At 65.4% G+C, this 57671-nt stretch carries 48 protein-coding genes, 1 pseudogene and 1 riboswitch (1 of these 50 running past the window's edge); of the genes and pseudogenes, 16 read left to right on the forward strand and 33 right to left on the reverse strand.

Annotated features, from left to right (window positions below):
• The 9 genes and pseudogenes from AC1Q64_RS09440 to AC1Q64_RS09480 all read right to left on the reverse strand — a co-directional run.
• Positions 1 to 89, reverse strand: a pseudogene (locus AC1Q64_RS09440) (electron transfer flavoprotein subunit beta/FixA family protein); the annotation flags it as partial.
• Positions 90 to 161: 72 nt separating this feature from the next.
• Positions 162 to 1175, reverse strand: a complete 1014-nt coding sequence (locus tag AC1Q64_RS09445) for a Bug family tripartite tricarboxylate transporter substrate binding protein (RefSeq protein WP_492251139.1) — start codon at positions 1173 to 1175, stop codon at positions 162 to 164.
• Between the two features lie 29 nt (positions 1176 to 1204).
• Positions 1205 to 2212: a Bug family tripartite tricarboxylate transporter substrate binding protein gene (locus AC1Q64_RS09450; protein ID WP_492251140.1), complete on the reverse strand. Its 1008-nt coding sequence runs from the start codon at positions 2210 to 2212 to the stop codon at positions 1205 to 1207.
• Between the two features lie 78 nt (positions 2213 to 2290).
• Positions 2291 to 3538, reverse strand: a complete 1248-nt coding sequence (locus AC1Q64_RS09455) for a CaiB/BaiF CoA transferase family protein (protein ID WP_492251141.1) — start codon at positions 3536 to 3538, stop codon at positions 2291 to 2293.
• Complete coding sequence (locus AC1Q64_RS09460; RefSeq protein WP_492251142.1) at positions 3535 to 4371, reverse strand: oxepin-CoA hydrolase, alternative type; 837 nt, start codon at positions 4369 to 4371, stop codon at positions 3535 to 3537. Before AC1Q64_RS09460 ends, AC1Q64_RS09455 begins: the two co-directional genes overlap by 4 nt.
• A gap of 4 nt (positions 4372 to 4375) precedes the next feature.
• Complete coding sequence (locus tag AC1Q64_RS09465) at positions 4376 to 5509, reverse strand: acyl-CoA dehydrogenase family protein (RefSeq protein ID WP_492251143.1); 1134 nt, start codon at positions 5507 to 5509, stop codon at positions 4376 to 4378.
• Positions 5510 to 5519: 10 nt separating this feature from the next.
• The gene (locus tag AC1Q64_RS09470; protein WP_492251144.1) at positions 5520 to 6716 is read right to left on the reverse strand and encodes an acyl-CoA dehydrogenase family protein; all 1197 of its coding nucleotides are present in this window, start codon (positions 6714 to 6716) and stop codon (positions 5520 to 5522) included.
• Positions 6717 to 6759: 43 nt separating this feature from the next.
• Complete coding sequence (locus AC1Q64_RS09475) at positions 6760 to 7935, reverse strand: acetyl-CoA C-acyltransferase (protein ID WP_492251145.1); 1176 nt, start codon at positions 7933 to 7935, stop codon at positions 6760 to 6762.
• Between the two features lie 124 nt (positions 7936 to 8059).
• Complete coding sequence (locus AC1Q64_RS09480) at positions 8060 to 10180, reverse strand: 3-hydroxyacyl-CoA dehydrogenase NAD-binding domain-containing protein (protein ID WP_492251146.1); 2121 nt, start codon at positions 10178 to 10180, stop codon at positions 8060 to 8062.
• Positions 10181 to 10334: 154 nt separating this feature from the next.
• On the opposite strand from AC1Q64_RS09480, the gene AC1Q64_RS09485 reads away from it, so the two are divergent.
• Positions 10335 to 11291, forward strand: coding sequence for a LysR family transcriptional regulator (locus AC1Q64_RS09485; protein ID WP_492251147.1), 957 nt, complete (start codon positions 10335 to 10337; stop codon positions 11289 to 11291).
• 168 nt (positions 11292 to 11459) lie between these two features.
• Here AC1Q64_RS09485 and AC1Q64_RS09490 read toward each other — a convergent pair whose 3' ends face one another.
• From AC1Q64_RS09490 to AC1Q64_RS09530, 9 genes are all read right to left on the reverse strand, one after another.
• Positions 11460 to 13349, reverse strand: a complete 1890-nt coding sequence (locus AC1Q64_RS09490; protein ID WP_492251415.1) for a bifunctional metallophosphatase/5'-nucleotidase — start codon at positions 13347 to 13349, stop codon at positions 11460 to 11462.
• Positions 13350 to 13637: 288 nt separating this feature from the next.
• The gene (locus AC1Q64_RS09495) at positions 13638 to 14672 is read right to left on the reverse strand and encodes an ABC transporter ATP-binding protein (RefSeq protein ID WP_492251148.1); all 1035 of its coding nucleotides are present in this window, start codon (positions 14670 to 14672) and stop codon (positions 13638 to 13640) included.
• Positions 14669 to 15655, reverse strand: coding sequence for an ABC transporter ATP-binding protein (locus AC1Q64_RS09500; RefSeq protein WP_492251149.1), 987 nt, complete (start codon positions 15653 to 15655; stop codon positions 14669 to 14671). Before AC1Q64_RS09500 ends, AC1Q64_RS09495 begins: the two co-directional genes overlap by 4 nt.
• A gap of 32 nt (positions 15656 to 15687) precedes the next feature.
• Positions 15688 to 16599 (reverse strand): ABC transporter permease, encoded by a 912-nt coding sequence (locus AC1Q64_RS09505; protein ID WP_492251150.1) that lies wholly within the window; start codon positions 16597 to 16599, stop codon positions 15688 to 15690.
• 125 nt (positions 16600 to 16724) lie between these two features.
• Positions 16725 to 18308 carry an ABC transporter substrate-binding protein gene (locus AC1Q64_RS09510; protein ID WP_492251151.1) on the reverse strand — a complete coding sequence of 528 codons (1584 nt, stop codon included), beginning with the start codon at positions 18306 to 18308 and terminating at the stop codon, positions 16725 to 16727.
• A gap of 111 nt (positions 18309 to 18419) precedes the next feature.
• Positions 18420 to 19637: a M20 aminoacylase family protein gene (locus tag AC1Q64_RS09515; RefSeq protein WP_492251152.1), complete on the reverse strand. Its 1218-nt coding sequence runs from the start codon at positions 19635 to 19637 to the stop codon at positions 18420 to 18422.
• A complete protein-coding gene (locus AC1Q64_RS09520; RefSeq protein WP_492251153.1) occupies positions 19637 to 20617 on the reverse strand; it encodes an ABC transporter permease in 981 nt (326 codons plus the stop codon). Before AC1Q64_RS09520 ends, AC1Q64_RS09515 begins: the two co-directional genes overlap by 1 nt.
• Positions 20618 to 20754: 137 nt before the next feature.
• Complete coding sequence (locus tag AC1Q64_RS09525; protein ID WP_492251154.1) at positions 20755 to 22335, reverse strand: ABC transporter substrate-binding protein; 1581 nt, start codon at positions 22333 to 22335, stop codon at positions 20755 to 20757.
• Between the two features lie 518 nt (positions 22336 to 22853).
• A complete protein-coding gene (locus AC1Q64_RS09530) occupies positions 22854 to 23900 on the reverse strand; it encodes a porin (RefSeq protein ID WP_209816156.1) in 1047 nt (348 codons plus the stop codon).
• 315 nt (positions 23901 to 24215) lie between these two features.
• Between AC1Q64_RS09530 and coq7 the strand changes: the two genes are divergently transcribed.
• Positions 24216 to 24833 carry a 2-polyprenyl-3-methyl-6-methoxy-1,4-benzoquinone monooxygenase gene (coq7, locus tag AC1Q64_RS09535; protein ID WP_056646690.1) on the forward strand — a complete coding sequence of 206 codons (618 nt, stop codon included), beginning with the start codon at positions 24216 to 24218 and terminating at the stop codon, positions 24831 to 24833.
• Between the two features lie 96 nt (positions 24834 to 24929).
• Here the strand turns inward: coq7 and AC1Q64_RS09540 are convergent, their stop codons facing one another.
• On the reverse strand, positions 24930 to 25379 hold the full coding sequence (locus AC1Q64_RS09540) for an OsmC family protein (RefSeq protein ID WP_492251155.1): 450 nt from the start codon (positions 25377 to 25379) through the stop codon (positions 24930 to 24932).
• Between the two features lie 376 nt (positions 25380 to 25755).
• On the opposite strand from AC1Q64_RS09540, the gene ilvA reads away from it, so the two are divergent.
• The 3 genes from ilvA to AC1Q64_RS09555 all read left to right on the forward strand — a co-directional run bounded on the left by ilvA (position 25756) and on the right by AC1Q64_RS09555 (position 28792).
• On the forward strand, positions 25756 to 27315 hold the full coding sequence (gene ilvA / locus AC1Q64_RS09545; RefSeq protein WP_291439680.1) for a threonine ammonia-lyase, biosynthetic: 1560 nt from the start codon (positions 25756 to 25758) through the stop codon (positions 27313 to 27315).
• An 80-nt stretch (positions 27316 to 27395) separates the two neighbouring features.
• Positions 27396 to 28202 carry an adenosylcobinamide-GDP ribazoletransferase gene (cobS, locus tag AC1Q64_RS09550; protein ID WP_492251156.1) on the forward strand — a complete coding sequence of 269 codons (807 nt, stop codon included), beginning with the start codon at positions 27396 to 27398 and terminating at the stop codon, positions 28200 to 28202.
• Positions 28199 to 28792, forward strand: a complete 594-nt coding sequence (locus AC1Q64_RS09555) for a histidine phosphatase family protein (RefSeq protein ID WP_492251157.1) — start codon at positions 28199 to 28201, stop codon at positions 28790 to 28792. The genes cobS and AC1Q64_RS09555 overlap by 4 nt, the downstream gene beginning before the upstream one ends.
• A gap of 20 nt (positions 28793 to 28812) precedes the next feature.
• On the opposite strand, the gene AC1Q64_RS09560 is transcribed toward AC1Q64_RS09555, so the two are convergent.
• Positions 28813 to 29262: a type II secretion system protein N gene (locus AC1Q64_RS09560; protein WP_291439674.1), complete on the reverse strand. Its 450-nt coding sequence runs from the start codon at positions 29260 to 29262 to the stop codon at positions 28813 to 28815.
• 72 nt (positions 29263 to 29334) lie between these two features.
• Here AC1Q64_RS09560 and gspG point away from each other — a divergent pair, with 72 nt between their 5' ends.
• The 10 genes from gspG (at position 29335) to AC1Q64_RS09610 (ending at position 39045) form a co-directional block, all read left to right on the forward strand.
• Entirely contained in the window at positions 29335 to 29775 is a 441-nt protein-coding gene (gene gspG / locus AC1Q64_RS09565; protein ID WP_099731210.1) for a type II secretion system major pseudopilin GspG, read from the forward strand.
• Between the two features lie 174 nt (positions 29776 to 29949).
• The gene (locus tag AC1Q64_RS09570; protein WP_492251158.1) at positions 29950 to 30381 is read left to right on the forward strand and encodes a prepilin-type N-terminal cleavage/methylation domain-containing protein; all 432 of its coding nucleotides are present in this window, start codon (positions 29950 to 29952) and stop codon (positions 30379 to 30381) included.
• Positions 30382 to 30383: 2 nt separating this feature from the next.
• Positions 30384 to 30752 (forward strand): type II secretion system minor pseudopilin GspI, encoded by a 369-nt coding sequence (gene gspI, locus AC1Q64_RS09575; RefSeq protein ID WP_492251159.1) that lies wholly within the window; start codon positions 30384 to 30386, stop codon positions 30750 to 30752.
• The gene (locus AC1Q64_RS09580) at positions 30752 to 31513 is read left to right on the forward strand and encodes a PulJ/GspJ family protein (RefSeq protein ID WP_492251160.1); all 762 of its coding nucleotides are present in this window, start codon (positions 30752 to 30754) and stop codon (positions 31511 to 31513) included. The genes gspI and AC1Q64_RS09580 overlap by 1 nt, the downstream gene beginning before the upstream one ends.
• A complete protein-coding gene (gspK, locus tag AC1Q64_RS09585; RefSeq protein WP_492251161.1) occupies positions 31510 to 32589 on the forward strand; it encodes a type II secretion system minor pseudopilin GspK in 1080 nt (359 codons plus the stop codon). The genes AC1Q64_RS09580 and gspK overlap by 4 nt, the downstream gene beginning before the upstream one ends.
• Positions 32590 to 32672: 83 nt before the next feature.
• Complete coding sequence (gene gspL / locus AC1Q64_RS09590; protein ID WP_492251162.1) at positions 32673 to 33959, forward strand: type II secretion system protein GspL; 1287 nt, start codon at positions 32673 to 32675, stop codon at positions 33957 to 33959.
• Positions 33956 to 34510 (forward strand): type II secretion system protein M, encoded by a 555-nt coding sequence (locus AC1Q64_RS09595; RefSeq protein ID WP_492251163.1) that lies wholly within the window; start codon positions 33956 to 33958, stop codon positions 34508 to 34510. Before gspL ends, AC1Q64_RS09595 begins: the two co-directional genes overlap by 4 nt.
• A gap of 33 nt (positions 34511 to 34543) precedes the next feature.
• On the forward strand, positions 34544 to 35356 hold the full coding sequence (gene gspN / locus AC1Q64_RS09600) for a type II secretion system protein N (protein ID WP_492251164.1): 813 nt from the start codon (positions 34544 to 34546) through the stop codon (positions 35354 to 35356).
• Between the two features lie 4 nt (positions 35357 to 35360).
• Positions 35361 to 37643, forward strand: a complete 2283-nt coding sequence (gene gspD, locus AC1Q64_RS09605; protein ID WP_492251165.1) for a type II secretion system secretin GspD — start codon at positions 35361 to 35363, stop codon at positions 37641 to 37643.
• Positions 37644 to 37656: 13 nt separating this feature from the next.
• Positions 37657 to 39045, forward strand: a complete 1389-nt coding sequence (locus AC1Q64_RS09610; RefSeq protein ID WP_492251166.1) for a GspE/PulE family protein — start codon at positions 37657 to 37659, stop codon at positions 39043 to 39045.
• 66 nt (positions 39046 to 39111) lie between these two features.
• Here the strand turns inward: AC1Q64_RS09610 and AC1Q64_RS09615 are convergent, their stop codons facing one another.
• The 4 genes from AC1Q64_RS09615 to lpxC all read right to left on the reverse strand — a co-directional run bounded on the left by AC1Q64_RS09615 (position 39112) and on the right by lpxC (position 44432).
• Positions 39112 to 40779: a methyl-accepting chemotaxis protein gene (locus AC1Q64_RS09615; RefSeq protein ID WP_492251167.1), complete on the reverse strand. Its 1668-nt coding sequence runs from the start codon at positions 40777 to 40779 to the stop codon at positions 39112 to 39114.
• 193 nt (positions 40780 to 40972) lie between these two features.
• A complete protein-coding gene (gene thiC / locus AC1Q64_RS09620) occupies positions 40973 to 42850 on the reverse strand; it encodes a phosphomethylpyrimidine synthase ThiC (protein ID WP_492251416.1) in 1878 nt (625 codons plus the stop codon).
• Positions 42851 to 42991: 141 nt separating this feature from the next.
• A riboswitch (TPP riboswitch) is annotated at positions 42992 to 43115 on the reverse strand.
• Positions 43116 to 43319: 204 nt separating this feature from the next.
• Positions 43320 to 43496: a hypothetical protein gene (locus AC1Q64_RS09625; protein WP_200954261.1), complete on the reverse strand. Its 177-nt coding sequence runs from the start codon at positions 43494 to 43496 to the stop codon at positions 43320 to 43322.
• A 12-nt stretch (positions 43497 to 43508) separates the two neighbouring features.
• Positions 43509 to 44432, reverse strand: coding sequence for a UDP-3-O-acyl-N-acetylglucosamine deacetylase (lpxC, locus tag AC1Q64_RS09630; protein ID WP_015012562.1), 924 nt, complete (start codon positions 44430 to 44432; stop codon positions 43509 to 43511).
• Between the two features lie 220 nt (positions 44433 to 44652).
• On the opposite strand from lpxC, the gene AC1Q64_RS09635 reads away from it, so the two are divergent.
• Positions 44653 to 46431, forward strand: a complete 1779-nt coding sequence (locus AC1Q64_RS09635; protein ID WP_492251168.1) for a methyl-accepting chemotaxis protein — start codon at positions 44653 to 44655, stop codon at positions 46429 to 46431.
• Positions 46432 to 46575: 144 nt separating this feature from the next.
• Here AC1Q64_RS09635 and ftsZ read toward each other — a convergent pair whose 3' ends face one another.
• The 9 genes from ftsZ to mraY all read right to left on the reverse strand — a co-directional run.
• Complete coding sequence (ftsZ, locus tag AC1Q64_RS09640) at positions 46576 to 47817, reverse strand: cell division protein FtsZ (RefSeq protein ID WP_291436344.1); 1242 nt, start codon at positions 47815 to 47817, stop codon at positions 46576 to 46578.
• A 151-nt stretch (positions 47818 to 47968) separates the two neighbouring features.
• Complete coding sequence (gene ftsA / locus AC1Q64_RS09645) at positions 47969 to 49198, reverse strand: cell division protein FtsA (protein ID WP_015012559.1); 1230 nt, start codon at positions 49196 to 49198, stop codon at positions 47969 to 47971.
• 107 nt (positions 49199 to 49305) lie between these two features.
• Positions 49306 to 50109 (reverse strand): cell division protein FtsQ/DivIB, encoded by an 804-nt coding sequence (locus AC1Q64_RS09650; protein WP_291436343.1) that lies wholly within the window; start codon positions 50107 to 50109, stop codon positions 49306 to 49308.
• Positions 50109 to 51098, reverse strand: coding sequence for a D-alanine--D-alanine ligase (locus AC1Q64_RS09655; protein ID WP_492251169.1), 990 nt, complete (start codon positions 51096 to 51098; stop codon positions 50109 to 50111). Before AC1Q64_RS09655 ends, AC1Q64_RS09650 begins: the two co-directional genes overlap by 1 nt.
• Positions 51095 to 52528 carry a UDP-N-acetylmuramate--L-alanine ligase gene (gene murC, locus AC1Q64_RS09660; protein WP_492251170.1) on the reverse strand — a complete coding sequence of 478 codons (1434 nt, stop codon included), beginning with the start codon at positions 52526 to 52528 and terminating at the stop codon, positions 51095 to 51097. The genes AC1Q64_RS09655 and murC overlap by 4 nt, the downstream gene beginning before the upstream one ends.
• Positions 52525 to 53592 carry an undecaprenyldiphospho-muramoylpentapeptide beta-N-acetylglucosaminyltransferase gene (murG, locus tag AC1Q64_RS09665; protein WP_492251171.1) on the reverse strand — a complete coding sequence of 356 codons (1068 nt, stop codon included), beginning with the start codon at positions 53590 to 53592 and terminating at the stop codon, positions 52525 to 52527. The genes murC and murG overlap by 4 nt, the downstream gene beginning before the upstream one ends.
• Positions 53593 to 53671: 79 nt before the next feature.
• On the reverse strand, positions 53672 to 54940 hold the full coding sequence (gene ftsW / locus AC1Q64_RS09670; RefSeq protein WP_291436337.1) for a putative lipid II flippase FtsW: 1269 nt from the start codon (positions 54938 to 54940) through the stop codon (positions 53672 to 53674).
• The gene (murD, locus tag AC1Q64_RS09675) at positions 54937 to 56901 is read right to left on the reverse strand and encodes a UDP-N-acetylmuramoyl-L-alanine--D-glutamate ligase (protein WP_492251172.1); all 1965 of its coding nucleotides are present in this window, start codon (positions 56899 to 56901) and stop codon (positions 54937 to 54939) included. The genes ftsW and murD overlap by 4 nt, the downstream gene beginning before the upstream one ends.
• Positions 56898 to 57671 carry the 3' portion of a phospho-N-acetylmuramoyl-pentapeptide-transferase gene (mraY, locus tag AC1Q64_RS09680; RefSeq protein ID WP_291436333.1) on the reverse strand. It continues 405 nt past the right edge of the window, so 774 of the gene's 1179 nt are visible here — the last part of the coding sequence; its start codon lies beyond the right edge, outside the window — the gene reads right to left on this strand; it ends in the stop codon at positions 56898 to 56900. The genes murD and mraY overlap by 4 nt, the downstream gene beginning before the upstream one ends.

Genomic DNA, 57671 nt, shown 5'->3' on the forward strand with positions numbered 1-57671 from the left:
TTGGCGATGTCCACACCCGTGTTGTCCGACTTCACGCGGACCTTCACGTTGTAGTCCACCACGCGCTTGACAGGGACGAGAATTTTCATGGGGATACCTTTCATTGGGCTGCTGCTGCAGACGTTGTCAGACCGACCGCTTGTAAGCGGCCTGGGCGTGTGTCACTCGTTCGAGATACCCTTATCGCGGATCACACCGCCCCACTTGGTGTAATCCTGTTGGATGCGGCGGGCCATCTTGTCAGGCGACTGGTAGGTGGCAATGGCGCCCGCATTCAGCAGCCTGTCCTGCGTGTCCTTTTCGGCCAGGATCTGTTGAACTTCGCTCGCGATGCGGTCCACCACAGGCTTGGGCGTGCCAGGGGGCGCCAGCAGCCCGCCCCACGATACGGCGTCATAGCCCTTGAAGCCCTGCTCTGCAATGGTCTTGACATCCTGCAGCATGGTCACACGCTGGGGCGACCCCACCGCAATGGCACGCAGCTTGCCCGACTGAATGTGCGGCAGCGCGGCCACCAGGTCGGCATACATCAGCGGTACCTGGCCACCGATGGTGTCAGTAATGGCGGGCACGCCGCCCTTGTAAGCAACGTGCTGCATTTCGAAGCCCCCCATCTGCTTGAGCAGTTCCATGCTCAGGTGGCCAAAGCTGCCCGCTCCCGAGCTGGTGTAGTTGAGCTGGCCGGGCCTAGCCTTGGCGTGGGTGATGAGCTTTTGGAGATCGGTCACAGAGGGCATCTGGGCCGGGTTGACCACCATCACGATGGGCAGGTCGTACACCGTGGCCACGGGGGTGAAGTCTTTCACCGTGTCGTAGCCGGCTTTCTTGTACAGGAACGGCGCCAGCAGCGTGGGCGTGGCCAACATCATCAGCGTGTAACCGTCGGCGGGGCTTTTGGCCACCTGCGCAGCAGCGATGGAACCCGAAGCGCCTGCTCGGTTTTCCACTACGACCGGTTGACCCAGCCGTTCGGCCAGGCGCTGGCCCACAATGCGCGAGGCGGTGTCGGTGGGTCCCCCCGCAGGAAACGGCACCACCAGCTTGATCATCTTTTGGGGCCAGGCCTGGGCGTGTGCCGGGGCCGTGCCCCACAGGGCGCTGGCCATCAGAGCAGCGGACACGGCCAGCACGGCGCGGCGGGCCGCGAAGGTGCGAGAGACAAACATTGGAGTCATAACGGGCTCAGGTTGTTGGAGGGGTTGCATCAGTCCAGCTTGGCGCCGGACACCTTGACCACGCGCTCCCAGACGGGTGCGTCTTTTTTGAACTGGGCGCCGAACTGCTCGGGGCTGCTGCCCACGGGGATAAACCCCATCTGCTGAATGCGCTCGCGCACCTCGGGCATTGCGATCACTGCCTGCAACTCGGCACCCAACCGGGCCACCACTTCAGGGGGCGTCTTGGCGGGGGCGCTCATACCCACCCAGCCAGTCACCTGGAACACCTCGTCCTTGATGCCCTGCTCGGCCATGGTGGCCACCTTGGGCAATGCATCCATGCGCTGGGCACCAGTCACCGCCAGCGGCTTGAGGCGACCCGATTCGATGTACGGCCTGGCCGACTGCAGGCTGGCAAATGCCATCTGGAACTGCCCGCCCACCAGGTCTTGCAGCATGGGCGCCTCGCCCTTGTAGGCCACATGGTTCATGTCGGCCTTGTGCTTGTCGGACAGCCACGCGCCGGCCAGGTGGGCATAAGAGCCCATGCCCCACGAGCCGTAGGCGATCTTGCCCTTGTTGCGGTCGATGTAGGCCATCAGCTCGGAGGCATTGGACACCGGCAGCTGCGGGTTCACCAGCAGCACCACCGGGGCCAGCGCAATCTGCGTGATCAGGGCCTGGTCCTTCTGCGGCTGGTACGGCAGGCGCTCATACAGATACTGGTTGATCAGCATGGTGGTGCCCAGGGACACCAGCAGCGTGTAGCCATCGGCCGGCGACTTGAGCGCCTGATCGGTACCCGTCACGCCACCAGCGCCGCCACGGTTGTCCACCAGCACGGGCTGGCCCAGGCGGGCCGAGAGCTTTTCGCCCAGGGTGCGGGCGGTGATGTCGGTGGCGCCACCGGCCTGGTACGGCACGATCAGCTTGATGGGCTTGGCCGGCCAGGCGTCCTTGCCGGTCTGCGCCAGGGCCGAGCCCAGCAAAACGGTGCTGCCCAAGGCGGCCAGGCCTTGCAACATGCGACGGCGGGGAATGCGGGTGAAGTTCATGCTTGTCTCCGAATTGAGGTTGGAAATGGGCTCCGGCGCTTATCAAAAAAGCGCCTACAGCTATTATTTTTATAGTACTTAGAGCGGTGGGAGCGTGAGCACGCCCTTGTCGCGCAACGCCTGCAGCTCGGCCTCGGGCAGTTGCAGCAGCTGCTGCAGCACGTCACGCGTGGCAGCACCCAGCGTGGGCGGTGCGTTACGGATGGGCAGGCGCTGGCCGTCCATCCGGTACGGCGGCGCAAACACGTGGGTCGTGCCTGCCACGGGGTGCGGCATCTCCTGCAGCAGGCCGCCACGGCGCGTGCGCTCGCTGGTCAGCGCCTCATGCAGGCCCGCCACACGGCCGCACGGAATGCCAGCAGCCGCCAGGCGCTCCAGCAGCACATCACGCGCAAAGCCGGCAATCAGCTCTTTGAGCATGGGAGACAGCACCAGGCGGTTTTTGGCGCGCTCCACGTTGGTGGCAAAGCGCGGGTCTTCGACGATGTCGGGGCGATCAATGACCTGGCGGCAGAACTTGTCGAACTGGGCGTTGTTGCCCACGGCAATGATGAGCGGGCCGTCGGCCGCGTCGTACATGCCATAGGGCACGATGGACGGGTGCGCGTTGCCATAGCGCTGCGGGTCGTGACCCAGCAGCATGGCGTCGAGCCCGTAGTAACCAGTGATCATCAAGCCGCAGTCGTACAACGCCATCTCGATGTGGCGGCCCTTGCCTGTGCGTTCGCGGCGGAACAGCGCGGCCAGCACGGCTTGGGCGGCATACATGCCGGTCATCATGTCCACCGCGGCCACGCCAAACTTCAGGGGCGGCTGGCTGGCCTCGCCATTGATGGCCATCAGCCCCGCCTCGGCCTGGATCACCAGGTCGTAGCCGGGGCGCTTGGCCTCGGAGCCCGAGCTGTCATAGCCCGCCACCGAGCAGTAAATGAGGTCGGGCTTGAGGGCCTTGAGCTGCTCATAGCCCAGGCCCAGCTTCTCGGCGCCGCCGGTCTTGAAGTTCTGAACCACCACGTCGCACTGCGGCAGCAGGTCGCGGATGATCTTCACGCCTTCGGGCGTCTGCAAGTCCACCGTGATGGACCGCTTGTTGCGGTTCATGCTGTTGTAGTAGGTGGTCTCGGTCTTGCCGACGCGCATGCCCCAGTCGCGGGTGTCGTCGCCCCGGCCGGGGTGCTCCACCTTGATGACGTCGGCGCCAAAGTCGGCCAGCACCTGGCCGCACAGCGGCCCGGCAAACACGCGCGAGAGGTCGAGCACGCGCACGCCTTCGAGTGGAAAGTCCATGCCCTCGGGCAGCGGTGGATAGAGGTTTGTGGCGGTCATTGCTGAGTGTCTTGATTGACTGCGCCAGGTGCTTTGACCTGGCGCAGGCGTGCGAAATCGGCCGGGCGTTTTTCTAGGAACGCACCAATGCCTTCGCGGGATTCTTCGGTGGCCTGCGACTGCACCATGAGCTGCGCTTCCAGCTCCAGCTGATCGGCCAGCGGCTGCGCATAGGCGCTGCGGCACAGGGTCTTGATGTTCGCCATGGCCGTGTCAGGCCCGGTGGCCACCTGCGCGGCCAGGGCCACGGCCTGGGCCAGGGCCTCGCCGGGCTCAGCCAGGCGGTTGACGGGGCCCAGCGCATGGAGCCGCTCGCCGGAGATTCGTTCGCCCGTAAGGCACAGCTCGGTCAGCACCTGGCGCGACACGAACTCCGCCAGGAAGGCCGTGGCGCCGCCGTCGGGCGTGAGCCCTACTTTCACGTACGCCACAGAGAACACGGCATTGCGCGCAACCACCAGCATGTCGCAGGCCAGCGCGAGCGACAGGCCGGCGCCGGCGGCAGCGCCCTCCACCGCCGCAATCACCGGCTTGCGGCAATCGCGCACAGTGCGGATCAGGTCGTGCAGGCCTTCGAGCTTGGCGCGGCGCTCTTGCACCGGCAACTCACGCCGCTTGGCAAGCTGGCGCAGGTCGCCACCCGCGCAAAAATGCCCGCCCTCGCCCGTGAGCACGATGGCGCCCACGGTGGCGTCGGCCTCGGCCTGCGCCAGGGCTGCGGTCAGCGCCGCGTAGAACGCGGGCGACAGCGCATTGCGCGCAGCGGGGTTGTTGTTGGAGAGCACGAGCACCGCGCCCTCGCGGCGTTGCAGCAGAGGCAGTGGCTGCTCCATGGCTTCATCTCCGACCAAGTTCAATGAAGCGCGCGAGGTGATGGTCTTCATCGCCAAACTGGTGGTCCACCATGACCAGGCGCTTGGCGTAGTGCGACAGGGGCAGCTCCCACGTCATGCCGATGCCGCCATGCAACTGGATGCTTTCTTCAGCCACCAGCGCGCCAATGCGGCCCATGGTGACCTTTGCGGCCGACAGCGCGCGCTCGCGCTCAGCGCGGTCGGTGCTGTCCATGGCTGCCGCTGCGTTGATGACGGCCGAGCGCGCCTGCTCCACTTCGAGCAGCAAGTCCGCCATGCGATGCTGCAGGGCCTGGAAGCTGCCAATCGGCACGCCAAACTGCTTGCGCGTTTGCAGGTATTCCAGTGTGTGCTTCTTGGCCACGTCCATGGCACCCAGCGCTTCGGCACACACGGCCAGAATGCCCCAGCCCACGGCGTGTTCCAGCGTGGCAAAGCCCTGCCCTTCCGCGCCCAGCAGCGCGCCAGCGCCGACTTGTACGTTCTGCAGCGTGACTTCGGCCACGCGGCCGCCGTCAATGCGGCCCATGCCCCGGCGTGTGAGGCGTGCGGCATCAGCGGGGACGAGGAACAGCGAGATGCCGTCTTCATCGTCCACCGCGCCCGAGGTGCGCGCGCTCACCAGCAGCATCTGCGCCTGGTCGCCATGCAACACCACAGCCTTGTGGCCCGTCAGCAGCCAGCCGTCGCCATTGCGCACGGCGCGGGTCGTCACGCGGTTCAGGGCGTAGTGCGCGCCCGACTCTTCGTGCGCCAGGGCCACCACGGTGCTGCCGTCGATGATGCTGGAGATATATTCTTTTTGCGCAGCGCTGCCCGCCAAGCCCAGTGCCCGGCCCACCACCAGCGCGCCCACAAACGGCTCCACCACCAGGCCTGCGCCCAGGGCTTCAAACACCACGGCCACGTCAAAGCCTGCGCCGCCAAAGCCGCCATCGGCTTCAGGGAACAGCGCGCCAATCGCGCCCAACTCGGCAAAGCGGCCCCACAGCGCCGGGTCCATGCCGGTGTCGCCATAGGCAATGTGGTTGCGCGTTTCAATGCCGTACTGCTCGGCCACAAAACGGTTCAGGGTGTCCGCCAGCATGCGGCGGTCTTCTGTATGTTCAAAGTTCATCGCTGCAGCCTCACAGACCAAGGATCATTTTGGAAATGATGTTCTTCTGAATTTCATTGGAGCCGCCAAAGATCGACAGCTTGCGGTAGTTGAAGTAGTTGGCGGCAGCCGTGGCGGCCTCCTTCGGGCCCACGGGTTCGTCGGCGTAGCCTTCGTACTGCGCTTCTTCAATGAAGGGCAGCGCGTACGGGCCCATGGCGCGGCGGATGAGCGACAGGATCTCCTGGCGGATCTCGGTGCCACGGATCTTGAGCATGGAGCTTTCGGCCCCCGGCACGCCGCCACCGGCCACGGCGGCAATCACGCGCAGGTTGGTGGTCTTCATGTTCTCCAGGTCGATCTCGACCTGGGCCATGCGGGCGGCAAACAGCGGGTCCTGGTCCAGCGGCTTGCCGTTCTTCAGCACCTTGGCGGCAACCACCTGGAGCTTGGCCAGCGCGGCAATGCAAAAGCCCACGCCTGCGATGCCGGTGCGCTCGTAGGTCAGCAGGTACTTGGCGTACGTCCAGCCCTTGTTTTCCTCGCCCACCAGGTTTTCTACCGGCACCTTCACGTCGGTGAAGAACACCTCGTTGACTTCCTTGTCCCCATCGAGCGTGCGGATGGGGCGCAGCTCCACGCCGGGCGAATTCATGTCCACCAGCAAAAAGCTGATGCCCGACTGGGCCTTGGCCTCGCGGTCGGTGCGCACCAGGCAGAAGATCATGTTGGCGTGCTGGCCCTGGGTGGTCCAGGTCTTTTGGCCGTTGACGATGTAGTGGTCACCCTGTCGCACGGCCGTGGTCTTGACCGAAGCCAGGTCCGAGCCCGCACCGGGTTCAGAGTAGCCCTGGCACCACCAGTCCTGCCCGCTCAGGATGCGCGGCAGCCAGTATGTCTTTTGCGCTTCGTTGCCAAACTTGATGAGCACCGGGCCCAGCATGTTCACGCCAAACGGCACGATGCGCGGGCCACCGGCCAGGGCGCATTCGGTGTCGAAAATGAACTTCTCGACCGCGCCCCAGCCCGGGCCGCCATAGGCCTCGGGCCAGTGGTTGGCCAGCCAGCCGCGTTCGTTCAGGATGGCATGCCACTCGTCCTGGTCGGCCTTGGTCAAGCGCTGACCGGCCTTGACCTTGGTGGCGATGCGCTCGGGCAGCTTGGCTTTCAGAAAAGCCTGCACCTCGGCGCGGAAGGCTTCTTCTTGGGGGGTGAAATTCAGGTCCATATCGGGTCGCTTGCAGTTCGGGGTTCGGTGGCGTCGCGTGAGTTCAGAAGATTTCGAAGAGGCCCGCAGCGCCCATGCCGCCGGCAATGCACATCGTCACCACGCCGTACTTGGCCTTGCGGCGGCGGCCTTCGAGCAGCAGGTGGCCCACCAAGCGGGCGCCGGTCATGCCAAAGGGGTGGCCGATGGCAATGGCGCCGCCGTTCACGTTCAGCCGCTCGGACGGAATGCCCAGGCGGCGCTGGCAGTACAGGGCCTGCGAGGCAAAGGCCTCGTTCATCTCCCACAGGTCGATGTCCTGCACCGTGAGGCCATGGCGCGCCAGCAGCTTGGGCACGGCAAACACGGGGCCAATGCCCATCTCGTCCGGCTCGCAACCGGCCACCGCAAAGCCGCGGAAGGCGCCCAGCGGCTGCAAGCCGCGGCGCTCGGCCTCTTTGGCTTCCATGAGCACGCAGGCGCTCGACCCATCCGACAGTTGCGAGGCATTGCCTGCGGTGATGAACTGGCCCGGGCCCTTCACGGGCTCGAGCTTGGCCAGGCCTTCGAGCGTGGTGCTGGCGCGGTTGCAGTTGTCGTGCGTGGCCGTCACTTCGCGGTAGGTGACCTCACCAGTCTCCTTGTTCTTTTCCATCATGCGCGTGGCGCAGGGCACGATCTCGTCGGCAAACACGCCGGCCTGCTGTGCGGCGGCGGTGCGCTGCTGGCTTTGCAGCGAAAACGCGTCCTGGTCTTCGCGGCTGATTCCATAACGGTGGGCCACGATGTCGGCCGTGTCGATCATTGCCATGTACAGCGCAGGCTTGTGCTCCTGCAGCCAGGGGTCGATGTCTGCCGGGTTACCTGCGCGGATGGCCGAGATGCTTTCCACCCCGCCAGCGACCATGGCGGGCACGCCTTCGGCCACGATGCGGCCAGCGGCAATGGCCACCGACTGCAGGCCCGACGCGCAAAAGCGGCTGGCCACCATGCCCGCCACCGACAGCGGCAGGCCTGCACGCAGCGCGGTCTGGCGACCGATGTTCTTGCCGGTGATGCCCTCGGGGTAGCCGCAGCCCATCACCAGGTCTTCGATCAGCTCGGGTTCGATGCCCGAGCGCTCCACAGCCGCCTTGACGGAATAAGCCGCCAGCTGGGGGCCGGGCGTGGCATTGAACTCACCCCGGTGCGACTTGGTCAGCGGGGTGCGGGCGGTGGAAACGATGACGGCTTCACGCATGATTTGCTCCTGATTTAATAGCTGCTAGCGCATATATTGATTGCGCTACCGGCCTGAATGATTCAATAACGGGTGCTGACAGCGGCACAGTGCGTTCAGCGCTGTGCCTGGAGCACAAACGTGTTCAGCCAGCCTTGTTCAGGCTGTCGAAGTTGCGACCCTCGGCCACCAGCTTTTCGAGCAGCGGCGCGGGCTGCCAGAACAGCGGGTCTTCCTTGGCGAACTCGCGGATGTCGGCCAGCACCTTGGGGAGGCCCGTCATGTCGGCCCACTTCATCGGGCCACCACGGTGGCGCGGAAAGCCGTAGCCCGCCACAAAGGTCACGTCCACATCCAGCGGGCGCAGGGCAATGCCTTCGGCCACCACCTTGGCACCTTCGTTGACCATGGCGGCCATATAGCGGCGCATGATTTCGTCGGCGCTGAAGCTGCGGGGTGTGACGCCTTTCTTGGCGCGCTCGGCATCCACGATGGCCAGCACTTCCGGGTCGGGCTGACCCACGCGAGCACCGTCGGGGTAGAGGTAAAAACCGCGCCCCGTCTTTTGCCCGAACCAGCCGCGCTCGCAGATGCGGTCGGCAATCTCCACGTAGCGCGCCTTGGGGTCGCGCGTGGCGGCGCGGCGCTTGCGGGTGGCCCAGCCGATGTCGCCACCGGCGAGGTCCGTCACCTGGAAAGGCCCCATGGCAAAGCCAAAGCTGCGCACGGCTGCGTCGATCTCGTAGGGGCTGGCGCCGTCTTCCAACAGGTAGTCGGCCGCCTGCTTGTACACGGCCAGGATACGGTTGCCGATGAAGCCGTCGCACACGCCAGCGCGCACGGGCACTTTTTTTAGCTTGCGGGCCAGCTCGAACGCCGTGGCCACCACATCGGGCGCCACCTTGGCGGGCACCACGATCTCCAGCAGCTTCATGATGTTGGCAGGGCTGAAGAAGTGCAGGCCCACCACGTCCTGCGGGCGGCTTGTGGCAGCGGCAATGGCGTCGATATCGAGGTACGAGGTGTTGGTGGCCAGCACGGCGCCGGGCTTGCACACGCGGTCCAGCTCGCGGAACACGGCCTTTTTGACCTCGATGTCTTCAAACACGGCTTCGATCACCAGGTCCACCTGGGCGATGTCGGCGTAGTCGGTGCTGCCGGTGTAGCGCGCCATCACGGCGGCCTGGGCGGCGTCGGTCATGCGGCCCTTGGCGACCAGGCCGTTGTAGACCTTTTCCACATTGGCACGGCCCCGGGCGATGGACTCGGCATCGCGCTCGATCATGGTCACGGGCAGGCCGGCATCGAGCGCGGCGACGGCAATGCCAGCGCCCATGGTGCCACCGCCGATCACGGCGATGCTGGCTACCGGGCGCGGCTGCGCGGCCTGGGCTTCAGGCACCTTGACGACCTCGCGTTCGGCAAAAAAGGCGTGGATGAGGCCGGCGCGCTGCGGGCTGTCCAGGCATTCCATGAACAGCGCACGTTCGCGCGTCAGGCCGTCGTCAAACGGCAGCTGCACGGCGGCTTGCACGCATTCGATGATCTTGAGCGGCGAGAACAGGCCGCGCGCCTTTTTAGCGGTCTCGGCCTTTTGCTCTTCCAGCCACGCCAGCGCCGCCTGCGGATCAGAAATCGTCAGATCGCGCGTGCGGCGCACGGGGGCCTGGGCCGCCATTAGCTCGCGCACGTAGCCAAGGCCCGCCGCCAGCGGGTCGGTGCTCTCCACCAGCTTGTCGACCAGGCCGGCCTGCAGCGCCGCCTGGGCCTTGAGGTGCTGGCCGCTGAGCATCATGGCCGTGGCCGCCTGCACGCCCATCAGGCGCGGCGCGCGCTGCGTGCCGCCCGAACCGGGCAGCAGGCCCAGGTTCACTTCGGGCAGGCCCAGCGTGGCCGCAGGCAATGCCAGGCGGTAGTGGGCCGACAGCGCCACCTCCAGCCCACCGCCCAGGGCCGCGCCGTGCAGCACGGCGACCACGGGCTTGCTGGAGCCTTCGATGGCGCGGCAAACCTCGGGCAGCAGCGGGGCGACTGGCGGCTTGCCAAATTCACGGATATCTGCCCCGGCAATGAAGGCCTTGCCGGCACCCACCAGCAGCACGGCGTCCACGGCAGCATCGGCCTGCGCCTGCTGCATCGCCGCCAGCAGGCCCTGGCGCACGGCGGCGCCCAAGGCGTTCACCGGCGGGTTGTCGATCGTGACGACCAGAACATCGCCATGCAGCGCGGTAGTGACAACGGAAGATGCGGGAATGGCGGCGCCCATGCGGGGAAGTCTCCTGGTCAGTGGCTAGTGCCGGTTGATGACCCGGTGATTGTTGATGCGTGAAGTTATCTTGACAATTACATAGTGCATTGACAGACTGTCAAAAGACTTTTGACAAATTACCGCAAACAGGCGCTTTCACCCTGCCATCGCTATGGAACTCACCTCCCTCACCGTACTGGTCGACATCCTCGATGCTGGCAACCTCAGCCAGGCCGCGCGCAACCTGAAGATGACGCGGGCCAACGTGAGCTACCACCTGCACCAGCTGGAAAAGTCGGTGGGCGTGCAACTGGTGCGCCGGACCACGCGCCGGGTGGAGCCCACCGAGGTGGGCCTTCGCCTGTACGCGCACGGCCGCGCCATCCAGAACGAGATGCTCGCCGCGCGCGAGACCATTGCCACCCTGGGCCAGGGCCTGCAAGGGCGCGTGGGCCTGAGCGTGCCCAGCGGCTACGGGCAAATGGTCATGTCCGACTGGATGATCGACTTCAAGCGGCTGTACCCCGGCATCGTGCTCGACGTGCGCTTTGAAAACCGGGTGGACGACCTGATCCGCGACGAGGTGGACATCGCCATCCGCGTGATGCCAGAGCCGCCGCCCACCTTGGTCGCGCGCGACCTGGGAAGCGTGAAATACATCGCGTGCGCCTCTCGCGAATACGCAACAGTGCATGGGCTTCCCCAAAGCTTCGAAGCGCTGCGGGCCGCGCCAGTGATCACCTCGGGCGTGGTAGGCAAGCAGCTGCGCCTGCGCGGCTACCGGGGCGACGAGCGCCAGGAGGTGTTGCTGGAGCCCACCATCATCTCGGAGCACTTTCCCTTCCTGCGCCAGGGCATCCTGGCCGGTCTGGGTGTGGGGTTGGTGCCCGACTACGTGGTGCAGGACGCCGTGACCAGCTGTGAGGTGCTGACCACACTGGACGACTGGCGACTGAGCATTTTTGGCACGCAGATGTTCATGCTCTACATGCCCAACCGCCACCAGACGCGGGCAGTACGCACCTGCATTGACTACCTGCTGGGGCGGGCGCTGCCGGGGGCAGCGGAAGGCGGTGCGGCAGGCGCGCACGGCCTGCAGCCCTCACCCGTCACTTTGCCCATCGACTGATTCGCCATTGCACATCGGCCACGCCGTTCAAGCCGCACCTGCCACAGCCTTGCGCGGCGCTTGGACAAGCTCAGCGTGGACGGGCTGATGTTGTTGAAAGGTCGATCAGCCGGACCAGACGAGCCAACACAAGCCACAGAGCCAAGAGCGCAAGGGTCAGACGATCTGTCAGTTGGGGCCGTTGAAACTGCGCGTGCTGTACAACTCGGTTGGCAGACGCCTGAGTACCGGCAACCCGGTGGCCGCGTCCTTGCCCTGCTTTTCGATGTAGCTGAAGAACACGTCTGCATCCAGCACGCCAATGTCCAGACGGCGCGCGGCAGGCACAGCGGCCAGGGTCTTGTAGCCGTCGCCGCCGGTGGCATTGAAGCTCAACACAAACAGCTTGTAGGACTTGCCCACATCCAGAGCGCCCCAGGCGCCGGTGGCGGGGTTGCGCACTTCGATGTTGCTGACGCGCTGGCCGAAGGTGGCCTTGGCATTGACGTCATAGCGCAAACCGCCGGTGTAGGGATACGGGCCAGTGGACCCACCCGCGCCGTAGACAGCCTCCAGGCCGTCTTCAAGCATGCCCTTGACCTCCTGGCCCGTGATGTCCAGGCGGAACAGCATGTTGCCAAACGGCAGCACCTGAATCACCTGCGCAGCAGACACGGTGCCCTGCAGCGGGATGCGCACGCCACCGCCGCTTTGCAGGGTGATGTCCGCACCGCCATATTTCTGGTTGGCCACATCCAGATAGGCCTCGGCCACCAGCTGCTGGATGTCACCGCCGCGCAGGCTCACGCGGCCTTCGGCATTGCAGGCCGCGCTGGAGCGGCTGTAGTCCACCGAACCCACACCGCCCGGCACGCGGCGCGAGCACAGCTCTTGCGGCACCACGGCGACCTGGGTCTGATTGAAAACGGCGACGCGGTCCTTGAAGGGCTGCAGCACGCTGGTCGCAGCGGGCGCCGGCGAGGTGATGCGCAGTACACCAGAAGCGGCCGCACTGGCTTTGAGCGCCGCCTTTTCAGCATCGGTGGCCGCCTTGCCGCCAATGGTGAAGTTGTCGCCAATCAGCACGTGGGGCGTGCCTGCGCACTGGGTGACCTCGCCCTGGGCGTTGAAGCTGACCTTGAGTTCGCCCACCGCCTGCGCGTATTCCCACGCCTGCACCACGCAAACAGGCTTGCCGTCTTTGTCGGTAATGCGGGTGGGGTAAGCGCCCGCGGGCGAGCCCACTCCTGTGGTGGTCAGCGTGTTGGGGCCCAGCAGGGTGTGCGAGTCGCCGCCCACCACCACGTCCACACCCGACAGGCGCGCGGCCACCTGCTTGTCGTAGTCGTAGCCGATGTGGCTGAGCACAATGATCTTGTCGATGCCTTTGGCGCGCAGTGCGTCGATCTCGCGCTGGGCCGCGACGGTTTCGTCCTGAAAGGTGGTGTCTGCGTCGGGACTGGACGAGGCCTTGGTCTTTTGCGCAATGGTCAGGCCCACGATGCCGATCTTTTGCCCGTCGCGCTCGACCACGGTAGAAGGGCTGACGTAGCCTGGTGCGCGCGTGGCGTTGAGCGCCGAAGCGGCGCCAAACTGCACGTTGGCACTGAGGATCGGCGTCTTGCAGGTGCCTTTGCGCATCAGGTCCAAAAAGCCCTTGAGGCCGCTGTCGCCCTTGTCAAACTCGTGATTGCCCAGCGTGAAAGCGTCGAAACACACGGTGTTGATCATCGCGGCGTCGGCCTCGCCGTCGGCCCCGGCGCGGTTGAAGTACAGCGTGCCGGTCAGCGCATCGCCCGCGTGCAGCTTGAGCACATGGGGGGACCTGGCTGCCAACTCGGCAATCGCAGCCGCCACGCGCGGAAAGCCACCGGCGTCCACCGCCACGTCCACTGCAGCGGCGCCGCCCGCAGACAGCTTGAGGGTTTTGGACTTGGATTCCAGCGTGGAATGGTGGTCGTTGATGTGCAGGATGGTCAGCTCCAGCGGCTTGCCCTGTTCGCCGCTGTCTGACCCGCCGCACGCTGCCAATGCGCTGGCTACCGCCAGCGCCAGCAGTCCCGCGCGCACGCGGCGCATCTTGGATTCCCACCCACTGATCCTCATGTTTGACCCCTGTGACTGTTGTTTCGCAAAAGCCTGTAGGGTGGTGAGGCTGCGTGACAGGGGCATGAAAACCCCGAGCGCAGCTTGGCATCACAAAAACGCCACAGGCTCCATCAAGGAGCCTGTGGCGTGTCTGTCAATGGGCCAGTTGGGCCCGCCTCCACTGCCCCGTAAACAGGCGGCAGGGCCAATACAAGAGCCAAATATGCCTCTAGCGCCTATACAGCAAGCGCAAGCAGCTATATTTTTAGGAGTAATGCGTCAAATCCGGCCTTCTTCAACCGCATGACAAGCGATGCGGATGCCGCCAATGCTCTTGAGTTGGGGGCGTTCGGTGCGGCAACGGTCATTGACATGCGGGCAGCGCGGGTTGAAGGCGCAGCCCGGGGGCGGGTTCAGCGGGTTGGGCACCTCGCCCTGCACAGGGGTGCGGGCCTTGCCGGTGTCGTGCATCTTGGGGATGGCATCGAGCAGCATGCGCGTGTAGGGGTGACGCGGGGTGTCAAACAGCGTGTGCTTGTCGGCCAGCTCTACCAGGCGGCCCAGGTACATCACGCCGACCTGGTCGCTCACGTGGCGCACCACGGCCAGGTTGTGGCTGATGAACAGGTAGGTGAGCTGCCGCTCGCGCTGCAGGTCCTTCATGATGTTGAGCACCTGCGCCTGCACCGACACGTCGAGCGCGCTGGTGGGCTCGTCACACACCAGGAACTCGGGCTCGGTGGCCAGGGCGCGCGCAATGGAGATGCGCTGGCGCTGACCGCCCGAGAACTGGTGCGGGTACTTGACCATGTCAAGTGGGGACAGGCCCACGGACTGCAGCAGCTCGCCCACGCGTTGCTTGAGCTCTGCCTTGTCGGTGATGAGGCCGTGTTCTTTCAGCGGCTCGCCAATGATGTCTTCGACCAGCCAGCGCGGGTTCAGGCTGGCGTACGGGTCCTGGAAGATCATCTGGATGCGGCGGCGCATGGCCTTGGCGTCGTTGCCCTTGAAGGCGGCGTGCGCGTCCTGTTTGTCAAACGTGAGGCCGCCCCGTGTGGGCTCGTACAGGCCCACCAGCAGGCGGGCCACGGTGCTCTTGCCGCAGCCGGACTCACCCACCAGGGCCAGCGTCTTGCCTTTTTCGATCTCGAAACTCACTCCGTCCACGGCGTGCAGCAGCGTGCGGGGCTTGCGTTCGATCACGCGGTTGAGCCAGGGGGCCGAGACGTCAAAGGTCTTGGCCAGATCATGCGCCTGTACCAGGGCCTTGCTTTTCGCGGCGGCAGTGGGTGTGGTGTTGGTGGTGGCGCTCATGCGGTCACCTCGGCTTTCGTCGTGGCACCTGCGTGCAGCCAGCAGGCAGCGCGGGTGGCGCCTGCGACCATCAGGTCGGGGCGGTCGGTCATGCAGCGGTCAAATGTCTTGGGGCAGCGGGGGTTGTAGGCACAGCCACGGGGGATAGCGTTCAGGCGCGGCATGGCGCCATCGATCTGGTTCAAACGTTCGCGGTCCATCGTCATGTCGGGGATGGAGGCCATGAGGCCGCTGGTGTAGGGGTGCGAGGGCTTGTTGATCACATCGTGCACCGGGCCGATCTCGGCCACGCGCCCGGCGTACAGCACGGCCACGCGGTCGCAGGTTTCGGCGATCACGCCCATATCGTGGGTGATGAGCATCACGGCCGCGCCGCGCGATTTGCAGATGTTTTTCAGCAGCGTGATGATCTGCGCCTGGATCGACACATCCAGCGCCGTGGTCGGCTCGTCGGCCACGATGAGCTTGGGCTCGGCCGCCAAGGCCAGGGCGATCACCACGCGCTGGCGCATGCCGCCCGAGAACTGGTGGGGGTAGTGGTCAATGCGCTCCTCGGCCGCCGGAATGCCAGTGTCCTTGAGCAACTGGATGGCGCGCTGGCGTGCCTCGGCGGCGTTGACCGGCAGGTGGGCGAGGATGGTCTCGGTGAGCTGGCGACCCACGGTGTACAGCGGGTTCAGCGAGGTCAGCGGGTCCTGGAAGATGGCGCCAATGCGGCGGCCACGGATGTGGCGCATTTCCTCATTGCTGAGGTTGTCGATGCGCTGCCCTTCCAGCAGGATCTGGCCCGAGGCCACGCGGCCTGGGGGCTCCAGCAGGCCGATGATGGCCGCGCCTGTGAGCGACTTGCCGGCGCCGGACTCCCCCACAACGCCCAGGATCTCGCCGGGTGCGATGGAGAAGGAAATGTCGTCCAGGGCGCGCAGGGTACCGCGACGGCCTGGGAATTCGACAACGAGGTTTTTGACTTCGAGAAGGCTCATGGAAATATCGCTTTTCTTGTTCTTGCTGTGGCTCAACGCAGGCGCGGGTTCAGGGCATCGCGCAGCCAGTCACCCAGCAGGTTGACCGACAGCGCAATCAGCACCAGCATGGCGCCAGGAAACACGGTGATCCACCATTCGCCCGAGAACAGGTAGTCGTTGCCGATGCGGATCAGCGTGCCCAGCGAGGGCGAAGTGGGCGGAGCGCCCACACCCAGGAAGGACAGCGTGGCTTCGGTGATGATGGCCGTGGCCACCTGGATGGTGGCCAGCACCAGCACCGGGCCCATCACGTTGGGCAACACATGCTTGCGCATGATGCGCAGGGGCGAGACACCCGTCACGCGGGCCGCCTGCACGTATTCCTTGTTGCGCTCCACCAGCGTGGAGCCGCGCACCGTGCGGGCATATTGCACCCAGCCGGTGAGGGAGATGGACAGGATCAGCACACCGAATGCCAGCGACTCGTGCGCGTTCGGAAACAGCGCACGGCCCACGCCTGCAATCAGCAGCGCGACCAGGATGGCAGGAAAGGACAGCATCACATCGCACAGGCGCATGAGCACAGCATCCACCCAACCGCCCCGAAAACCGGCCAGCAGGCCGAAGGCCACACCCACCACCACGGAGAGCAGCACCGAGGCGATGCCGACCACGAGGGAGATCCGCGCTCCGTAGATCAGTGCGGACAGGATGTCACGGCCCTGGTCATCGGTGCCCAGGGGGTATTTCATGGAACCCATTTCGCTCCACGCCGGGGGCAGCCGCGCGTCGCTCAGCTCCAGCGTGGTGAGGTCGAACGGGTTGTGGGGCGCCACCCATCCGGCGAACACCGAACAGAACAGGCAAATCAGCGCAATGGCGGCGGCCAGCATGGCCACCGGCGATGTGCGGAAGCTGTAGCCAACGTCGCTGTCGAACCAGCGGGCAAGGGTAGTTTTCATTGTGGGAAACCAGTCAACAGGCAACAACACGCGCAGCGGGTAGCTGCGGGTGTTGTTGCGGGCTTGATTCAGCCGGTGGCGTTGTCGTTGTTGTAGTCGTATCGATCAGGCGTGAACAAGCAGGATTACTTGCTCACGGTGATCCACTTGAAGGGCATGTAGTTGTCGGCCATCTGCACCAGCTTGACCTTCTTGCTCACACCCCAGGCCAGCGCCTGCTGGTGCAGTGGCAGGTGGCCCACATCGGCGGTGTGCACATCAAAGGCTTCCTTGATCATGGCATCGCGCTTGGGCTTGTCGGTCTCGACCAGGATCTTCTTGGTCAGCTCGTCCAGCTTGGGGTTGCAATACGCCCCCAGGTTGAACTGGCCCGCACCGGTCTTGTCGTCGGGGCAGATCATCAGCGCATTGAGCGCGTTGTGCGAGTCGTACGTGGTAGGGGTCCAGCCCAGCATGTAGAAGCTTGTGTCACGACGCAGCACCTTGGGGAAGTACGTGCCCTTGGTCTCGGCCGCGAGGTTGATCTTGACGTTGATACGCGACAGATTGGCCGCCACGGTCTGGCAAATGCGACCGTCATTCACATAGCGGTCGTTGGGGCAGTTCATGGTGACTTCAAAGCCGTTGGGGTAACCGGCTTCGACCATCAGCTTCTTGGCGGCCTCGACGTCATATGGCAGGCGCTTGACATCCGGCTGGAAGCCGTTGATGCCGGGGCCTACCATCAGCGCGGAGGGGTTGGAGGCGCCGCGCATCACGGTCTTCTTGATGCCGTCGATATCGATGGCCTGGTAGAAGGCCTGGCGCACGCGCTTGTCCTTGAAGGGGTTCTTGCCCTTGACGTTGGAGTACAGCAGCTCGTCGCGCTTCTGGTCCATGCCCAGGAAGATGGTGCGCAGCTCAGGGCCGGTGATGGCGCGGGCATTGGCGCTGCCATTGATGCGCTCGATGTCCTGCACGGGCACGGGCTCCATCACGTCCACTTCGCCCGACAGCAGGGCCGCCACGCGGGTGGCGTCGTTGCCGATGGGTGTGAAGACGACCTCGGTAGCGTTGCCTTCGATCTTGTCCCAGTAGGCGCCGTTGCGCACGAACACCGTGCGCACGTTGGGCTGGCGCTCGCGCAGGCGGTAGGGGCCGGTGCCATTGGCACGGAACGATGCGGCGTTCTCGATGCCCTTGCGGCGGTCCACAGGGGTGGTGGCCTGGTTGGTCTCGCACCACTTCTTGCTCATGATGTAGGACGTGGTGATCACGTCCGGCAGGATGGGCTGGGGTGCCATGGTGTCGATCTCAACCGTGTGGTCGTCGATCTTGCGCACCTGCTTGATGTCGCTGTTGGTGGCCTTCATGTCGGAGCCATCGCCCTTCATGCGGGCGAAGCTGAACACCACATCGTCGGCCGTGAATGGCGTGCCGTCATGGAATTGCACACCCTTGCGCAGTTCGAAGCGCCACACGGTGGGGGCAATCTGCTTCCAGCTGGTGGCCAGCGCGGGCGCCAGGCTCAGGTCCTTGTTGCGGCCCACCAGGGGTTCGTACACGTTGCTGGTCACGCTCAGCTGCAGCGACTCGTTGAGCGAGTGCGGGTCCATCGACAGCGCGTCACCCTGGTTGGCAATGCGCACGGTTTGTGCCTGGGCTACCAAACTCGTCGCAGCCAGCGCAGCGAAGAGAGCGGTCACAGCGACTTTTTTCTGGAATTTCATGGAAATCTCCTGGTAGTGAAAGGGTGATGTGGAAGGGTACGAAGACTTCCGGTAGGTGAAAAGCGTGTTTGCGCGGAGAGACAAGGACAGCAACGGGAGCCAGACATCCGGTCAGACTACCGGCAGGGGCATGGCCTGCTCGATCAGGCTGGCATGCAGCGCAGCCCCCAGCGGCAGAATATCGTCGTTGAAGTCATAGCGGCTGTTGTGCAGCGCACTGCCGCTGGACCCCGTGCCCTGGCCGATGCGCAGATACGCCCCCGGCTTGTTCTGCAGCATGAATGAGAAATCCTCCGCCCCCATGCTGGGCTCCAGGTCACGCACCACATGGTCTGCGCCCAGCAGCGACTCTGCCACATCGCCCGCAAAAATCGCTTCGCTTTCGCTGTTGATGGTGGCGGGGTAAATGCGCTCGTAGTGCACGGTGGCTGTAGCCCCAAAGCCCAGCGCAATGGCGCTGCACAACTCCTTGAGGCGCTTTTCGACCATCTCCTGTACCTGCGGGTCAAAAGTGCGCACGGTGCCCACCAGCGTGGCCGTGCCGGGCAGCACGCTGAAGGCGCCCAGATCACCCGCCTGCATCGCACACAGGCTGACTACTGCACTGTCGATGGGCCGCACGTTGCGCGACACGATGCTTTGCGCTGCGGTGATGATGTGGGCCGCCACCAGCACAACGTCCACCGTCTGGTAAGCGTGTGCACCATGACCGCCGCGCCCGGTGATCTCGACCGTGAAACGGTCGGCGGCCGCCATCATTGGCCCGGCATTGATACCGACGGTGCCGGGCTTCATCGCTGGCCAGTTGTGCATGGCAAAAATGGACTGCACGGGAAAGCGGTCAAACAACCCGTCTTCCATCATCACGCGGGCGCCTGCAAAGCCTTCTTCGCCAGGCTGGAACACCAGCACGGCGGTGCCGTCGAAATTGCGGGTCTCGGCCAGGTAACGCGCAGCGCCAATCAGCATGGCCGTGTGGCCATCATGGCCACAGCCGTGCATGAGCCCCTGCTTGCAAGACTTCCAGGCAAAGTCGTTGTGCTCGGTCAGCGGTAGCGCATCCATGTCGGCGCGCAGGCCCACCATGCTGCCGCTGGCGGTGCTGCGCCCACGAATGACCCCCACCACGCCGGTGCGGCCGATGCCTTCGTGGATCTCGTCCACGCCGCAAAGCTTCAGCGCTTCCTTGACGCGCTTGCTGGTGTAGATCTCTTCAAAACCCAGCTCAGGATGGGCATGCAGGTCACGCCGCAATGCTGTCAACTCCGGGTGGTATTGGGCAATGTGTGCAAACGCCCGTCCTCCGGCTTTCAGACGAGGGCCTTGCATCAGTGGCCTCCTGCCTTGCCCACGCGCAGTCGGGGATCAACTGCAAAGTACAACAGATCAACGACCAGATTGATCACCACGAAGATCAGCGCGATCAGGCACAGGTAGGCGGCCATAACCGGGATATCCGCAAACGTCACGGCCTGAATGAACAGCAGGCCCATGCCCGGCCACTGGAACACCGTCTCGGTGATGATGGCAAACGCGATCAGGCCACCCAGCTGCAAACCGGTGATGGTCAGCACCGGAACCAACGTGTTCTTGAGGGCATGGCCAAAGTGAATGGCCCGGTTGGACAGGCCACGAGCCCGGGCGAACTTGATGTAGTCGGTGCGCAGCACCTCCAGCATCTCGGCCCGCACCAGCCGCATGATCAGCGTGAGCTGGAAGATGGCCAGCGTGATCGCAGGCAGGATGATGTGGTGCCAGCCCTTGGCCTTGAGCAGGCCAGTGCTCCACCAGCCCAGCTGCACCACATCTCCACGGCCAAAGCTGGGGAACCAGCCCAGGTGCACAGCAAACACCAGAATCAGCAAGATACCGATCAGGAAGGTGGGCAGGGACACACCCAGCAGAGACAGTGTCATGAACAGCTGGCTGGTGAAGGTGCCGCGCTTGAGGGCGGCATACACGCCCATCGGCACACCAATCACCAGCGCGAGGAGAGCCGCTACGAGCGCCAGCTCCAGCGTGGCCGGGAAGCGCTCCGCAATCAGGCGTGACACCTTGGCACCCTGGCGCAAGCTCAGGCCGAATTCGCCCTGCGCAGCATTCACGAGGAAATGCCAGAACTGCACGAAAAAGGATTTGTCCAGGCCAAGGGCACTGCGCAGCTCGCGGATCTGCTCAGGGGTGGCGTCCTGGCCCAGCAGAAACACCACGGGATCTCCCACGTACTGGAACAGCATGAAGGAGATGAAGGCCACCGTGACCATGACAATCACAGCCTGTATCAGGCGGCGCAATATAAAGGCAAGCATCAGAGAGTCGAGTGAATGTTCGATGGAGGTGCCGCTGTCACTTTTGATGACAGGGGCACCATGGGGCAATACGTCGTCAGATAAACCAAAGAAAGCAAGGGCCGCACGGCCCTTGCTTTCAGTGTGTCAAGAATAAATCAGTTCACCTTGACCGTGCGCATATCCACGCGGTTATCTGCACGGTGCACCAGCTCAATATTCTTCTTCATGGCCCATGGGATCACCTGGTCATGCAGCGGAATGTGGGACACGGTGTCATTGGACAGTTGCAGCGCCTCGGTCAGCATGCGAGCGCGCACTGGTGCATCGGTCTCGGCCTTGATGCGATCTACCAGATAGTCCATGCGCTGGTTGCTGTAGCGGCCCACGTTGTAGTTGCCATCACCGCCCTGGCCGACGGTACGCACCAGCGATTGCAGGCTGTACAGCGCGTCAAATGTCGGGACGCCCCAGCCCAGCATGTAGATACTGGCTTCGTAGCGCTGGATCATCGGGAAGTAATTGACGAGTGGCAGCGTGCGCAGCTTGGCCTTCACGCCCACGCGCGCCCACATCGCAGTCACGGCCTGGCAGATGGCTTCGTCATTGATGTAGCGGTTGTTGGGGCAAGCGAAATCCACTTCAAAACCATCCGGGTAACCCGCCTCTGCCAGCAGCTTCTTGGAAGCATCCACGCTGTACGGGAAGCGCTTGCCCACGGCCTCGGTGTAACCGGCCACTTGTGGTGCCACGATGGTGCCAGTGGGCTTGCCCAAGCCGCGCATGATGTTGCGCGAGATCGTCTCAGCATCAATCGCCTGGTACAAGGCCTTGCGCACACGCACATCTTTGAGCGGGTTCTTGCCCTTGATGTTCGACCCCGGCAACTCTTCGCGGAACTGGTCCATGCCCAGAAAAATCGTGCGGTTCTCCACCCCGTCAATCACCTTCAGGTCAGGGCTGGCGCGCAGACGGCCCAAATCCTGAGGCGACGGGTCGAGCACCAGGTCCACCTCACCCGACAGCAGCGCTGCAATGCGTGTGGCTGCGGACTTGATGGGCGTGTAGACGATCTCGGTCACGTTACCGTCCATCTTTCCCCACCAGTTGGGGTTGCGCTTGAACACCATCTTCACATCAGGCTGCCAAGACTCGAGCGTGTAAGGCCCAGTGCCCATGGCATTGCGGTGGGCAAAGTTTTCGTCGGTGCCCTTGATGTCTTTGGGCTCCACCGACTTGTTCTTCTCTGCCCAGGCCTTGCTCATGATGCGCAACTCAGTCATCTGACGCAGCAGCACCGGGTTGGGCGAAGACAGGATGACGTCGAAGTTTTGGGCATCCACCTTCACCACTTTGCTGATGCCCTGTACGTAGGGGGTGAAGTTGGACGTTTTGGCCATGGCCCGCTGGATCGAGTACACCGCATCGTCAGTGGTCAGCGGCGAACCATCATGGAACTTGACGCCCTGGCGCAGCGTAAAGCGCACCTGCGTGGGGCTGATCTCCTTCCAAGCTGTTGCCAGCACAGGCTCCACATCAAACGTCTTGCTGTTGTAGTACACCAGGCTTTCATACACGTTGGCATGAAGGCCGTTTTGCAACGCGTTGTTCTGGGAGTGAATGTCCCAGGTTGCAATTTCTCCTTGGCTGGCCCATTTGAAGGGCTTGGCCTGCAGTGATGGCGCAAACAGCAGCGCGACGGCCGCAGCCACCGACAAAAGACTGTGGTTGAGTTTCATGGAACCCTCTTGATTAAAAGTTTTACTATGCAGTAAAGGTTGCTCTATAGCCAACGGGAAATCCCTGAATCCCCGATGCCATGAAGGGCCTATAACTGCGCTGGCAACGCATTCCTAATGCAAGGTTGGTGCCAGCTAAAACTTCACTTTTTGGGCACGCCCATTTGTACTCACATGGGCCGCTCCTTCGCAGCGACAACCCAGGCGCCGAACCAAGCAACCTTGGCCATCAAGAGCAGGAGTTTCTTGGTGCCTATGCGTCACCTCTTTGAGACCGTGGTCGCCACAAGCGGCACTCGGCACTCGGAAATGTATCGCCACAGTGAACGGGTCACCCCACATGCGACTCAGCTTGGCACGTGGAGTACGAAGTCGATTTGGATCGACCTAAACGCACGAACCAGGAGCCTTTCATGGACAGCAAACTCCCTTTTGAAGGACCTGAGAAATGAAAAAAGCCGCCCGAAGGCGGCTTTTAAGCTTTTGTATCAACAACTGGCCAAAGCCAGCTGACGATATTAGAAGCTGTGACGGATACCGAAGTCGTAGCCGTTGGAGTTGCTGTTCACACCAGTCACAGCGCCGTTCAGAGCTTGTGCAGCGCCGTTCTTGTTGGTCAGGTGAGCGTACGTTGCGTACAGAGCCGTGCGCTTGGACAGGTTGTGCACATAGCCCAGAGCCAGCTTGTTCGTACGGGGATCAGCACCAACGGTGTCGATCTTGTAGGTAGAGTAAGCCAGACGAACTTCGCCAGCGCCCACGGGAACCAGACCACCGATCAGGAAGCCCTTGCCGTCGTTGCCGCCGCTGATCTTGTCTTGGTTGTAGTGAGCCATGATCTTGGCCACGCCCAGGTCGTATTGACCGCCCAGGTTCACAGCCTTGATGTTGCCCGTCAGGAACTTGGTTTCGGAGAAGGCGATAGCGGCGTTGATGGGGCCGTTAGCGTAACCAGCGCGCAGTGCCAGGCCGTTGCCGTCCTTCTTGTTGGCGGCGTTGCTGTTGTTCTCACCCATGTAGTACTGGGCTTGGCCATAGAAACCACCCAGGTTGCCAGGCAGGAAGTAGCCGATGGAGTTCGAAGCGCGGATGGTGGTAGGGCCGCCCAGGCTGGAGTTCAGGGTTTGGGTGGTGCCCACGCCGTTCGTGCCGAACGGATCGAACACGGTCAGGTTCCAGAATTGGGGGGTGTAGTCACGGCCCAGACGCACTTCACCGAAGCCGCCGTTCAGGCTAACCGTCGAACGACGGTTGAAAGTCAGGCCGCCGCCAGTGCTGGTAGCTGCTTGGTTGTTGGTGTTGGTAACGCCGCCGGTGCCGTTGTCGTTGTTCAGACCGGCTTCGAGCCAGAACGAAGCGGACATGCCGCCACCCAGGTCTTCAACGCCGCGGAAACCCAGACGGCTGCTGTTATAGCCGGAGTTCGTCAGTTGCGACTTGTTAGAGACGCTGCCGGAACCGTAAGCGTAGGTTGCGTCAACCACGCCGAACAGGGTCACGGAAGATTGAGCCATTGCAGCGCCGGAAGCAGCCAGCACAGCCAGGGCAATCAGGGATTTTTTCATTGCGAGTTACTCCAAGGTTAAACATCGGGCTCCGGTACGGGGGGTCTATGGTGAAAGCACCTGCACAGTCCCGCCGGTTTCCCGGGCCAACCTCCTGGTGGGGAAGTTGCTCTTATTGCACCAGACCCGGCCGGGTTTCGCAAAGGAATTCACCCACAATCGCCCCGAAAGGGGAAATTCGTTGCAGTGTTGCAACATTTCAGTGCGCACGGGCAAAATCACGATTGCTGCATGCAACTCCTGTGCCTTGCCTTGCGGTTTTTTGTATCCAAGTGCAATTTGTGTTTCGACGCCATTGCCATCCGAGAGCTTTCCATGGACGCTTTTTTGACTGCCGCAGACAACGCGCTGCGCACACTGTTTGCCCAACCCCGCGCTTCCGAACAGACACCGGCACACGGCGTGCCCGAGGCGTCGCTGGATCCTGCGCAGAAAAAGCTGGCGGGAGCCCTGATGCGCGTGAATCATGTGGGGGAAGTGTGCGCCCAGGCACTCTACAGTGCGCAGGCGGCCGTCACCCGTGACCCCGCCCTGCGGGACCACCTGCAGGCAGCGGCGCGCGAAGAGACCGACCATTTGGCATGGACACAACAGCGCCTGGACGCACTGGGCGCACGCCCCAGCCTGCTCAACCCTCTGTGGTTCGCAGGGGCTTTTGCGCTCGGGCTGGTGGCGGCCAAGGTCAGCGACCGGGCCAACCTGGGGTTTGTGGTGGAGACGGAAACCCAGGTGGCCGCGCATCTGCAAAGCCACCTCGACAGGCTTCCCGAGCAAGACCAGGCATCAAGGGCCGTGGTCGCCCGGATGAAGCAAGACGAGGAGCGGCACGCAGACCAGGCCCGCGCCGCCGGTGCACTGGAATTGCCCGCCCCGGTGCGCCTTGCCATGAAAGGCGCCGCGAAGGTCATGACCACCACGGCGCACTATCTCTGAACCCCAAGCTGGCTCACGCAGGCAGCGGGCGCACCAAAAAACATACGCGCCGCAACCCGCTCAGCTTGGCAGTCCAGACCACTACACGCCGCCCCCTCAGGCCTCCAGCACTTCGAAGCCGGTGGTGATTTCGGCCGTCTTGCCCAGCATGATGCTGGCCGAGCAGTACTTGTCATGGCTCATGGCAATCGCGCGCTCCACGGCGGCCGGGGGAATGCCCTTGCCCGTGACGGTGAAGTGCATGTGGATCTTGGTGAACACCTTGGGGTCGGTCTGGGCGCGTTCCGTCGTCAACTTGACGCTGCAGCCACGCACGTCGTGGCGGCCCCGCTTGAGGATCAGCACCACGTCATAGGCGGTGCACCCGCCCGTGCCCGCCAGCACGGTCTCCATGGGTCGGGGCGCGAGGTTCTGGCCTCCGTTGGCCGGGTTGGCGGCATCGGGGGCACCGTCCATGGTCAGGACATGGCCGCTGCCGGTTTCGGCCACAAAACCCATGCCAGAACGGGCTCCCGCCCCGCCGGTCCAACTGACTGTGCATTCCATTTGTGTTCCTCCTGTGTGACACGTGGTTTTTTTCGCACGGAAAACCGAAACGAAAAGAATTTGATGCGAATTTTGCTGCATCGCAACAAGACTCGCGCTAAACTTCGCCCATGCGCTGCCGCTTTCGAACAGAAAGGAACCGGCAGGCGGCAAGAAGCCGGAATACGGCACTTGCCTCGCACCGATTGTCTCCTCCATCTCCTCAAAGGATGGATTAGCCCCAGGCCTCACGGCCCGGGGCTTTTTTTTGCCCGCTCGCACCGTCCCACGGCAGGCTGCCGTCCCGGATGCCTCGGCCTCTTACCAAGGCGACGCCCTATGATGTGGGCCCCCGCCCGCCGCCCTGCGCCGGTGGGGCTCTCCTCCTGCACCTGCCATGACCCAGCACCTCACCCCCGCCGACTACCTCAAGAAAATCCTGACTGCCCGCGTGTACGACGTGGCGGTGGAGTCGGCGCTGGAGCCCGCCAAGAACCTCAGCCGCCGCCTGCACAACAAAGTGCTCTTGAAGCGCGAAGACCAGCAGCCCGTGTTCAGCTTCAAGTTGCGGGGCGCCTACAACAAGATGGCGCACCTCACGCCCGAGCAGCTGCAGCGCGGCGTGATCTGCGCCTCGGCCGGCAACCACGCCCAGGGCGTGGCCATGAGCGCCCACCGACTGGGCACGCGCGCCGTGATCGTGATGCCCACCACCACGCCGCAGCTCAAGATTGATGCCGTGAAGACGCTCGGTGGCGAGGTCGTGCTGTTTGGCGAGAGCTATTCCGACGCCTACGGCCATTCCGTCCAGCTGGAAAAGGAACAGGGCCTGACCTTCGTGCATCCGTTCGACGACCCGGACGTGATCGCCGGCCAGGGCACCATCGCCATGGAAATCCTGCGCCAGTTGCAAAGCCTGGGCAGCAACCAGCTCGATGCCGTGTTCGTGGCCATTGGCGGCGGCGGACTCATCTCGGGTGTGGCCAACTACATCAAGGCCGTGCGCCCCGAGATCAAGGTGATCGGGGTGCAGATGAACGACTCGGACGCCATGATCCAGTCGGTGCAGGCCCATGAGCGCGTGACGCTGGCCGATGTGGGCCTGTTCTCCGACGGCACGGCTGTGAAGCTGGTGGGCGAGGAAACCTTCCGCGTGGCGCAGGGCCTGGTGGATGACTACATCACCGTCGATACCGACGCCGTCTGCGCCGCCATCAAGGACATCTTTGTGGACACGCGCAGCATCGTCGAGCCCGCAGGAGCCTTGGCTGTGGCAGCCATCAAGCAATACGTGGCCACGCACAAGACCAAGGGCGAGACCTACGCCGCCATCCTGTGCGGCGCCAACATGAACTTCGACCGCCTGCGCTTTGTGGCCGAGCGTGCCGAAGTGGGCGAGGAGCGTGAGGCGCTGCTCGCTGTCACCATTCCGGAAGAGCGCGGCAGCTTCCGCCGCTTCTGCGAGGTGGTCGGCGGCCTGCCAGGCGGCCCGCGCAACGTGACCGAATTCAACTACCGCATCAGCGACGCCGCCCGCGCCCATGTGTTTGTCGGCCTGACCACTAACGGCAAAGGCGAATCGGAAAAGATCGCCAAGAACTTCAACCGCCACGGCTTCGAGGCGCTGGACCTGACCCACGACGAGCTGGCCAAGGAGCACCTGCGCCACCTGGTGGGCGGCCACTCGGCGCTGGCACAGGACGAGCGCCTGATGCGCTTTACCTTCCCCGAGCGGCCTGGCGCGCTGCTCAAGTTCCTGAGCCTGATGCAGCCGACCTGGAACATCAGCCTCTTCCACTACCGCAACCAGGGCGCGGACTATGGCCGCATCCTGGTGGGCATGCAGGTGCCGCCCGAGGACAAGGCAGCCTTCGACGCCTTCCTGGCCACGCTGGGCTACCCCTGTGTGGAAGAAACGCTGAACCCGGCCTACCGGCTGTTCCTGCGCTCCAAATAATGCCAAAAATGGCTGCAAGCGCTGGTTGAACAAGCCTTGACAGCTATCAAAAAAGAAGTATCGAGCCACTGAAGCCCATCATGCAAGCCCTGCGCCACTACCTGCTGGCCGTGCAGTTCTTCACCCGCATTCCGGTCACCGGGCGGCTGGCGAACTGGGTGGGCTACAGCCCCGCCATGCTGCGGGCCAGCGCGGCGCACTTTCCGGGCATTGGCTGGCTGGCGGCGCTGCTGTCCACAGCCGTGTATGCCGCGCTGCACTGGGCACTGGCACCCAACCCGCTGGCCCCGGCTGTGGCGGCGGTGTTCTGCACCATCGCCACGGTGCTGATGACCGGTGGTTTTCATGAAGACGGTCTGGCCGACGTGGCCGACGGCCTGGGCGGCAGCTACGACCGCGAGCGTGCGCTGGACATCATGAAGGACTCGCGCATTGGCGCCTTCGGGGCCATGGCGCTGGTGCTGGCGTTGCTGGCCAAGCTCAGCCTGTTGGCGCTGCTGGGGGCGCACAGCCTGCCGGTGGCACTCGCGGCCCTGGTCGGCGCGCACGTGTTGTCGCGCTTTTGGCCCCTGCTCATCGTGCGCAGCCTGCCGCATGTGGGTGATACGGCGCGCTCCAAAAGCAAGCCGCTGGCCGACCAGATCTCCGGCCAGGCACTGGTTGCGGCGTTTTTATGGTGTTTTCCGCCCCTTGCGCTAGTCGGATATGCCCAATCAGCTCTCTTTTTGGTAGCACCCATCGCTCTCAGCGCGCTCTGCGCGGGCTGGATGGCGCGCTGGTTCGCCCGAAGGCTGCAAGGCTTCACCGGCGACTGCCTGGGCGCCACGCAGCAGGTGAGCGAAATCGGTTTCTACCTGGGCGTGGCCATCGCACTGCGATGGCTATGACGCCCCCCCCTGCTGCCACCAGCAGCCGCCTGTGGCTGGTGCGCCATGCAGCCCCGATGGTTGCCCCGGGCACCTGCTACGGCGCTTTGGACGTGCCGGCCGACGCGCAGGCCACCCGCGCTGCGGCAGAGCGCCTGGCAACAGCCCTGCCCGCTGGAGCCCTCGCGGCGCATTCCACGCTACAAAGATGTGAGCTGCTGGCGCTTGATTTAAAAGCGCTCAGACCCGATTTGACCTTGACCCCCGACGCCCGGCTGCGCGAGATGGACTTTGGCCGCTGGGAAGGGCTAACCTGGGACGCCATCGGCAAAAGTGCCATCGACACCTGGGTGGCCGGGTTCGCCACCCACGCACCCGGCGGGGGCGAAAGCCTGGCCCACATGCTGCACCGCGTGGCAGCAGCCCTGCAGACCGCCCAGGCGTGGCGCACCGAACAGGGCGCGGGGGATGTGGTGTGGATCACCCACGCCGGCGTGGCACGCTGCGTGGCCTGGTTACAGGAGCGGGGTGAGAGCGCCCTGCCCCGCTCAGACGACTGGCCGGTGGCGGCGCCGGGCTGGGGGGATTGGGAAATCAGGCAGTTGGCCTGAAGCTGTAGGCTGACAGGTGCTCAGTTCTTGAGCGGCATGTCCAGCGTCACCGTGGCGGGCCCACCCATGCTGGTCCCCAGTTGCGCCTGGCGGGGGCCCAGGGCCTGCAACACCAGGCCTTCGTCCACCGCAGCGCCCACGCGGAAGGGCTTGGCGGGCTTGCCGTCCACGGCAATCAGTGCCGCACCGCCGCCACTGCTGCGCCCCGACAGCACCCCGATCAGCGTGAACCGGCTCGCGGTGGGTGCCACCGGCGCTGCCACACCAGGGGCTGCAGGCGCCGCGCCCAGCAAACGCGCCAGGGCCTGCGCATCCATGGCCACGGGGCCCGGAGCCACGGCCGGGGCCGTGGACACTGCCGAGGGCGCCGATAGGCGCAGCCCCCAATAGACCACACTGGCACCGGCTGCTGCCCAGAGCACCAGAGTCCCCAGGCGGACGCCCCATTTGCTGTACGTATTGGTCACCATGCGGGGATTATGATTCACGCGATTCGACCATCCGAGAGACCGCCAGCAGTGAACACTTCTTTCTCCCTCCTCGTGCGTTCCGCCCCCCGCCGCGTTGCCAAGTCCGTGGCCCGTGGTTTCACCCTCATCGAGCTGATGGTGGTTCTGGTGATCATCGGCGTGCTGGCCGCGCTGATCGTGCCCAACGTGCTCGAACGTGCCGACGATGCCCGCGTGACGGCCGCCCGCACCGACATCACCAACATCATGCAGGCGCTCAAGCTCTACCGCCTGGACAACCAGCGCTACCCCACGGCCGAGCAGGGCCTGCAGTCGCTGGTCATCAAGCCCACTGCGGGCCCCGTACCCGGCAACTGGAAGCTGTACCTGGAAAAGCTGCCCAACGACCCCTGGGGCCGCCCTTACCAATACCTCAACCCCGGCATTAAGGGCGAGATCGACGTGATGTCGTTTGGCGCCGATGGTCAGTCGGGCGGCGAAGGCAAGGACGCCGATATTGGCAGCTGGCAGTAAAGAGATGTGGTCCCCACGGTCGTGCGCTGGCGTGTCACTCCCTGCCCCCCGCAGCAGGCTCGCCCTGCGCTTCGCTGGTGCATGGGGCCGGGCCTTGCTTGGGGCGGCCCGGCGCTGCGGCCGTATGCCGTGTGGATACACCGCGATCGTTGCAACCTCACATCGCGCAAGTCCATGAATCGCTCGCGCGGATTCACCCTCCTGGAACTGCTGGTGGTCATCAGCATCATGGCGCTGGCCACGGCGGGCGTGGGGCTGGCGATGCGCGACGGCGGACAGACGCAGCTGGAGCGGGAAGCCGCACGGCTGGCGGCGCTGCTCGAATCCGCGCGTGCCCAGTCGCGCGCCGGGGGCATCCCGGTGCGCTGGCGCGCGCTGCCGGGGGGCTTCCGTTTTGAGGGGCTGCCGCGCAGCGCGCAGGCCGCTCTGCCCAACCAGTGGCTGGACCCCGGCACCGTGGTGCGCGGGCCGGCAGTGCTGCTACTGGGCCCCGAGCCCTTGATCGGCCCGCAGCAGGTGCTGATCACCCACCAGTCCTCCCCCGACCGCTCCCTGCGCATTGCCACCGACGGTGTGCGCCCGTTTTCCGTGGATGCGGTGCAGTGAGGATGCACCGCCCTCTCATCGGCCACCGGGGTTTCACGCTGGTGGAAGTGCTGGTGGCGCTGGCCATTGTGGCCATCGCCCTCATGGCGGGGCTGCAGGCCACGACGGCGCTCACGCGCAACGCCCTGCGGCAGTCCGACATCGTGCTCGCGCAGCTTTGCGCGGAGAACGAGCTGGTCAAGGCCCGGCTCTCGCGCCAGATGCCCAGTGTGGGTGACAGCAACCTGACCTGCGAGCAGGCCGGGCGCCAGCTGCAGGTGGTGACCATCGTGCGGCCCACGCCCAACCCGAGTTTTCGGCGCATCGATGCGCAGGTGCTGGACGGAGACAACTCCATCCTGCGCCTCTCCACCATCATTGGAAGGTATTAATGCCCCCCCTGAGTCGCTTCGCGCCTTCCCCCCGTGAGGGGGACGCACCCGGTGGCCTGGCAGAGCCAGTTCCACGGGTGCGCTGGCCTCGCGTCGCGCCAGTTTCGAAGGTCCCGCGCGGCTTCACGCTCATTGAGCTGCTAGTCGCCATCAGCGTGATGGCGTTGATTGCCATCCTGAGCTGGCGCGGGCTTGATGGCATGGTGCGGGCGCAGGAGTCCACACGCCAGCGGGCGGACGAGATGCTGGTGCTGCAGGCCGCGCTGGGCCAGTGGGGTACGGACCTGGACGCCCTGATGCCCGTTGCCAACACCACACCCCTGGACTGGGACGGCCAGGTGCTGCGCCTCACCCGCCGCAGCAGCGCCGTGCCCGACGAGGGTGCGCTGGTGGTGGCCTGGACCCGCCGCAATAACAACCAGGGCGTGGGCCAGTGGCTGCGCTGGCAGTCGCCGCCGGTGCGCACCCGCGCCGACTGGCGGCAGGCCTGGGAGCAGGCCGCCCAGTGGGCGCGTACGCCGGGCGACGCCGAGCGGCGCTACGAGGTGACGCTGCTGCCGCTCGACAGCTGGCAGATCTTCTACTACCGGGGCGGCGCGTGGTCCAACCCGCAGTCGAGCACGGGCACCCCGTCGGGCGACAGCACCTCGGCCATTCCGGACGGCATCCGCCTGCAGATCACCCTGCCCCCGGGCCAGGCGCTGGCAGGCCAGCTGACGCGTGACTGGGTCAACCCGGTGCTGGGCGGAGGCAGATCGTGAGTACCCCCCTGAGCGGCTGCGCCGCATCCCCCCAGGGGGACGCCACCCGTGGCCTGGCAAAGCCAGCTCCACGATGGCATTCGCTGTGGCAGCGCCCATTGCACAGGCACAGGGCGCGCGGTGCCGCGCTGCTCGCCGCCATGCTCACCGTCACGCTGGTCGCCACATTTGCCGCCGCCGCAATGTGGCAACAGTGGCGCGCGGTGGAGGTCGAGACGGCCGAGCGCGGCCGCGTGCAGTCCACCTGGATCTTGATCGGCGCACTCGACTGGTCGCGGCTGATCCTGCGCGAGGATGGGCGCTCGGGCGGGGCCGACCACTTGGCCGAGCCCTGGGCCATCCCTCTGCAGGAGGCCCGGCTGTCCACCTTCCTTGCGGCCGACAAGAACGTGACCCAGGTGGACGACGCCAGCACCGACACCACCGAGGCCTTCTTGTCGGGCCAGATCACCGACCTGCAGGGCCGCCTGAACATCACCAACCTCGCGGAGGGCGGGCAGGTGCAGGCCGTGGCGCTGCGGCAGTTCACCCGATTGTTCGAGCGCCTGGGCCTGCCCGGACAGCAGCTGAGCGTGCTGATCGACGGCCTGCGCCGGGCGCAGGCGGGTGCGGGCGCCGACAGTGGTTCCGCCCCCCTGCTACCGCCCAGCGTGACCCAGCTGGGGTGGCTGGGCCTGACCCCGGCCACGGTGGCGGCGCTCGCCCCCCATGTGACGCTGCTGCCCGTGCGCACCCCGGTCAACCTGAACACCGCCGACATCAACGTGCTCATGGCCGCCATCGACGGGCTGGACAGCGCCACGGCCCAGAAGATCGTGCAGACCCGCGAGGCGCGGCACTTCCGCACCCTCAGCGACGTGCGCGACCTGGTGGGCGCCAGCATCGACATCAACGAAAGTGCCCACGCCGTGGCCTCGTCGTACTTTGAAGTGCGGGGCCGCCTGCGGCTCGGCGATGCGATGGTGGACGAGCGCTCTTTGGTGCGCAAACAGGGCATCGACGTGACCACACTGTGGCGCGAACGCGGCGCCTTCGACCGGGAAACCACGCAACTGCTGCCCGGGGCACAGCGCTGAGGGTGTAACAACCCTCACACTGCACCCACCCACACCGCCGCTGCGTCACGCCCGCCCCCTAAAATGGCCCGCAAAACCCGCCCATGAGCACCCTGATCCTTTTCCTGCCGCCGGCCCGCCCGGGACCCGCCTCCGAGTACGCCTACACGCTCACGGCTGACGGCCATTCCGCCCTCCAGCACGCCACCGCACCCGCAGCCCTGCTGCCCGAGCCCACCCGCCCCGGCGGCGAGGTCGTGGCCGTGGTGCCCGCACGGGCGCTGTCGTGGCAGCGCGTGACCATTCCGGCCGGTGTGCCGCTGGGCGCCGGCCAGCAGACGCCCCGGCTGCGCTCGGTGCTGGAAGGCCTGCTGGAAGACCGCGTGCTGGACGATGCCAGCCAGCTGCACTTTGCGCTGCAACCCGGCGCACAAAGTCGTGCGCAGGCTGGCGAGCCGGTGTGGGTGGCCGTGTGCGACCGCGCCTGGCTGCGCGAACACCTGCAGGCGCTGGAGGCCGCAGGCCGCCGCGTGGCCCGCGTGGTGCCCGAATTTGCGCCCGGCCCCACGGCCAGCGGCCAGCCCGAGCTGTGTGCCCTGGGCACGCCCGAGGAAGCCTACGTGGTGCTGACCGGCCATGGCGCCGACCAAGGCGTGGCGGTGCTGCCGCTGACCCCCATGGCCCTGACCCTGGCACGCGCCGCCTTGCCGACCGCCGACAGCGGCGACGAACCAGCCCTCATGGTCCGCGCCGAGCCCGCCGTGGCTGCGCTGGCCGAACGCACCCTGGGCCCGCAAGGCCAACGCATTGCCCTGCACACCACCAGCCAGCGCGCGCTCGATGCCGCCCGCAGCGACTGGGACCTGGCGCAGTTCGACCTGTCCAGCACCAGCAGCACCCGCGCGCTGCGCAAAGTGGGCAGCGCGCTGAGCGCGGCGCTGTATGCCCCGCAGTGGCGTGCAGCCCGCTGGGGCGCGGGCGTGCTGGTGGTGGCGCACCTGGTGGGGCTCAATGCCTGGGCCTGGCAAGAACGGCAGGCACTGACTGCCAAGCAGGCCAGCGTACGCAACACCCTGACCCAGACCTTCCCCAAAGTGCAGGTGGTGGTCGATGCGCCGGTGCAGATGGAGCGGGAGCTCGCCCAGCTGCGGCAGGCTGCCGGCAGTGTCTCGCAGCGCGACCTGGAGCCCCTGCTGGCAGCAGCCGGTGCGGCCTTGCCCGATGGCCGCCTGCCCAGCAGCATCGAATACACGCCCGGCGAGCTGCGCCTGCGCGGCGTGACCCTGGCGCCCGATGAAGAATCTGTGGTGTCTGGCCGCCTGCAAGCCGCCGGCTACCGCGCCCGCATGGACGATGGCAGCCTGTTGCTGCGCACCGAGGTGAGCCCATGACCCAAACCTCCGCACTCCAGGACCGCTGGAAAGCCCTGGCGCCCCGCGAGCAGAACCTGGTGCTGGCCGCCGGCACGGTGGTGGCGCTGGCCCTGCTGTGGTGGGTGGCCGTCGCCCCCGCACTCGGCACCTTGCGCGCCGCGCCCGCGCGGCACGCCGCACTCGACGCCCAGCTGCAGCGCATGCAAAGCCTGCAGGCCGAGGCCCAGCAACTGCAGGCCACACCCGCCACCAGCCCCGGCGATGCCGTGGGTGCGCTGCGCACCGCCCTCACGCAGCGCCTGGGCAACACGGCACAGCTCAACGTGGCGGGCGACCGCGCCACGGTCACGCTCAAAGGCGCATCGGCCGACGCACTGGCCCAGTGGCTGGCCCAGGCCCGCAGCAATGCCCGCGCCACGCCACTGGAAGCGCGGCTGACCCGCAGCGCAGCCCCCGCGGCTACGCCCCCCCCCGGCAATGCGCCCGTCACCCTGGGCAGCCCACCCGTAGCCATGCCCCGATGGGACGGCACCGTGGTGCTGGCCCTGCCCGCCGCCCCGGCCCGCTGACCCGCGGACTCACCTGAACAACACATTCCCCCCGTGGCCCGCAACCTCCGTCCGACACGTCCTGCCCCCCGCTCCGCCCCCCGCACGGCGTGGGGCTGGGCATGGGCCGGTGCGCTGGTCGGCGTGCTGCCCGCCGTGGCGGCCTTTGCGCCCGCGCACTGGCTGGCAGGTGGCGTGGCAAGCGCTACCCAAGGGCAGGTGTTGTTGCTACAGCCACGTGGCACGGTGTGGACCGGCTCGGCCCAACTGGTGCTGACCGGCGGCCAGGCCAGCAAGGACAGCGCCGCTCTGCCTGGCCGGGTGGATTGGCAACTGCGCCCCACCTGGGACGGCCTGCGCGCCCAGCTGCAAGCGGGCTGCTGCACCCCCGAGCCCCTGCGGGCCCAGGTGCACGCACGCTGGGCAGGCCTGCAGGTCAAAGTAGCCGACGGCCAGAGTCAGTGGCCCGCCGCCCTGCTAACGGGCCTGGGCACCCCCTGGAACACGCTGCAACCGCAGGGCCAGCTGGCCCTGCAGACGCGCGACCTGGCCCTGCAATGGGCCGCTGGCCGCATGGTGCTGTCGGGCCAGGCCCAGCTGGATGCGCGGGCCATGTCCTCGCGCCTGTCCACGCTGCGCCCCATGGGCAGCTACCGGCTGGTGCTGCAGGGCGGCGAAGTGCCCACGCTCGCCCTCAGCACCCTCGACGGGGCCTTGCAACTGAGCGGCAGCGGCCAGTGGGTGGGCAACCGCCTGCGCTTTGCGGGCGAGGCCAGCGCCGTCCCCGAACGGGAAGCCGCACTGTCCAATCTTCTGAACATCATCGGACGGCGCAACGGCGCGCGCTCCATCATCACCGTGGGTTAAGTCTATGACCTCCTTGTTTTCGCCACACCTGCGATTTACTCTAAAAACAATAGCAGCAAGTGCAATATTTGCATGCGCTAGCGGCCATATCGCTGCCCAAACGGCTGTAGACACGCGTACCGGCAGCGTGCGCCCCAGCGAACCCGTCACGCTCAACTTTACCAATGCCGAGATCGAGGCCGTGGCCCGCACCATGGCCACCATCACCGGCCGCAACGTGGTGGTGGACCCACGGGTCAAAGGCCAGCTCAACCTGGTGACCGAGCGCGCCGTGACACCGGCTGCCGCGTTCCAGCAGTTCCTGGCCGCTCTGCGGCTGCAGGGCTTCACTGTGGTGGAGGCGGCCGGCCTGTACAAGGTGGTTCCCGAGGCCGACGCCAAGCTGCAGGGCGGCAGCGTGAGCGTGGTGCAGGGCAACGCGGGCAGTGCGCCCGGCGGCGGGCAGATCGTCACGCAGATCTTCAAGCTCAATTTCGAGAACGCGGCCAACCTGGTGCCGGTGCTGCGCCCGCTCATCAGCCCCAACAACACCATCAACGTGAACCCCGGCAACAACTCGCTGGTGATCACCGACTACGCCGACAACCTGCAGCGCCTGGCGCGCATCGTGGCGGCCATGGATGTCTCCAACGCCAGCGATGTGGAAGTGATTCCGCTCAAGAACGCCATTGCCAGTGACCTGGCACCGCTGGTGTCGCGCCTGATCGACGGCGGCAGCGCCAACGGTGGTGCTGCGGCAGCGGCTGCACCCGGCCAGGCCGACACGTCGTTCAAGACCACCCTCATCGCCGAGCCGCGCAGCAACTCGCTGATTCTGCGCGCCGCCAACCCGGCCCGCGTGGCCCAGGTGCGCGCGCTGGTGGCCCAGCTGGACCAGGCGCCTGCGCCCGGCAGCAGCGCCGCCAGCGGCAACATCCATGTGGTCTACCTCAAGAACGCCGACGCCACCAAGCTGGCCACCACTCTGCGCGCCGCCATGGCGGCCATGGGCGGCGGCAATGGCGGCGCGGCCAGCAGCGGTGGTGGCGCCAGCGCCCCCGCACCCAGCACGGGGCTGAGCACCGGCGGCATGCTGTCCACCAACGGCAGCTCGTCCAGCAGCAGTAGCACCGGCGGCGGCCTGGGCTCCAGCACCAGCGCCATGGGCACCAGCAGCACCAACAACAATCAGCCCTCCACCGGCGGGCAGATCCAGGCTGACCCCACCACCAACTCGCTCATCATCACGGCGCCCGAGCCGCTGTACCGCCAGCTGCGCGACGTGATCGACAAGCTCGACGGCCGCCGCGCGCAGGTGCTGGTCGAGAGCCTGATCGTCGAGGTCTCCGCCAACAAGGTGGCCGAGTTCGGCATCCAGTGGCAGGGCATTCTGGGCAAGAACGGCGATGGCACCGTGGGCGTGATCGGCACCAACTCCGGCCAGGTCGGTGCCAACATCCTGAACGTGACGGCCGCCCTGGCATCGGGCTCCACCACCTCCATCGCGTCGGCGGCCAGTTCGCTGGGCAAGGGACTGAACCTGGCGCTGGCACCGCGCATCAACGGCCAGTATTACCTGGGCGCGCTGGCCAACTTTCTGCAGAACAGCGGCGATGCCAACGTGCTCTCCACCCCCAACCTGATGACGCTGGACAACGAAGAGGCGCGCATCATCATCGGCAACAACGTGCCCTTCGTGACTGGCTCTTACGCCAACAGCACCGGCAGCAGCACGGTGAACCCGTTCACCACGGTGGAGCGCAAGGACGTGGGCCTGATGCTCAAGGTGCGCCCGCAGATCAGCGAGAACGGCACGGTGAAGATGGCGATCTACCAGGAGGTCTCCAAGATCGACACCGCCACGCTGAGCAACGCCAACGGCCCCACCACCAGCAAACGCTCCATCGAGTCGAACGTGGTGGTGGACGACGGCAGCATCATCGTGATCGGTGGCCTGCTGGAAGACAGCTACTCGCAGGGTCAGGACAAGGTGCCGGTGATGGGCGACATCCCGGTGCTGGGCAACCTGTTCCGCAGCGAGAACCGCACCCGCAACAAGACCAACCTGATGGTGTTCCTGCGCCCCATTGTGGTGCGTGACAACGCCACCAGCGACGCCCTGATGATGGACCGCTACGAGGCCATCCGTGCACTGCAGCAAACCACACAACCCGCACCCAGCGTGGTGATGAAGTCGGTGTCGGGCGCGCCCATCTTGCCTGCGCTGCCACAGCGCGCAGAGCCCGGCGCAGCCAACCAGCCTGCCCAGCCGCTGGCCCCGCTGCCCGCAGAGACCTCGCCACGCTGAAGGGCCGCCACGCATGCGCCACCCCCTGCCCTACGCCTTTGCCCGCACCGCCCAGCTGCTGCTGGAAGACGACGGCCACCAGCTGGTGCTGTGGCACGGCCCCAGCCCCGACGCGGGCGCGCTGTCCGAAGTGCTGCGCAAGCACCCGGTGCAGCAGTTGCTGCCGCTCGATGCCCCCGCCCTGGCGCAGCGCATCAGCGCCGCCTACTCGCACAGCGAATCGAGTGCCGCCACGGTGGTGAGCGAGGTCGAGAGCGACGCAGACCTCTCGCGCATGATGCAGGAGCTGCCTGCCGTCGAGGACTTGCTGGAGTCTGCGGGCGACGCGCCCATCATCCGCATGCTCAACGCCCTGCTCACGCAGGCCGCGCGCGACGGTGCGAGCGACATCCACATCGAGCCCTACGAGCGCCACAGCAGCGTGCGGTTTCGGGTGGACGGCACGCTGCGCGAAGTGGTGCAGCCCAACCGCGCGCTGCACGCCGCATTGATCTCGCGCCTGAAGATCATGGCCGACCTCGACATCTCCGAAAAGCGCCTGCCGCAGGACGGCCGCATCAGCCTGCGCCTGGGCACACGTGCCATCGACGTGCGCGTATCCACGCTACCCAGCGCCCATGGCGAACGCGCCGTGCTGCGCCTTTTGGACAAGAGCGAAAGCAAGCTGAGCCTGGAGGCCGTAGGCATGCAGGGCAACACCCTGCACCGCTTTGAGGGCCTGATCAGCCAACCGCACGGCATCATCCTCGTCACCGGCCCCACGGGCTCGGGCAAGACGACCACGCTGTATGCGGCGCTGGGCCGGCTCGATGCCACGCGCAACAACATCATGACGGTGGAAGACCCCATCGAGTACGAGCTGCCGGGCGTGGGGCAAACCCAGGTCAACAGCAAGATCGAGCTGACCTTTGCCAAGGCCCTGCGCGCCATTCTGCGGCAGGACCCGGACATCATCATGATTGGCGAAATCCGCGACTTCGAGACCGCGCAGATTGCCATCCAGGCCTCGCTCACGGGTCACCTGGTGCTGGCCACGCTGCACACCAACGACGCGGCCAGCGCCGTGACGCGACTGACCGACATGGGCGTGGAGCCGTTCCTGCTGTCGTCATCCTTGCTAGGCGTGCTGGCCCAGCGCCTGGTGCGCAAGTTCTGCAGCCACTGCCACGGCAGCGGTTGTGAGCACTGTGGCCAGACGGGCTACACCGGCCGCACGGGTGTGTTCGAGTTGCTGGTGACCACGGACGCGATCCGGGCACAGATCCACAACCAGGCCTCAGAGGCCGACATCCGCACCGCAGCGCTGGCGGGTGGCATGGCGCTGATGCGGGACGATGGCGAGCGCCTGATTGCCGCCGGCATCACCAGCCGCGAAGAAGTGCTGCGGGTGACGCGGGACTGATTCGCTATATATTTGATAGCTGCCAGTGCATGAAAGACTAGCGCTACTAGCCAGAAACACCTGAAATTACCGTATCTGCAACGCGGGTCGGCGCGCCACCTGGGCCACCGCAGGTGCGGCAGGCGCAGCGGGTGCAGCGGGTGCAGAGGTGCTGAACCCCGAGGATGTCATTGCGCCGTCCTGCAGCTTGAACTGGCTGACCGCGCTGTTGAGGTGGTGGGCCTGCTCGCGCAGCGACTCGGACGCTGCAGTGGACTCCTCCACCAACGCCGCGTTCTGCTGGGTCATCTGGTCGAGCTGGGTGACCGACTGGCTGATCTGGCCGATGTTGTCGCTTTGCTCGGCCGACGAAGCGGTGATCTCCGCAATGATGTCGGACACGCGCCGCACGCTGCTCACAATCTCGGTCATGGTCTGGCCGGCCTGGCTCACCAGGCGCGAGCCGTCTTCGACCCGCTCCACCGACGAACCGATCAGGCCCTTGATCTCCTTGGCCGCTTCGGCGCTGCGCTGCGCCAGGTTGCGCACCTCGCTAGCCACCACCGCAAAGCCACGGCCCTGCTCACCGGCACGGGCGGCTTCCACCGCCGCGTTGAGCGCCAGGATATTGGTCTGGAACGCAATCGAATCGATCACGCCCGTGATGTCGGCGATCTTGCGCGAGCTGGTGGTGATCTGGTCCATGGTGGTCACCACCTGCGACACCACGGCGCCGCCGCGTGCGGCCACCTCGGCGGCGGACGAGGCAAAGTCGCTGGCCTGGCGCGAGGCCTGGGCGCTTTGCTGCACCGTGCTGGTCAGCACCTCCATCGATGAAGCGGTTTCCTCCAGGTTGGCCGCTGTCTGCTCGGTGCGGTGGCTCAGGTCGTGGTTGCCGCTGGCGATCTCGGAGCTGGCGGTGGAGATGTTGCCCGCCGCGTCCTGCACCTGGCGCACCAGGTCACGCAACGAGTCCTGCATGCGACCCATGGCGCCCACCAGCTGGCCCACTTCGTCCTGGTTCATGGCCGCCACATCGCGCGACAAATCGCCACTGGCAATGCGTTCAGCCAGCTCCTGTGCCTGTCCGAGGGATTTCGTGATGGAGCGCACGCTGAAGAACGTGAGTGGAATCAACACCGCCAGCGCCAGCACCAGGCCCACGCCAATCAGTGCGGCCATGGTGGAGGTGCGCGATTCGACGCCCGCGCGGGCCTCGTCCATCTGCGCGCGCGCCGAAGCGGCAAGGCTGGAGAACAGCTTGTCGGTGGCCTCCATGTGGACCTTCAGGCGGTCGGCGTAGGCGCCGCCCCCTGCGCCGTCGAGCTGCGCGCCCTCGATTTTCTCGAAGATGGGCGAGATGCCGGTTTCGTACTGCTTGATCTCGTCCAGGGACTTGTCGATGGAGGCCACGAACTCGGCATCGCCCGACTGCACTTGCCGCACATCGGCCAGGCGCTTGCGCAGGGAGGTCAGGGTTTTGGCCCAGGACTCGCGCAGGGCCGAGACCTCGACCGAGTTGTTGAAGTTGATGATGATGTCTTTTTCGGTCCGGCGCAGGTCACCCAGGGTGGTGCGCAGCTCGGACATGTCGGTCAGCGTCTGCACGCGTTCTGAAAACAGCACTTGCAGGGTGCCACGCGTTCGGTCCAGGGCCACGTAGCCCATGGCACCGATGACGACCAGAAGGATCAGGGAAAAGACGGTTCCGAAGTAGAGACGCGTGCGGATGGAGAAGCGGCCGAGAGCATTCATGGCTCTTCCTTACATTTTTTAACAGACAGTCCAGCATAGCAAATTTGGTGCCACACACACCCCCCACCTTCTGGGCCGGGGGTGGGCGGGACTATATGCCGGGCAAGGCGGTCCATCGCACAGGGTAAGCACGGCCCCGGGGCCCTGTTTCAGGGAATCCTCGGGGCCAGTAGCTGCGCTTATTGCGCCGTTTTCACACGGGCTTGAGGGGGATGTACAACTCGCCCCCGCCCTTCTGGAACTCCGCCGCCTTGGTCTGCATGCCCTGGGCCAGGGCTTCGGCCTCAGCCACGCCCTTTTGCGCGGCGAAGTCGCGCACCTCCTGCGTGATCTTCATGGAGCAGAACTTGGGACCGCACATCGAGCAGAAATGCGCCACCTTGGCCGAGTCCTTCGGCAGCGTTTCATCGTGGTATTCCTTGGCCGTTTCGGGGTCCAGGCCCAGGTTGAACTGGTCCTGCCAGCGGAAATCGAAGCGTGCCTGGCTCAACGCATCGTCACGCGAGCGCGCGCCCGGGTGGCCCTTGGCCACATCGGCCGCGTGGGCGGCGATCTTGTACGCAATGATCCCCTGCTTCACGTCGTCGCGGTCGGGCAGTCCCAGGTGCTCCTTGGGCGTCACGTAGCACAGCATGGCCGTGCCCATCCAGCCGATCATGGCCGCGCCGATGGCCGAAGCAATGTGGTCGTAGCCGGGGGCGATGTCGATGGTCAGCGGGCCCAGTGTGTAGAACGGGGCTTCGTGGCAGGTCTTGAGCTGCTCGGTCATGTTGGCCTGGATCATGTGCATGGGCACATGGCCCGGGCCTTCGATCATGGTCTGCACGTCGTGCTTCCAGGCCACCTGGGTCAGCTCGCCCAGCGTGTGCAGCTCGGCAAACTGCGCCTCGTCGTTGGCATCGGACGCGCAGCCGGGGCGCAGGCCATCGCCCAGGCTGAACGACACGTCGTACGCCTTCATGATGTCGCAGATGTCCTCGAAATGCTCGTACAGGAAGCTCTCACGGTGGTGCGCCATGCACCACTTGGCCATGATGGAGCCGCCGCGCGAGACGATGCCCGTGCGGCGCTGCGCCGTGAGGTGGATGTAGGCCAGGCGCACGCCCGCGTGGATGGTGAAGTAGTCCACGCCCTGCTCGGCCTGCTCGATCAGCGTGTCGCGGAAGATCGCCCAGGTCAGGTCTTCGGCCACGCCGCCCACTTTCTCGAGCGCCTGGTAGATGGGCACGGTGCCAATCGGCACGGGCGAGTTGCGCACGATCCAGTCGCGCGTGGTGTGGATGTTCTTGCCGGTCGAAAGGTCCATCACGTTGTCGGCGCCCCAGCGGATGGCCCACACCAGCTTTTCCACTTCTTCTTCGATGCTCGACGTGACGGCCGAGTTACCGATGTTGGCGTTGATCTTGACCAGGAAGTTGCGGCCAATCGCCATCGGCTCCACCTCGGGGTGGTTGATGTTGGCGGGGATGATGGCGCGGCCCCGGGCCACCTCGTCGCGCACAAACTCAGGCGTGATGATGCGCGGGATGCTGGCGCCCATGGGGTTGCCCATCAGGCGCTTCTCGCGGCCTGCATCGGCCATGTACTGCTCCATCCACTCACGCTTGCCGTTTTCACGGATGGCCACGTACTCCATCTCGGGCGTGACGATGCCCTTCTTGGCGTAGTGCATCTGCGTGACGTTGGCACCGGCCTTGGCGCGCAGGGGCTTGCGCTGCAGGGCGGCGGCCTCGGCGCGCAGCTGGGCGAGGCGGGTGGCGTCTTCGCTCTTTTGGCCGTCGTCCAGCGCCAAGGGCGCGCGGCCTTCGTAGTGCTCCACATCGCCCCGGCCGGTGATCCAGCCACCGCGCACGCTGGCCAAGCCTTTGCGCACATCAATGGTCGCATTCGGGTCGGTGTAGGGGCCGGAGGTGTCGTACACGCTGACCAGTTCGCCGTTGGTCAGCGCAATGTCGCGCACCGGTACGCGCAGGTCGGTGTGCAGTTGGCCGGGGATATAGGCCTTGTGCGATGCGGGGAAGGGCTCGCGCGTGCTCGCGAGCAGCTCGGCGAACTTCTCGGGTGTGGCCAGCTTGGCAAGGGGGTCGGGGGCGTTCATGGGGCAGGTCTCCTGGTTCCGGGGCGGTGGGTTCTGCTCCGGAATGGACCTGTGCGCCCCTCAGGTGCGGCAGCGCCTGAGGCAAGGCGTGCCCACAGGGACTGCGGGCACGGGGACAAGGAGGTCGGCTCTTCTTCCGCCGGTATGAACCGGATCAAGTTCGTCGGGTTCGCAAGCTTGCCTGAATTCCTTCAGGACTCTTGCATCTCAGCGCATCAGCACACCCCGGAGCAGGCGCGAGTATAGGCCAGAGAAAAACGGGGCGGCAGAGCCCGTGCGGTCAGAAGGTGTGAATGAATCCGGCGTGCCCGAGCAGGCCGCCAAAACGCGCCCGATCTAGGCGCAAAGCGCAGCCATAGCTCGGGCTATGGCGAGCATTTGTAACGACGAACGGGTGTGTTTTGGCGGGATGAGCGGGCATGGCGGGTTCGCTCACACCTTCTCAGGCCAGTCGGCCGATGAGGAGCACCGCGAAGAAGAACACAGCAGCAATCACCGTCCACTTGAGGATGACGAGCCCCAAGCGCTTGTAGCGCGGCTGGCCCGTGCCTGCATAAAACGCAAACGACACGGCAGCCGCCAGGAGCAGCAGCATGGCCAGCCAGCGAAAGATCAACATGGCGGGCGGGCCCTACCAGGCGCGCGCAGGCTGCGCAAAACCGGTGGGTGCCTGGCGCTCGTCCTCGAACGTGACCACCTCCCAGGCGTCGCGCTGGGCCAGCAGCTCGCGCAGCAACAGGTTGTTCATGGCGTGGCCCGAACGGAACGCGCTGTACGCGGCCAGCAGCGGTTTGCCGATGAGGTACAGGTCCCCCATCGCATCGAGGATCTTGTGCTTCACGAACTCGTCGTCATAGCGCAGACCGTCGCTGTTGAGCACCTTGTAGTCGTCCATCACGATGGCGTTGTCCAGGCCGCCACCCAGCGCCAGGCCGTTGGAGCGCATCATTTCCACATCGCGGGTGAAACCGAAGGTGCGGGCGCGGGCAATGTCGCGGCTGTAGTTGCCTTGCCCCAGGTCAAACTCCACGCGCTGACCGGTGGAGTCCACGGCCGGGTGGTCAAAGTCGATTTCAAAACTGAGCTTGTAGCCGTGGTAAGGCGTAAGGCGCGCCCACTTGGCATTGGCGCCTTCGCCCTCGCGCACCTCCACCGGCCGGGTGACGCGGATGAAACGCTTTGGTGCGTTCTGCAGTTCCACCCCAGCGCTTTGCAGCAGGAACACGAACGAAGCCGAAGACCCATCGAGAATGGGGACCTCTTCGGCCGTGATGTCCACATAGAGATTGTCGATGCCCAGTCCGGCACAGGCCGACATCAGGTGCTCCACCGTGTGCACCTTGGCATTACCCACCGCAATGGTGGATGCCAGCCGCGTATCCGTCACGGCCTCGGCACGGATGGGAATGTCCACCGGCTGTGGCAGATCCACCCGCCGGAACACGATGCCTGTGTCCGGCTGTGCGGGCCGCAGAGTCAACTCGACCCGCTGGCCGCTGTGCAGACCCACGCCTACGGCGCGGGTCAGGGTCTTGAGGGTGCGTTGCTGGAGCATCCGCGTATTTTAGGTTCTGGCACACCGCCCCGCACCGGCAGAGGTTTTGCCTGCACCACAGACGGGGCGCCACACTGGGAACGTTGGCGGCCCATAGGTAGAGCTACCGCCGCGTTTTCACCTACTGCACTGACCCCACGGTTCGCCGCACAATTTGGCATCAGAGGGCTTTGAGAACACACAACATGAACAAACCGCACCCGCCCCACAGGAGACTCCCATGAGCAAGCTCAGTTTCAAGATGAAAGTCATGCTCATGATCGGCACCGCGCTCATGGCGCTGTTGATCATGGCCATCCTGTCACTCCTCCAGGAGCGGCGGCTGATCACCGAGTCCCGCAAGGACCTGCTGACCACCGCCGTACAGTCCGCCCACAGCATCGTGGTCGGGTACCAGGCCAAGGCCGCGAGCGGTGCCATGTCGGTGGAAGACGCGCAGAAGGCCGCCAAGGATGCCCTGCGCATTGCCCGCTACGGCGGCCCCGAGGGCAAGACCGAATATTTCTACATCTGGACCACCGAGGGCGTGGGCGTGATGCACCCCTTCAAGACCGAGTGGGACGGGCAGGACATGCTCGGCAAGGTCAAGGATGGTTCGGGCGTGGACATCATCGGCCTGCTGGTCAACGGCATGCGCAGCAGCAAGGACGGCAAGGCCTTTGTACCCACCATGTTTGCGCGCCCCGGCCAGCAGACACCCGTGCCCAAGCTGCAGTACATCGTCAAGGTGGATGGCTGGAACTGGATGGTCGGCTCCGGGTTGTATACCGATGACGTGGATGCCATGCTGCGCAAGGCCCTGTGGTCAAGCCTGGCGCTGGTGGTGGCGGTGTTTGTGGTGGTGGGGGTGATCGGCCTGCTCGTGTCGCGCTCGGTGCTGCGCCAGATTGGTGGCGAACCCACCCATGCCATTGCGATCATGTCCGAGGTGGCCGAAGGCAACCTGGATGCCCAGATTCCGGCGGCCCCACCCGGCTCCATGCTCGATGGCCTGGCACACATGGTGGCCTCGCTGCGCAAGCTGGTGACCGAGGTACGGTCGGCCACGGACAGCATTGCTACGGCGTCGGGGGAAATTGCCCAGGGCAACAACGACCTGGCCCATCGCACTGAAGACACGGCCAGCAACCTGCAAACCACCGCCAGCAGCATGGAAGAGCTGACCAGCACCGTCAAGCAGACATCGGACTCCGCGCAAACCGCCAACCAGATGGCAACTTCAGCGGCTGCCGTGGCGGCGCGCGGAGGGGAAGTGGTGTCCCGCGTGGTATCCACCATGCAGGACATCAACGCCAGCAGCAACAAGATCAGCGACATCATCGGCGTGATCGACGGCATTGCGTTCCAGACCAACATCCTGGCGCTCAACGCCGCCGTCGAGGCAGCGCGCGCAGGTGAACAGGGTCGCGGTTTTGCGGTGGTCGCCAGCGAAGTGCGCAGTCTGGCACAGCGCAGCGCAGCAGCCGCCAAGGAAATCAAGACACTGATCGACGCTTCCGTGGAGAAGGTGGCATCGGGCACGCAACTGGTGGGCAATGCAGGAGCCACCATGACCGAGATCGTGGACAGCGTTCAACGCGTGACAGACATCATTGGAGAAATCCGCTCGGCCACCTCGGAGCAGAGCCAGGGCATTGCCCAGGTCAACACCGCCGTGAACCAGCTGGACCAGATGACCCAGCAGAACTCAGCGCTGGTGGAGCAGTCGGCCGCAGCAGCAGACAGTCTGCGCGAGCAGGCCATGAAGCTCACCCAGGTGGTGGCGCTGTTCCGTGTGAACGGTAGCACCTCGGCCCCCACCCCGGCCAGCCGACCCGCGCCTGCCCCTCGCGCCGTGGCCCCTGCAGTGCGCGCTACAGCGCCTCGCCCTGCCCTTGCCAAGGCGCCCACGGCCCCTCGCAAACCCGCGCCTTCACCTTCGCCTGCGGCGGCATTGCCAACCAAAGCCAGCAGCCCCAAGCCTGCGGCAGACAACAACGATGATTGGGAGTCCTTCTGATCGCTGAGATGCCTTTGGCCACACAGGCCTGAGCGCGCGCAGGGTCGCGCGGCCCCAGTCAAAAAGCCCTGCCAGCTTGCGCTGGCAGGGCTTTTTGTGTTGCGGCCCCGGTGAGGGGCCAGCACCGTGTGAACAACCGGCCTGTCAGTCGGCTTGCTTGCGCAGGAAGGCGGGGATCTCCAGGTCATCCATGCCACCGGACGACAGCGCATCCACGCGGGCTGCGGCCTGTGTGCGGTTGGTGCGCCAGACGCTGGGCACCGACATGCTGCCGTAGTCGGCCTGCGCGCTGCCTGCGTGGCCGCCTTGCACGCCCACGGCACCACCCAGCGTACCCACACCGGCGACGGGCATCTGGTAGGCCATGTTGTCCGTGCCGGTGCGCAGGCCACCCTGAACCACCGAGATGGGCTGGCGGCGTGCGTTGGCACGCGACAGGCCCGTGGCGACCACGGTCACGCGGATCTCGTCGCCCAGGGTTTCGTCATAGGCAGCGCCGAAGATCACGTGCGCGTCGGTCGATGCGTAGGCGTTGATGGTGTTCATGGCCTGGCGTGACTCGGACAGCTTGAGGCTGCCCTTGCTGGCCGTGACCAACACCAGCACGCCCTTGGCGCCCGACAGGTCGATACCTTCGAGCAGCGGGCAGGCGATGGCCTGCTCGGCAGCAATGCGTGCGCGGTCTGGCCCGCTGGCCGTCGCAGTGCCCATCATGGCCTTGCCGGGCTCGCCCATCACGGTGCGCACGTCTTCAAAGTCCACGTTCACCTGGCCGTACTCGTTGATGATTTCAGCGATACCGCCCACGGCGTTCTTGAGCACATCGTTGGCGTGTGCGAAGGCTTCGTCCTGGGTGATGTCGTCGCCCAGCACATCCAGCAGCTTTTCGTTGAGCACCACGATCAGCGAATCCACGTTGGCTTCCAGCTCGGCCAGGCCATCGTCGGCGTTCTTCATGCGGCGACCGCCTTCCCAGTCGAAGGGCTTGGTGACCACGCCCACCGTCAGGATGCCCATCTCCTTGGCCACGCGCGCGATCACAGGTGCTGCGCCCGTGCCCGTACCGCCGCCCATGCCCGCCGTGATGAACAGCATGTGGGCGCCAGAAATGGCTTCACGGATATCCGCCACCGCCGCCTCAGCCGCATCGCGGGCCTTCTCAGGCTTGCCGCCAGCACCCAGCCCGCTGTTGCCCAGCTGGATGACGCGGTGCGCCGAGCTGCGCGTGAGCGCCTGTGCGTCGGTGTTGGCGCTGACAAACTCCACGCCCTGCACGCTACGGGCAATCATGTGCTCGACGGCATTGCTGCCGCCGCCGCCCACACCGATCACCTTGATCTGGGTGCCCTGGTTGAATTCTTCGGCTTCGATCATTTCGATGGTCATCTTGGAGCTCCTGGTTCTAAATTCGTATGCAATTGCCAAATGGGAAATGGGGTACTGGTAACTGGAGGGCGTGGCGGGCCTGTGCATCGCCATCGCTCTCGCGGTCTTCGGTGTGGACTACCACGCGCGAGCCAGAGGGGATATTTCATGGTCAGAAATTCCCCACGATGAAATCTTTGAAGCGCCCGAATGCGGTCTTCATGGACCCGCTCTTCTGAGCCACCTTGAAGCCGCGCAGGCGTGCCAGGCGCGCTTCTTCCAGCAGCCCCATCACGGTGGCGGCACGGGGCTGGGCCACCATGTCTGCCAGGGCGCTGGAATACTTCGGGATACCGCGCCGCACGGGCTTGAGGAAGATGTCTTCGCCCAACTCGATCATGCCGGGCATGACTGAACTGCCGCCCGTGAGCACGATGCCCGAGGACAGCACTTCTTCGTAGCCCGACTCTCGCACCACCTGCTGCACGAGCGAGAAGATCTCCTCGACGCGCGGCTCGATCACACCGGCCAGCGCCTGCTTGCTCAGCATGCGCGGGCTGCGGTCGCCCAAGCCGGGGACTTCGACCTGCGCCTCGGGGTCGGCCAACAGTTGCTTGGCGTAGCCGCTTTCGACCTTGATGTCCTCGGCGTCCTTCGTGGGCGTGCGCAGCGCCATCGCAATGTCGCTGGTGATGAGATCGCCCGCAATCGGAATCACTGCCGTGTGGCGGATCGCGCCGCCAGTGAAGATGGCGACATCGGTCGTGCCCGCACCAATGTCCACCACCACCACACCCAGTTCGCGCTCGTCGTCGGTGAGCACGGCCTGGCTGCTGGCCAGCGGGTTCAGCATGAGCTGCTCCACTTCCAGGCCGCAGCGGCGCACGCATTTGATGATGTTTTCTGCGGCGCTTTGCGCACCGGTCACTATGTGGATCTTGGCCTCCAGGCGGATGCCGCTCATGCCGATGGGCTCTTTCACATCCTGCCCGTCGATCACAAACTCTTGTGGCTCCACCAGAAGCAGGCGCTGGTCGCTGCTGATGTTGATGGCCTTGGCCGTCTCGACCACGCGCGCCACGTCGGCAGAGGTGACTTCCTTGTCCTTCACGGCCACCATGCCGCTGGAGTTGAGACCGCGAATGTGGCTGCCCGTGATGCCGGTGTACACGCGCTGGATCTTGCAGTCGGCCATCAGCTCGGCCTCTTTCAAGGCTTGCTGAATGCTCTGCACGGTGGCGTCGATATTGACCACCACCCCGCGCTTCAGACCGTTGCTCGGGGCCACGCCCAGGCCTGCGAGCTTGAGCTCGCCATTGGGCAGAACCTCGGCCACCACGGCCATGACCTTGGCGGTGCCAATGTCCAGCCCCACGACGACGTCTTTGTATTCTCTTGCCATATCAGTCTCTGCCCTTCTCGGTTCTGTCCCGCTGTCCCACCAACCCCTCGCACCGCCCTCTTGGGGCCCGTAGCACGCTGCGTCCTGTCCTGTCTTGCCTCATGCCACTACCTCTTGCGCACGGCCGTCGCGCCGGTTGCGTCTGCAGTCACTGTGGTCACACCCCGCAAGCGCAGGGCGTAGCCCCCGGCATGGCGCAGGTCCGCGGACTCCAGCGCGTCCACACGGCGGCCATACTGCGCGGCCACCTGGGTCAGGGTGCGTACAAAACGCTGCGTGCGCTGCACCACTTCCTGCGGCGTGCCGCCTCCCAGCTCCACCACGGCCTCGCTGTCGAGGGTGGCGCGCCAGCCGCCTCGCCCGGTCAGCTGGAGCTCTTCCACGTCCAGACCCAGCGGCTGGAACACCGGCTCCAGCAGCCCATACATCTGCAGCACTTCGGCCGAACTGCCGGTGGGCCCCTGCAGGCGCGGCAGGCCCTCCTGCTCCACATCGCCCACATTGGCCTCGAAGACTTCGCCCTGGCTGTTGACCAGCGCTGAGCCGGTGTCCGGCCCCCAGTAAGCCACCGCGTCATGCTCCTGCAACTCCACACGCAGGCTGCCGGGGTACACCCGCCGCACTTGCGCGCGGCGCACCCAGGGCACCTGCTCGAAGGCCTCGCGGGCGGCACGCAGGTCCACGGTGAAGAAGTTGCCCACTAGGTGCGGCGCCACATTGGCCCGCAGGGTCACCGCGTTGTTGTGCACCAGCTCGCCCTGGACCACGATGCGTGCGATGGCAAAGCCGGGGTAGCGAAGGGCCCACCAAGCTCCCGCCGCCAGCACAGCCATGGCGCAGCCCACGAACAGGACCGAAGCGGTCAGGTTCATGAGCTTGACGTCCAGGGGTGCGGGCAGCGTCTGGGTCATCAGTCAGCCTTTGGCTTTGCGGGCGTGTCCAGTGCCGCATCCGCGAGAATGCGCAGACACAGCTCCTCGTAGCTGATGCCCGAGGCCCGGGCCGACATGGGCACCAGCGAATGCCCCGTCATGCCGGGGGATGTATTCATCTCCAGCAAGAAGGGCTTGCGGTCGCTCGCGCGGATCATCAGGTCGGCACGGCCCCAGCCACGGCAGCCCAGGGTGCGGTAGGCCTCCAGCACGATGCGCTGTATCTCGCGCTCTTCGGCCTCGGGCAGGCCGCTCGGGCACTGGTACTTCACGTCGTCGGTGAAATACTTGTTCTGGTAGTCGTAAGCACCATCGGGGGCCACGATGCGGATCACCGGCAGTGCACGGGCGCTGGCGCCCTGGCCCAGCACGGGGCAGGTCACCTCCTCGCCCTCGATGAACTCTTCGCACAGCACATCGGGGTCGTACTGGGCAGACAGCTGCACAGCCTCCTGCATGTCCGAATAGCCGCGCACCTTGGTCACGCCGATGGACGAGCCTTCGCGCGGAGGCTTGACGATGAGGGGCAGGCCCAGCTCGTCGGGCACGGTGCGCACCACCTCGCGCTGCTGGCGGTCGGGTGCCAGCCAGACGTAGCGTGGCGTAGGCAGGCCTTCAGCCAGCCACACGCGCTTGGTCATGACCTTGTCCATCGCAATGGCCGAAGCCATCACGCCGGGGCCGGTGTACGGGATGCGCAGCAGCTCCAGCGCACCCTGCACCGTGCCGTCCTCGCCATGTCGGCCGTGCAGCGCGATAAAGCAGCGCGCGTAGCCGTCGCGCTGCAGATCGCTCAGCGGGTTGTGTGCAGGGTCGAACGCATGCGCGTCCACGCCGCGCGCCCGCAAGGCCTGCAGCACGCCGCTGCCCGACATCAGCGACACTTCGCGCTCGGCCGAGTCCCCACCCATCAAGACGGCGACCTTGCCCAGCGATTTCACATCGATAAGGGATTCTGGAAGGGTCATAGTGCGCTCCCTTCATGCGCTTTAAGCTCATTATTTTGTAGCATCTCAACCACCTTGCCGGGCACAGCGCCAATGGAGCCTGCACCCATGCACATCACCACATCACCAGCGCGTGCGTTGTCGGCAATGGCTTGGGGCAGATCAGCCACGTTGTCCACAAACACCGGCTCCACACGGCCGGCCACACGCAAGGCACGGGCCAGCGAGCGGCCATCGGCGGCCACGACCGGCGCTTCACCAGCGGCGTACACCTCGGTGAGCAGCACTGCGTCGGCGTTGCCAATGACCTTGACGAAATCCTCAAAGCAATCGCGCGTGCGGCTGTAGCGGTGCGGCTGGAAGGCCAGCACCAGACGGCGGCCGCGGAATGCGCCACGCGCGGCTGCCAGCGTGGCGGCCATCTCCACAGGGTGGTGGCCGTAGTCATCGATGACAGTGAACAAACCGCCATCTTTCGCGGGCAGGTCGCCATAGCGCTGGAAGCGCCGGCCCACGCCCTTGAAGCCTGCGAGCGCACGCTGCACGGCTTCGTCCGGGATGTTGAGCTCCACGGCCACGGCAATCGCAGACAGCGCGTTGAGCACGTTGTGCTCGCCCGCGAGGTTGAGCACGACCTCCATGTCAGGCAGCGTGACGCCGTTGCGCCGCTGCACGGTGAAGCGCATCTGGCCAGCCTCGGCCTGCACGTTGATGGCGCGCACCTGCGCGTCTTCCGAGAAGCCGTAGCTGGTGATGGGGCAGGTCACGCTTTGCAGGATGTCGCGCACGGCCGGGCTGTCCACACACAGGATGGCCGTGCCGTAGAAGGGCATGCGGTGCAGAAAATCGACAAATGCGCCCTTGAGCCGGCCAAAGTCGTGTCCGTAGGTCTCCATGTGGTCGGCGTCGATGTTGGTCACGACGGCCATCACGGGCAGCAGGTTCAGGAAGGACGCGTCGGACTCGTCGGCCTCGACCACGATGTAGTCGCCGCTGCCCAGCTTGGCATTGGCACCGGCGCTGTTGAGCTTGCCGCCGATGACGAAGGTCGGATCCAGCCCCGCCTCGGCCAGCACGCTGGTCACCAGGCTGGTGGTGGTGGTCTTGCCGTGCGTGCCGGCAATGGCAATGCCCTGCTTGAGGCGCATCAGCTCGGCCAGCATGAGCGCGCGGGGCACCACGGGGATCTTCTTCTCCCGCGCGGCCAACACCTCGGGGTTGTCGGCCGTGACGGCGGTGGACGTGACCACGGCGTCTGCGCCGTCGATGTGCGCAGCGGCGTGGCCCAGGCAGGTCTTGATACCCAGCCCCTGCAGGCGGCGCAGCGTGGCGCTGTCGGCCAGGTCCGAGCCCGTGATGCGGTAGCCCAAATTGAACAGTACCTCAGCGATGCCGCTCATGCCGGCGCCGCCCAGGCCCACAAAATGGATATGGCGAATCGCGTGTTTCATGATTGAGCCAACTCCTCGCAGGCAGTCACCACTTCGCGGGTGGCGTTAATTTTTTGCATGTTTTTGGCCTTGAGCGCTACATCCACAAGCGTGGAACGCTCTAAATTTAATAGCATTTTTGACAACCCCTCGGCCGTCAGGTCGCGCTGCTGCACCAGCCAGCCGCCCCCTGCATTCACGAGGAACTGCGCGTTGGTGGTCTGGTGGTCATCCACCGCCGACGGGAAGGGCACAAAGATGGACGCGGCGCCCACCGCGGCGATCTCCGTGACGGTGCTGGCCCCCGCACGGCAGACGATGACGTCGGCCGCCGCAAAAGCGCTGGCGGTGTCGTCGATGAAAGGCGTCAGCTCTGCCTCGACCCCAGCGGCAGCATAGTTGGCGCGCAGTGCATCGATCTGCGTCGCTCCGCTCTGGTGGACCACAGTGGGGCGCTGTACAGCTGGCATCAGGGCAATGGCCTGAGGCACGATTTCGTTGAGGGCACGCGCGCCCAAGCTGCCGCCCACCACCAGCAGACGCAGCGGACCGCTGCGGCCCGCAAACCGCTCAGTCGGACCGGGCTGCTGCGTGAAGGCGGTGCGCAGCGGATTGCCCACCCACTGGCCCTTCTTGAACACGTTGGGGAAGGCGGTGAACACCCGGTCGGCCACACCGGCCAGCACCTTGTTGGCCATGCCCGCCACCGAGTTCTGCTCGTGCAGCACCAGGGGTTTGCCTGCCAGCACGCCCATCATGCCGCCCGGAAAGGTGATGTAGCCTCCAAGGCCCACCACCACATCGGGCTTGACGCGCCGCACCACCTGCAGGGCCTGCCAGAACGCGCGCAGCAAACGCAGCGGCAGCAAGGCCAGCGTGACCAGCCCCTTGCCACGCACGCCCGAGAAGTCGATCAACTCCAGCGCAAAGCCGTGCTGCGGCACGATGCGCGACTCCATGCTGCCGGGCGCGCCCAGCCAGTGCACACGCCAGCCGCGCGTGCGCAGCTCCTCGGCCACGGCCAGGCCCGGAAAGATATGGCCGCCGGTACCACCCGCCATGATGAGGGCCGTCTTCTGCGTCATGTGCGGCCTCCGCGCATCAGGCACTGCGTGCCTGGCATTGCTTGCGCAATGCACAGCTTGTTTTGGTAAAACAAACTTCTCATACGCGGCCTCCGCGCATGAGCAGCTTGTTTTCGTAATCCACCCTGAGCACCACGGCCAGCGCCACCAGGTTCATCAAGATCGCCGACCCCCCAAAGCTCATCAACGGCAGCGTGAGCCCCTTGGTTGGCAGCGCGCCCAGGTTCACACCCATGTTGATGAAGGCCTGAAAACCGATCCAGATCGCCACACCTTGCGCCACCAGCCCCGCGAACACGCGGTCCAGCGCAATGGCCTGGCGGCCGATGTGCATGATGCGGCGGGTCATCCACAAGAACAGCACGATGAGCGTGACCACGCCCACCAGGCCAAACTCCTCGCCGATTACGGCGAGCAAAAAGTCGGTGTGCGCCTCGGGCAGCCAGTGCAGCTTCTCCACACTGCCACCCAGCCCCACGCCAAACACCTCGCCGCGGCCGATGGCGATCAGCGAGTGCGAGAGCTGATAGCCCTTGCCCAGCGCGTGCTGTTCGCTGAAAGGGTCAAGGTACGCAAACACCCGCTCGCGGCGCCAGGGCGAACTGGCAATCATCAGTGCGAAGGCTCCCACCAGCACCCCGGCGATCAGGAAGAACATGCGGGCGTTCACGCCGCCCAGGAACAGGATGCCCATGGCGATCACGGCCACCACCATGAAGGCGCCCATGTCGGGCTCGGCCAGCAGCAGCACACCGACGATGGCCACCGCAGCGCCCATGGGCAGCACGGCGCGGAAGAAGCGTTCCTTCACCTCCATCTTGCGCACCATGTAGTCGGCGGCATAGATCAGCACCGCAAACTTCGCGACCTCGGACGGCTGAAAGCCCACCGGCCCGATGGACAGCCAGCGGCGTGCGCCATTGACGACCTTGCCCACGCCGGGGATCAACACCGCCACCAGCATGAGCAGCGCCACGATGAACAACCAGGGTGCCACCCGCTCCCACAGCGCCATGGGCACCTGAAAAGCCAGCAGCGCCGCCACAAAGCCCACCACCAGGTACATCATGTGGCGGGTCAGGAAATGGGTGGACGCATAGTTGGCAAAGCGCGGGTTGTCCGGCATGGCAATCGACGCCGAATACACCATCACCAACCCCCACGCCAGCAGTGCCACCACCACCCAGAGCAAGGCCTGGTCAAAGCCCAGCACGCTCGCGGGCGTGCTGGACGACTGCCGGTACTCGGTGCCGCCCACGCGCACGGGCAACACGTCGGCCGCCTTGCCAGGCAGGCCACCGAACCAGCCGGTCACGCGTTGCAACAGGGTGCTGGCGGGTGCCGTCATTGCATGCCCTCCGCCGACTGGCCCGCATCGTCGGCCATCGCCCGCACGGTCTCGCAAAAGACCTGGGCGCGGTGCTCATAGTCCTTGAACATGTCGAAACTGGCGCAGGCGGGCGACATCAGCACCGCATCGCCAGAATGGGCGCGCTGCGCGGCCAGTGCAACGGCCTCAGGCAAAGTGTCCGCATCGAGCAACGGCACGCCAGCGTCCTGGAGCGCAGCGCGGATCAGCGGTGCGTCGCGGCCAATCAGCACCACCGCACGTGCACAACGTGCGACGGGGGCTGCCAGGGGCGCAAAGTCCTGCCCCTTGCCTTCTCCGCCCAGAATGACCACCAAACGCCGCTCCGCGCCCAGCCCCACCAGCGCAGCCGCCGTGGCGCCCACGTTGGTGCCCTTGCTGTCGTCAAAATATTCCACGCCGTGGATGATGGCCACAGGCTCCACACGATGCGGCTCGCCCCGATACTCGCGCAAGCCGTAGAGCATGGGCGCCAGCGGGCAACCCGCCGCTGTGGCCAGCGCCAACGCCGCCAATGCATTGGTGGCGTTGTGGCGCCCCCGGATGCGCAGTGCATCCGCCGGCATGAGCCGCTGGATGTGCAGGTCTTCCTCGACCTCGTTACGGCCGCGCTTGCGGGTTTCGTCCGCGTCCATGGCGCGCACCAGCCAGGGCATGCCGCTCACCACCTCAATGCCAAAGTCGCCCGGACGCCGGGGCATATCGCCACCAAACGTGATGTGAGTGCGCACTTGCGGCTTTTGCAGCTTGACCTTGACGGGTGGCGGAAGCATCGCCATCACGCCCGGGTCTTCGCGGTTCAGGATCATCAAGCCCGCCTGCCCGAAGATGTGCGCCTTGGCAGCGGCGTAGGCTTCGATGCTGCCGTGCCAGTCCAGATGGTCCTGCGTGATGTTGAGCACCGTGGCGGCCGTGGGCTCAAAGCCCATGACGCCATCGAGCTGAAAGCTCGACAGCTCCAGCACCCACACGTCGGGCAAGGTGTCTGCATCCAGGTGTTCTGCCAGCGTGTCGAGCAGGGTCGGACCGATGTTGCCGGCCACGGCCACGCGTTTGCCTGAGCGCTCCACCAGCTGGCCAGTGAGCGAGGTCACGGTGGTCTTGCCGTTGGTCCCGGTGATGGCCAGCACGGCCGGGGCATACGCGTGCGAACTGCGCAACGCTGCCAGGGCTATGGCATACAGGCTCAACTCGCCACCAGCGCAAATGTTGTTTGCACGAGCCGCTACCAAAACAGGAGCAACTGCCTCGGGGCTCAGTCCTGGCGAACGATAGACCGCCTGCAGGTTCTGCCCTTGCACCAGGCTGGCATCGAATGCGCCCGACACAAACCGCACCTGGGGCAGCTCCTGCTGCAATGCGGGCAGTTGCGGCGGCGCGGCGCGTGTATCGGCCACGGTGACCTGCGCGCCGCAGCGCACGCACCAGCGTGCCATCGCCATGCCTGAGGCACCCAGGCCCAGGATCAGGATGTTCTGGTCTTGCAGCAGGTTCACGACGCCGTCGCGCGCCGGACCTGCAGGTATGTCGGGGGTCACGGACTCGTCGGCCTCTGCGGTGTCAGTAATGTCCGCACTGTCAGCAGGTCCTGAATCGGGTGCGGCCACCTCGGCAAAGATCTGCGCCACAAAGTCTGCCGCAGCCTTGGCGGCGGAGACGGCGGGCACCGCCTCGGGGTTCCAGGCGGTACTGGTGCTTTTAGCTGCAGGCGCGCCTGGTGCTCCCTCAGTGCCCTCCGCTGCCGACATGACTTCTGGCACTTCGCTGCCTGATGCCGCAACGTCTTGCGCCGGATTCACTTCAGGCGCCAGAGGCGCAGCATCCTGCGCTTCAGGAGGGACCTCTGGAGCACCGTCAGCATCCACCCCAGCCCCTGCCAACGGGGGCATGACCTCGGGCGTACCGAGGGGGTCAGGGACAAGAGGATCGTTCGGGTTCATCGCAGTTTCAGCGTGGACAGGCCAATCAGGCACAGCAGCATGGTGATGATCCAGAAGCGGACAACCACCTGCGTTTCTTTCCAGCCGCTCTTTTCAAAGTGGTGGTGCAGGGGCGCCATCTTGAGCAGGCGACGGCCTTCTCCGTAGCGCTTCTTGGTGTACTTGAACCAGGTGACCTGCAGCATCACCGACAGAGCCTCGACCACAAAGATGCCGCCCATGATGGCCAACACAATCTCCTGGCGCACGATGATGGCGATGGTGCCCAGGGCTCCGCCCAGCGCGAGCGCGCCCACGTCGCCCATGAAGACCTGGGCGGGGTGCGCGTTGAACCAGAGGAAAGCCAGGCCCGCGCCCGCCATGGCTGCGCAGAAGATCAGCAACTCGCCCGAGCCCGGAATGTGCGGGAAGAACAGGTACTTGGAATACACCGAGCTGCCGGTGACGTAGGCAAACACGCCCAGGGCCGAGCCCACCATCACCACGGGCATGATGGCCAGGCCGTCCAGGCCATCGGTCAGGTTCACCGCATTGCTGGAGCCCACGATCACCAGATAAGTCAGGATCACGAAGCCCAGGACACCCAGCGGGTAGCTCACTTCCTTGAAGAAGGGCAACTGCAACCCCGCCTTGGGTGGCAGGTCGAGCGAGAAGCCCGACTGGACCCAGCCCACAAACAGCTCCCACACCTTGGCGTTGGAGCTTTCGGAAATGCTGAACACCAGGTACAGCGCGGCCATGAGGCCGATCACCGACTGCCAGAAATACTT

The organism is Acidovorax sp. GW835-FHT14G06 (assembly GCF_058793595.1).

Coding starts and splice junctions, on each gene's coding strand:
- AC1Q64_RS09445 (WP_492251139.1), bottom strand. CDS start 1,175: ATGACTCCAATGTTTGTCTCTCGCACCTTCGCGGCCCGCCGCGCCGTG.
- AC1Q64_RS09450 (WP_492251140.1), bottom strand. CDS start 2,212: ATGAACTTCACCCGCATTCCCCGCCGTCGCATGTTGCAAGGCCTGGCC.
- AC1Q64_RS09455 (WP_492251141.1), bottom strand. CDS start 3,538: ATGACCGCCACAAACCTCTATCCACCGCTGCCCGAGGGCATGGACTTT.
- AC1Q64_RS09460 (WP_492251142.1), bottom strand. CDS start 4,371: ATGGAGCAGCCACTGCCTCTGCTGCAACGCCGCGAGGGCGCGGTGCTC.
- AC1Q64_RS09465 (WP_492251143.1), bottom strand. CDS start 5,509: ATGAACTTTGAACATACAGAAGACCGCCGCATGCTGGCGGACACCCTG.
- AC1Q64_RS09470 (WP_492251144.1), bottom strand. CDS start 6,716: ATGGACCTGAATTTCACCCCCCAAGAAGAAGCCTTCCGCGCCGAGGTG.
- AC1Q64_RS09475 (WP_492251145.1), bottom strand. CDS start 7,935: ATGCGTGAAGCCGTCATCGTTTCCACCGCCCGCACCCCGCTGACCAAG.
- AC1Q64_RS09480 (WP_492251146.1), bottom strand. CDS start 10,180: ATGGGCGCCGCCATTCCCGCATCTTCCGTTGTCACTACCGCGCTGCAT.
- AC1Q64_RS09485 (WP_492251147.1), top strand. CDS start 10,335: ATGGAACTCACCTCCCTCACCGTACTGGTCGACATCCTCGATGCTGGC.
- AC1Q64_RS09490 (WP_492251415.1), bottom strand. CDS start 13,349: ATGCGCCGCGTGCGCGCGGGACTGCTGGCGCTGGCGGTAGCCAGCGCA.
- AC1Q64_RS09495 (WP_492251148.1), bottom strand. CDS start 14,672: ATGAGCGCCACCACCAACACCACACCCACTGCCGCCGCGAAAAGCAAG.
- AC1Q64_RS09500 (WP_492251149.1), bottom strand. CDS start 15,655: ATGAGCCTTCTCGAAGTCAAAAACCTCGTTGTCGAATTCCCAGGCCGT.
- AC1Q64_RS09505 (WP_492251150.1), bottom strand. CDS start 16,599: ATGAAAACTACCCTTGCCCGCTGGTTCGACAGCGACGTTGGCTACAGC.
- AC1Q64_RS09510 (WP_492251151.1), bottom strand. CDS start 18,308: ATGAAATTCCAGAAAAAAGTCGCTGTGACCGCTCTCTTCGCTGCGCTG.
- AC1Q64_RS09515 (WP_492251152.1), bottom strand. CDS start 19,637: ATGCAAGGCCCTCGTCTGAAAGCCGGAGGACGGGCGTTTGCACACATT.
- AC1Q64_RS09520 (WP_492251153.1), bottom strand. CDS start 20,617: ATGCTTGCCTTTATATTGCGCCGCCTGATACAGGCTGTGATTGTCATG.
- AC1Q64_RS09525 (WP_492251154.1), bottom strand. CDS start 22,335: ATGAAACTCAACCACAGTCTTTTGTCGGTGGCTGCGGCCGTCGCGCTG.
- AC1Q64_RS09530 (WP_209816156.1), bottom strand. CDS start 23,900: ATGAAAAAATCCCTGATTGCCCTGGCTGTGCTGGCTGCTTCCGGCGCT.
- coq7 (WP_056646690.1), top strand. CDS start 24,216: ATGGACGCTTTTTTGACTGCCGCAGACAACGCGCTGCGCACACTGTTT.
- AC1Q64_RS09540 (WP_492251155.1), bottom strand. CDS start 25,379: ATGGAATGCACAGTCAGTTGGACCGGCGGGGCGGGAGCCCGTTCTGGC.
- ilvA (WP_291439680.1), top strand. CDS start 25,756: ATGACCCAGCACCTCACCCCCGCCGACTACCTCAAGAAAATCCTGACT.
- cobS (WP_492251156.1), top strand. CDS start 27,396: ATGCAAGCCCTGCGCCACTACCTGCTGGCCGTGCAGTTCTTCACCCGC.
- AC1Q64_RS09555 (WP_492251157.1), top strand. CDS start 28,199: ATGACGCCCCCCCCTGCTGCCACCAGCAGCCGCCTGTGGCTGGTGCGC.
- AC1Q64_RS09560 (WP_291439674.1), bottom strand. CDS start 29,262: ATGGTGACCAATACGTACAGCAAATGGGGCGTCCGCCTGGGGACTCTG.
- AC1Q64_RS09570 (WP_492251158.1), top strand. CDS start 29,950: ATGAATCGCTCGCGCGGATTCACCCTCCTGGAACTGCTGGTGGTCATC.
- gspI (WP_492251159.1), top strand. CDS start 30,384: ATGCACCGCCCTCTCATCGGCCACCGGGGTTTCACGCTGGTGGAAGTG.
- AC1Q64_RS09580 (WP_492251160.1), top strand. CDS start 30,752: ATGCCCCCCCTGAGTCGCTTCGCGCCTTCCCCCCGTGAGGGGGACGCA.
- gspL (WP_492251162.1), top strand. CDS start 32,673: ATGAGCACCCTGATCCTTTTCCTGCCGCCGGCCCGCCCGGGACCCGCC.
- AC1Q64_RS09595 (WP_492251163.1), top strand. CDS start 33,956: ATGACCCAAACCTCCGCACTCCAGGACCGCTGGAAAGCCCTGGCGCCC.
- gspD (WP_492251165.1), top strand. CDS start 35,361: ATGACCTCCTTGTTTTCGCCACACCTGCGATTTACTCTAAAAACAATA.
- AC1Q64_RS09610 (WP_492251166.1), top strand. CDS start 37,657: ATGCGCCACCCCCTGCCCTACGCCTTTGCCCGCACCGCCCAGCTGCTG.
- AC1Q64_RS09615 (WP_492251167.1), bottom strand. CDS start 40,779: ATGAATGCTCTCGGCCGCTTCTCCATCCGCACGCGTCTCTACTTCGGA.
- AC1Q64_RS09625 (WP_200954261.1), bottom strand. CDS start 43,496: ATGTTGATCTTTCGCTGGCTGGCCATGCTGCTGCTCCTGGCGGCTGCC.
- lpxC (WP_015012562.1), bottom strand. CDS start 44,432: ATGCTCCAGCAACGCACCCTCAAGACCCTGACCCGCGCCGTAGGCGTG.
- AC1Q64_RS09635 (WP_492251168.1), top strand. CDS start 44,653: ATGAGCAAGCTCAGTTTCAAGATGAAAGTCATGCTCATGATCGGCACC.
- ftsZ (WP_291436344.1), bottom strand. CDS start 47,817: ATGACCATCGAAATGATCGAAGCCGAAGAATTCAACCAGGGCACCCAG.
- ftsA (WP_015012559.1), bottom strand. CDS start 49,198: ATGGCAAGAGAATACAAAGACGTCGTCGTGGGGCTGGACATTGGCACC.
- AC1Q64_RS09650 (WP_291436343.1), bottom strand. CDS start 50,109: ATGACCCAGACGCTGCCCGCACCCCTGGACGTCAAGCTCATGAACCTG.
- AC1Q64_RS09655 (WP_492251169.1), bottom strand. CDS start 51,098: ATGACCCTTCCAGAATCCCTTATCGATGTGAAATCGCTGGGCAAGGTC.
- murC (WP_492251170.1), bottom strand. CDS start 52,528: ATGAAACACGCGATTCGCCATATCCATTTTGTGGGCCTGGGCGGCGCC.
- murG (WP_492251171.1), bottom strand. CDS start 53,592: ATGACGCAGAAGACGGCCCTCATCATGGCGGGTGGTACCGGCGGCCAT.
- ftsW (WP_291436337.1), bottom strand. CDS start 54,940: ATGACGGCACCCGCCAGCACCCTGTTGCAACGCGTGACCGGCTGGTTC.
- murD (WP_492251172.1), bottom strand. CDS start 56,901: ATGAACCCGAACGATCCTCTTGTCCCTGACCCCCTCGGTACGCCCGAG.